The organism is Paenibacillus sp. FSL R5-0744 (assembly GCF_037972555.1).
GTDB lineage: Bacteria > Bacillota > Bacilli > Paenibacillales > Paenibacillaceae > Paenibacillus_AQ.
In genome coordinates this window covers 1,557,129-1,614,799 of sequence record NZ_CP150228.1, presented here as the reverse complement: position 1 = coordinate 1,614,799, position 57,671 = coordinate 1,557,129, and the positions used below count along the sequence as shown (strand labels likewise).

At 38.7% G+C, this 57,671-nt stretch carries 29 protein-coding genes and 2 pseudogenes (2 of these 31 cut by a window edge); 9 read left to right on the top strand and 22 right to left on the bottom strand.

Annotated elements, in window-relative coordinates:
- From MKY19_RS07080 to MKY19_RS07070, 3 genes are all read right to left on the bottom strand, one after another.
- Window positions 1-1,452 carry the 5' portion of a hypothetical protein gene (locus MKY19_RS07080; RefSeq protein WP_339801573.1) on the bottom strand. The gene continues 648 nt to the left of window position 1, outside the view, so 1,452 of the gene's 2,100 nt are visible here — the first part of the coding sequence; the start codon lies at window positions 1,450-1,452; its stop codon lies off the left edge, out of view.
- A complete protein-coding gene (locus MKY19_RS07075; RefSeq protein WP_339801570.1) occupies window positions 1,443-1,658 on the bottom strand; it encodes a hypothetical protein in 216 nt (71 codons plus the stop codon). The genes MKY19_RS07080 and MKY19_RS07075 overlap by 10 nt, the downstream gene beginning before the upstream one ends.
- A gap of 572 nt (window positions 1,659-2,230) precedes the next feature.
- A complete protein-coding gene (locus MKY19_RS07070; protein WP_339801568.1) occupies window positions 2,231-3,220 on the bottom strand; it encodes a hypothetical protein in 990 nt (329 codons plus the stop codon).
- A 1,053-nt stretch (window positions 3,221-4,273) separates the two neighbouring features.
- Here MKY19_RS07070 and MKY19_RS07065 point away from each other — a divergent pair.
- From MKY19_RS07065 to MKY19_RS07055, 3 genes are all read left to right on the top strand, one after another.
- A complete protein-coding gene (locus MKY19_RS07065) occupies window positions 4,274-5,329 on the top strand; it encodes a DUF5780 domain-containing protein (protein ID WP_339801565.1) in 1,056 nt (351 codons plus the stop codon).
- Between the two features lie 169 nt (window positions 5,330-5,498).
- On the top strand, window positions 5,499-6,161 hold the full coding sequence (locus MKY19_RS07060) for a hypothetical protein (protein WP_339801562.1): 663 nt from the start codon (window positions 5,499-5,501) through the stop codon (window positions 6,159-6,161).
- Window positions 6,162-6,201: 40 nt separating this feature from the next.
- Window positions 6,202-7,140 (top strand): HEPN domain-containing protein, encoded by a 939-nt coding sequence (locus MKY19_RS07055; protein ID WP_339801559.1) that lies wholly within the window; start codon window positions 6,202-6,204, stop codon window positions 7,138-7,140.
- Between the two features lie 316 nt (window positions 7,141-7,456).
- Here the strand turns inward: MKY19_RS07055 and sigK (MKY19_RS07050) are convergent.
- The 14 genes and pseudogenes from sigK (MKY19_RS07050) to MKY19_RS06985 form a co-directional block, all read right to left on the bottom strand.
- A pseudogene (gene sigK / locus MKY19_RS07050) lies at window positions 7,457-7,962 on the bottom strand (RNA polymerase sporulation sigma factor SigK); the annotation flags it as partial.
- Between the two features lie 212 nt (window positions 7,963-8,174).
- On the bottom strand, window positions 8,175-8,711 hold the full coding sequence (locus MKY19_RS07045) for an ATP-binding protein (protein ID WP_339801556.1): 537 nt from the start codon (window positions 8,709-8,711) through the stop codon (window positions 8,175-8,177).
- A gap of 21 nt (window positions 8,712-8,732) precedes the next feature.
- Window positions 8,733-9,104, bottom strand: coding sequence for an ASCH domain-containing protein (locus MKY19_RS07040; protein ID WP_339801553.1), 372 nt, complete (start codon window positions 9,102-9,104; stop codon window positions 8,733-8,735).
- The gene (locus MKY19_RS07035) at window positions 9,082-10,137 is read right to left on the bottom strand and encodes an N-acetyltransferase (protein WP_339801550.1); all 1,056 of its coding nucleotides are present in this window, start codon (window positions 10,135-10,137) and stop codon (window positions 9,082-9,084) included. The genes MKY19_RS07040 and MKY19_RS07035 overlap by 23 nt, the downstream gene beginning before the upstream one ends.
- A gap of 492 nt (window positions 10,138-10,629) precedes the next feature.
- Window positions 10,630-11,083, bottom strand: a pseudogene (locus MKY19_RS07030) (sigma-70 family RNA polymerase sigma factor); the annotation flags it as partial.
- A gap of 929 nt (window positions 11,084-12,012) precedes the next feature.
- Window positions 12,013-12,264 carry an acyl carrier protein gene (locus MKY19_RS07025; RefSeq protein ID WP_339801547.1) on the bottom strand — a complete coding sequence of 84 codons (252 nt, stop codon included), beginning with the start codon at window positions 12,262-12,264 and terminating at the stop codon, window positions 12,013-12,015.
- Window positions 12,254-12,964, bottom strand: a complete 711-nt coding sequence (locus tag MKY19_RS07020) for a 4'-phosphopantetheinyl transferase superfamily protein (protein ID WP_339801545.1) — start codon at window positions 12,962-12,964, stop codon at window positions 12,254-12,256. Before MKY19_RS07020 ends, MKY19_RS07025 begins: the two co-directional genes overlap by 11 nt.
- A 56-nt stretch (window positions 12,965-13,020) precedes the next feature.
- Window positions 13,021-22,425, bottom strand: coding sequence for an amino acid adenylation domain-containing protein (locus MKY19_RS07015; protein ID WP_339801540.1), 9,405 nt, complete (start codon window positions 22,423-22,425; stop codon window positions 13,021-13,023).
- Between the two features lie 18 nt (window positions 22,426-22,443).
- Window positions 22,444-30,114 carry an amino acid adenylation domain-containing protein gene (locus MKY19_RS07010; RefSeq protein WP_339801536.1) on the bottom strand — a complete coding sequence of 2,557 codons (7,671 nt, stop codon included), beginning with the start codon at window positions 30,112-30,114 and terminating at the stop codon, window positions 22,444-22,446.
- Window positions 30,115-30,143: 29 nt separating this feature from the next.
- The gene (locus MKY19_RS07005) at window positions 30,144-37,811 is read right to left on the bottom strand and encodes an amino acid adenylation domain-containing protein (protein WP_339801534.1); all 7,668 of its coding nucleotides are present in this window, start codon (window positions 37,809-37,811) and stop codon (window positions 30,144-30,146) included.
- Window positions 37,812-37,828: 17 nt separating this feature from the next.
- A complete protein-coding gene (locus MKY19_RS07000; RefSeq protein WP_339801532.1) occupies window positions 37,829-42,640 on the bottom strand; it encodes an amino acid adenylation domain-containing protein in 4,812 nt (1,603 codons plus the stop codon).
- Between the two features lie 32 nt (window positions 42,641-42,672).
- A complete protein-coding gene (locus tag MKY19_RS06995) occupies window positions 42,673-43,683 on the bottom strand; it encodes a BtrH N-terminal domain-containing protein (RefSeq protein WP_339801530.1) in 1,011 nt (336 codons plus the stop codon).
- A gap of 165 nt (window positions 43,684-43,848) precedes the next feature.
- Window positions 43,849-44,688 (bottom strand): AraC family transcriptional regulator, encoded by an 840-nt coding sequence (locus MKY19_RS06990; protein ID WP_339801527.1) that lies wholly within the window; start codon window positions 44,686-44,688, stop codon window positions 43,849-43,851.
- Window positions 44,654-46,435 carry an ABC transporter ATP-binding protein gene (locus tag MKY19_RS06985; RefSeq protein ID WP_339801524.1) on the bottom strand — a complete coding sequence of 594 codons (1,782 nt, stop codon included), beginning with the start codon at window positions 46,433-46,435 and terminating at the stop codon, window positions 44,654-44,656. Before MKY19_RS06985 ends, MKY19_RS06990 begins: the two co-directional genes overlap by 35 nt.
- Window positions 46,436-46,626: 191 nt before the next feature.
- On the opposite strand from MKY19_RS06985, the gene MKY19_RS06980 reads away from it, so the two are divergent.
- The 3 genes from MKY19_RS06980 (at window position 46,627) to MKY19_RS06970 (ending at window position 48,641) form a co-directional block, all read left to right on the top strand.
- A complete protein-coding gene (locus MKY19_RS06980) occupies window positions 46,627-47,019 on the top strand; it encodes a CopG family transcriptional regulator (RefSeq protein WP_339801521.1) in 393 nt (130 codons plus the stop codon).
- 177 nt (window positions 47,020-47,196) lie between these two features.
- Window positions 47,197-47,487: a hypothetical protein gene (locus tag MKY19_RS06975; RefSeq protein WP_339801518.1), complete on the top strand. Its 291-nt coding sequence runs from the start codon at window positions 47,197-47,199 to the stop codon at window positions 47,485-47,487.
- Between the two features lie 122 nt (window positions 47,488-47,609).
- Window positions 47,610-48,641: a hypothetical protein gene (locus MKY19_RS06970; protein ID WP_339801516.1), complete on the top strand. Its 1,032-nt coding sequence runs from the start codon at window positions 47,610-47,612 to the stop codon at window positions 48,639-48,641.
- A gap of 1,956 nt (window positions 48,642-50,597) precedes the next feature.
- Here the strand turns inward: MKY19_RS06970 and MKY19_RS06965 are convergent.
- From MKY19_RS06965 to sigK (MKY19_RS06955), 3 genes are all read right to left on the bottom strand, one after another.
- On the bottom strand, window positions 50,598-50,888 hold the full coding sequence (locus MKY19_RS06965; protein ID WP_339801513.1) for a hypothetical protein: 291 nt from the start codon (window positions 50,886-50,888) through the stop codon (window positions 50,598-50,600).
- Between the two features lie 204 nt (window positions 50,889-51,092).
- Entirely contained in the window at window positions 51,093-51,377 is a 285-nt protein-coding gene (locus tag MKY19_RS06960) for a hypothetical protein (protein WP_339801510.1), read from the bottom strand.
- Window positions 51,378-51,473: 96 nt separating this feature from the next.
- Window positions 51,474-52,175, bottom strand: a complete 702-nt coding sequence (gene sigK / locus MKY19_RS06955) for an RNA polymerase sporulation sigma factor SigK (protein WP_042125228.1) — start codon at window positions 52,173-52,175, stop codon at window positions 51,474-51,476.
- 481 nt (window positions 52,176-52,656) lie between these two features.
- Here sigK (MKY19_RS06955) and nrdI point away from each other — a divergent pair, with 481 nt between their 5' ends.
- The 3 genes from nrdI to nrdF are packed head-to-tail and all read left to right on the top strand — an operon-like array spanning window position 52,657 to window position 56,086.
- Window positions 52,657-53,016 (top strand): class Ib ribonucleoside-diphosphate reductase assembly flavoprotein NrdI, encoded by a 360-nt coding sequence (gene nrdI, locus MKY19_RS06950; RefSeq protein ID WP_042185827.1) that lies wholly within the window; start codon window positions 52,657-52,659, stop codon window positions 53,014-53,016.
- The gene (nrdE, locus tag MKY19_RS06945) at window positions 53,003-55,087 is read left to right on the top strand and encodes a class 1b ribonucleoside-diphosphate reductase subunit alpha (protein ID WP_339801505.1); all 2,085 of its coding nucleotides are present in this window, start codon (window positions 53,003-53,005) and stop codon (window positions 55,085-55,087) included. The genes nrdI and nrdE overlap by 14 nt, the downstream gene beginning before the upstream one ends.
- 39 nt (window positions 55,088-55,126) lie before the next feature.
- Entirely contained in the window at window positions 55,127-56,086 is a 960-nt protein-coding gene (nrdF, locus tag MKY19_RS06940; RefSeq protein ID WP_339801502.1) for a class 1b ribonucleoside-diphosphate reductase subunit beta, read from the top strand.
- A 64-nt stretch (window positions 56,087-56,150) separates the two neighbouring features.
- Here nrdF and MKY19_RS06935 read toward each other — a convergent pair whose 3' ends face one another.
- A complete protein-coding gene (locus MKY19_RS06935; protein WP_042185820.1) occupies window positions 56,151-56,510 on the bottom strand; it encodes a hypothetical protein in 360 nt (119 codons plus the stop codon).
- 467 nt (window positions 56,511-56,977) lie between these two features.
- Window positions 56,978-57,671, bottom strand: the 3' portion of a protein-coding gene (locus MKY19_RS06930; RefSeq protein WP_042185818.1) for an SDR family NAD(P)-dependent oxidoreductase. Its footprint extends 80 nt past the window's final position; only the last 694 of its 774 coding nucleotides appear in the window; its start codon lies beyond the right edge, outside the window — the gene reads right to left on this strand; its stop codon occupies window positions 56,978-56,980.

The window sequence follows — 57,671 nt, the reverse complement described above, 5'->3', positions numbered from 1 at the left end:
TTCCTTTCCATCGTAAATGTATTTACCCGAATATACCTTTTCACCAAGGTGGGTGGTCATCCATTGTTGAATAAATCGTTCGAACACCAAGCCAAAATCTCCCGGATGTCCCAGTAAACCTTTAATTTTATCATATAGGCCAAAACAACTTATAGATGGAAGAGGCAAGAAATACTCAAGTTCTTTATTAGGGACTGGCACAAGCCACTCAGAATCAGCATCTATATGAACAACATCTAGTGGGTGCTGGAAATTAGCATTTAGATTTTTGGTACTAGATAGCTGATTTAGATAGGTGACAATTACATCAGGAGAAACCCTCTTGTAAAGTCTGCTAATTAGCTCATCTGCAGTTATTTTATTCTCTGAACCAGTGGTTTGTTGAGATGAAATTGCAATAGACATGATCTCTCTAGAGATTACCATGATTGCCTCTTTTTCAATACCGATCCTCTCTATAAGCTCCTCACGATATGATTCCAGTATCACATTCAACATCGTCAATGTACTTTCAGGAGGGTACTGAGTTTCTTTATACAGAGAGTCGTGAAATATTGCTTTCTGAAGATATGGGATCGGATCATTGACGAACATTAACTGAAATTCGTTATCGATAAGATAATCATATAAATGTAATAGAACTTCAGTAATTTTCTCAATGGCTTTTAGTGTTTCAGGATATCCTTTTCCTTCAGCAACACTAGGTAACGTTACCGTTTTAAGCGCAAGGTTGTAAAGGAACTTTCGCGTTACTTTATTTGAACGATTATACATTTCAGTGGATGAATCAAAGGCCTTTTTATATTCTTCTAACACGTATTCTAAAAATCTAACTGGTCCGTAGCTTTGTATTCTTTTTTCTATACGTAAAAATAATTCTTCTGCCACTTCTTCGCGATTCATTAAAATACCATCTTCAATAATTCCTTTAGGAACATGCTTTTCGACATACCAAACTGTCTCTGCATACCGCCAATATTCTATATCAAGCCTCTTACTTGATTCAAAGTTACCAAATGTAAAATGACTCAACCGCTTTATCCATACCGAAAGCATAATAATTTGGGAGATACGGATCATAGAGAGCTGTTTTCCCTTGTTATTAAGTTCATCTATAGCTGTTAGAATAAATCCAGAGAAATAACCCAGGTAATCGTAATTATGACTAATATCAATTTTGAACTTTAAGTGATGGTATAAATGAAATTTTTTTAGCTCAATAACTTTTTCCCTAAGTAGCGCTGTATCAAGTTTGCTAATTCTTTTATTTAATCGATTTCTCAGAATTTCGGTTATTTCATTGAGAGATTTGGCATGCTTCGACTTTTCCTGTACTCGAAAAAAATGATACAAATCATCTAGCTCGGTGGTCTGAGGAGAGTAAAATCGGATACTTTTTTCAGCGTGCTGGATAATGTAATCAATGAATTGTGCACTTTCCCTTACTGCCATCTCAAACGCTCCATTCGAATAATAATACTAAGCAAGCAATGAAACATCATACCATTTTTAAGATCGTCACCTGATTTATAGTTGGAATCAAATATGAAGTTTTGATTCCATAGCAGATAAATAGCAGGATAACTGATGTTAAAAGCTGCTACTCGAATCCGATAAATGGAAAATTGTAAATAGCCGCCGACGGACGCAACGATCACTGCGTATCCAGTCTAAGCTTTATTTTCTTAGTCTAATACTATAATTCCAAGTCTAATACTATAATTCCAAGTCTAACACTTTATTTTTCAGTCTATTACATTATTTCCTCTCCACAATAGGTTTCACCCAAGAACCCGCTCCATCCCCCAAACTAGATACCGAGATTTCGGTATCGTAATATGAGGATTAGTTGTCGTATGATAGCTTGGAATGAGGGGAATTTCTATTATCTTCTGCGCAATTAAACAAGAAAAACACTAATTGCCCTAAAAGAAGATCAGACCATTTGTCGGTGAATTGTTTATGCACTGCTGAACCACTTCGTTTCTTAGTTGTGTTGGTTCGGGCAATGTCAATTGGTGCTCGTAGAGTTAGAGCACTATTCATCCGTCTCAAAAACTGAAATCGATAGAACCGCCCAAAACCTCATCTGCATGAGGGTCATCTTGCCCGTATCCTCCCAATCACATAAACAACAAATCTCCCAACCACTCTTTCTTCTAGTGTAGGGTAACCACAACAGGGGCAATTAAATCTACTCATTGTTCACCTTGCTTTCATTTTCTTTTTTTTAAAGTAGCTTCTCTAAATCCAGTCTAAGGTTTTTTTTATGATTGAATTCTTCTATAAACTTAATACCAAACTGCTTCATAAAGAATATATATTTATTCATTATGGTACTTCCTAATTTAGTATTGAGAACCCCTTCATGAATAAATTCATGACGCATTTCTATTATTTCACTTAATACCTCTCTAAGAGAAAAAGATGAACCTTCATATTCAAGATGCTTGTTCAATATCGAAAATAAGTCTATACCAACGTACTTCTTATAACCTTCATGAGCTAATGACAAATTTTGAAAATTAATTTCTTTTGCCTCGATTTCTGCCATAGTTATTTGACCACTTAACAAACCTCTTAATTTAGAAAAATGAATCTTATCATTTTTTTTGTAAATCTGCTCAATAGCATCATCATCATTTTCAATGTATTTAATAAAAGTGTATTTTAACAGGGTTTCTAATGATGTAACTAGAAATGGAATCACAGTGTTGTTTCTTAGCAAAAATTTATCTAAAGATGCAATATATGAATCATCGCTTTTTATAATCCTTTCATCTACTTCTTCAACAATAAATGATGCTCTCATAATATTATGAGAATAAGTTATATATACAAATCCCAGTGCCTTTTCTATTGGAAGTAACTTTGGTAAATCATTATAGATATAGCTTCGAGTCCCTTCCTGAGTGTTATAAATATAACCCTCGAAGTGTCTTTTTAATACTTTGAGAGCATTATTCTGCGCCTCCAAATCCTCATAGCTTCTGCCCGCATTGGTCATTGTAGAGATGATTGTTTTTGTCTTTCTATACTGTGCATTTTCGGTGTATTGAATATTCAACCAAGCACCACGTGTTGATTCATAATTACTAGTCTGATACCAAATATAAGAACTGTATCTCCTATCAATAGTCCAACCAAGTGGAAAGATTATATCCTCTAGTTCTTTCTTTGTTATGTAATGAGGACTTCTAAGTTCTAAATCAATACTCATTCAAATTCCCCTCAGCAAGCATTAGTTCTTCATCGAATATGCTTCTGTATTTTTCCAAACCATACCATCACCCACAACATCATTTCGTTATCTTCAAACCAAAGTGACCATCGTTGGGGATTTTTATCTACTACTCTATTAGCATTTTCATGTGTGACTGTCTTATAAATTAGTTTTTTTACTACCTCAAAGAGAATATCTATATCCTGTTCAAATATTTCTGAAAAATCCCAAGGTTTCTAATCATTATTTGAACTCTATTGTCACAATCAGTAATGTGATTGTTTAGAATCTGATTTAATGAAGTGGTAAACTTCTAGCGCTCATTGTAGGCAGTGTAGCTTGTGCCCACTGGCAGAACTTACTTTTAAATATGTTTGTTTTTTCATTCACTCATCTCCCCCCCAAAAAACACAACAATAAGCGAGATTTCATTTGGAAACATCAACCATTTTCATTATAACAAAAAAACCTTCCGTATTTTAGGAAGGGTCTAAATACTGATGCATCTTATTATTAATCAATTCTCATAATCAGTGAACAGCACATATATCCTCACGGTGAAATGGATATTTACTTCTGAACATCCTATGCCACATGATATATCTCCCAATTGTTTTTTTTGTAAATTATACCATATTAACAAACTCACATTCTAAGTTTTAATATAAAATTTCTATATTACTCCATCAGAGTTGCATAGAAGCTTTAGCATTTCTATTTGTTGAATTACATATGAAGGAATTTGTTAACTTTTGTAGAATGGTATCATTCACCTGCAACTTAAGTCCTAGTCATTTACGGCACATATATACGCTGACATGTTAATAACAAAAGAGTTTGATATTATTTTAGCGAAACAACCATTTGAACAGGCATTAAGCAGGCAAAGTGAAAAAAAGGGGAATGAATATGCTCTGTAAAAAGTGTAACACGGAACTTCCAGAGGACAGTCTTTTCTGCAAAAATTGTGGAACTAAGACTTCAACAGCGTCTTCGGAAAAGTTAAGTAACAGGAAGAAATGGATTCTAATCGGTAGTGTTATAGGAGTCGTGATTGTCATCGTACTGACAATCTGGTTCTTAAATAACAGACCTGTTGGTTCATTCAAAAATGCTATCCAAGGAAACAAATATGGAGATGCTATCGAAATTTATGAAAAGAAAATTAAAGGCGATCTAAAAAAAGAATCCGAAGTTGAGACGTTTCTTCAAACTAACATTGAAGAAGCGAAAAAAGATTTCACTAACGAAAAGATTGATTATACCACAGCTACAAACCAACTTGAAATAATTAAGAAAACTAACCTTTTGAAATCAGAAGTAAGTGCAGCTCAATCTGAGATAGACAAACTGAATGATTCGAGAACAGCATTTAAGACTGGAGAAGAACTCCTGAAAAACAAAAATGTGAAGGATGCTCTTGCGGAATTGAAGAAGGTTATCGAAGTTGATGAAGCCAACTATTCAAAAGCTCAGGAATTAATAAAGGACACTTCTGCTGGTTATAAAACCGCCATCCTGGACGATGCCCAAAAGCTTTCGTCCGAACAAAAATATGATGATGCTATCAAAGTCATAAATGAAGCTTTGGTGATTATACCTAATGATTCTGATATGATGGCTAAAAAAACAGTTTATGAAAAGCAGAATGAGGAAAAATTGGCCACCCAGCGTAAAGTAAAGATGGAAGAAGCGAAGAAAAATCAAGAGGTAACAGTAGAAAAATCTATTATAATAGTTCAAGATGATACCTATAAATCTTTATATCCCGATATGATTCAAGTATTTACCCGAAACAACTCTAACAAAGTGGTTAAGAATATGAATGTATCTATGTTAGCCTTTGATTCTAACGGACTTCCTATAAAGATTAAACGAGAGTACGGAGATGCTTCCTTCGAGTTTGTGGGTATTGCTGAAAATGTAAATATTGTACCAAAAGCAACATTTGGAAAAGGAAAGGGGTGGAGTCTTGATAGCGCCCATGGTATAAAAACTGTACTTGCCTGTGTAAAAGATGTCGAATACTACGACGGTACAAAATGGGAAAATGAATACTATCCATATTGGGTTGAAGAACATCAAGAAAAATCCTTGAATTTCTAACGATCAATCAGCATGGGCTTTCCATGCCATCTGTCGCAATATCTATTTCTTATTACAATGGATTTTACTCGACCATCTTCCCAATCTCCATCCCACTCTTTAAGGTAAACAAATAACGCGTTGGCAAGGGGATGATTATCTTCTCTACCAACGCGTTAAATTGTTCATCATGAAATTGTTCAAGCAAATTCTGTCGAGTATACATTACGCTGTCGAACATCTTCATCGGTTTGATAAGGAACCCTCCCCTTGGTGGGTACAAGCCGCTTCTCAAGCTACAGCACAGGCTTATTTTTTTGGTAACATAATCTTTCAGCATATCAAATCAAACTATTTCCATATTGATTTCACCTTCAATATGCATGAAGTTTCAGCAAGTAAATTATTGTTATTTGAAGCTTTTGCTTATAAAGATTATAAAGCAGGCTCCATTAGTAGCGACCCAAATGGATATGAGATTGTGGCAGCAAGTTTACCTTTTGGAATTATTCAAAATCATGACGACTGGGTGGATGCATTTTATTGCATAGTTTCATTTATGGCATATTACTTTTCCACAATTCATAATAATCCCTCTTACCTTGATACCATTAATAGTACTCCAACAGAACGTATTATGTACAAAAAGCAAAAATCCTATAATCTGCATGCTCTTCGTGTAGATCTAGAAGGATTTAAAACTTTGGGTTCAACACTTCCTATAGCCTCATCCTTAACCCAATCTGTACGCAATCATTGGACCGTTCTTTTGTCTGATATATTAACAGGACATAACCTGTCTGTGTCTGAACGGTGTGAGATCTTTGGAAATAAAATTCAGATAGGTTCATGAAACTTACAGTAAATAAGAAAAGCAAAAGGAGTATTGAATAATGTATAAAGTAACCTATCAATTATTTCTAGAAGGACCTAACGAAGAGCGAATAAGGTTAAAAATCCCTAGGAAAAGCGGTTTTTGGATAAATGATTGTTTTTATCGAGGGTATGGTTGGATAAAGGACGAAACTTATCTCTATGTCGACTGTTATATTTATGACGGCGACTTATCAGACCATAAATTAGTTAAAAGAAGAGCCATCAATGAAACGGAAAAGTCGAACAAAATTTTGCAATTTTTATTTGGGTTTAAAATCATAAATGAATATCCAACTTTTCGTGAAATGACTGAAACAGATTCAATAGAACCTACTCCTACTAGTAATGCAGAGAATATAAATAAAATACATAAGTTTTTAGGGAAACTCAACAACCTTTCGAACTTTAATGATACCAAGAAAAGAAATTCGGGCCTAGACTTGCAGAAAAAATATTACGCTGCCATTTCCTATTTTGTCCGAAATCTTGATGCCGTTCAGAGCGAACTTTATGAGGACGCGTATTTGAATATATACCGGGGATTGGAGATGCTTGGAAGAGAATATTATAAAAGTAATGATATTGAACAAAAAATAGTTGTGAATTTAAAGAGTAAGATTAGTTCCTTCTTACTTGAAACTTTAAATGAAAACTACGAGGAAAAACATAATCAAATATTCAATGAAGTTAAATCTGTAGCTATGAAAGGTTTCATTACCGATAACAGGAAAATGTTATTAGCGGCAAGGAGTTTTAAATTCTCAAAAAAGGAACTGAGCAACTACAACGCCTTTTGCAGAATTAGAAATTCTCTGTCCCATGGAAATACCGAGGATACATTGGTTGAAATTGAAGAAATAGCAATCGAGCAATATTATTTAAGAACATTTATCTCTGAAATGTTGTTAGGTAAATCCTATTCAGAAACTTATCCAATGCCAGATATTGGATATTAATAAACAACTCTTTTATTTTTCAAATACCAGGTTTGTTCATATCCAATGTCTAGATCTTGTCAATTAGCTTACGCCGAGCGCTTCTCTAGAAGGCCGTGACTAACTCTTCTAGTCAAGTATATTAAGCCTACCCGAAAGAAAGCTTGGCGGCTTCAGACATTTTAAATAATTCAGAAAGAAGAGAGATACACTTTAAGTTGTAAGTTTAGTTTATTTAGAAACAGAACTAGGGCTGCCATTAAAACAAAACTACAGCCCTTCTTCAGTTGAGATAATCACTAAGCTATAAATGAGACTTATAGTTATCCCATTGCGCTTATCTTTTCGCCTTATAAAACTCATGATACAGCTTCATGAGTGCCCTCTTCTCTATCCGCGAAACATAACTCCGCGAGATCCCCAGCTCCTTGGCAATCTCCCTCTGCGTCCTCTCTTCTCTACCTGTATCCAATCCAAACCGTCCAACCACGACCTCTTTTTCCCGGTCATCCAAAATATCAAGATTGCGATAAATCTAACTTTTCTCGATCTTCAGATCAACTTCTTTAATGACATCATCCGCTTCCGAGCCGAGGATATCGATAAGTGTAATTTCATTACCTTCCTTGTCTGTCCCAATCGGATCGTGGAGAGATACATCTTTACGTGTTTTCTTCAAAGATCTAAGGTGCATCAGGATTTCGTTTTCAAAACAACGAGCCGCAAATGTGGCTAGTTTGGTTCCTTTGTTTGGACGGTAGCTCTCAATGGCTTTGATCAGGCCGATGGTGCCGATGGAGATCAGATCCTCATGTCTTCCCCGGTGTTATCGAATTTTTTGAGGTTATGGTCACGTATGATGTTAAGATATTTTCACTAAAGAACTAAAGAAGTGAACTGTTCATTTTTATGATTTGCAGTTCAATCACTTCTACCAAACAGGAAGATAGGCAACACATAATAATTTTTTTAATAATACGCAGTTAAAACAATCTCACTATTGTAACTACTACTATCTTATATCTTAGTCCCTAAGAATTCTGCATCTTTTTATCTTATAACTCAACAATAGTGTTTATAAACTTATCTAGCCCGACATTATTATCATCACTAGAATAAATGTACTGGGGAACATTCAATAAATTAGAAATTTCTTCAGAATATTTCTTCTCTTCTTCTTGAAGCTTCCCGATAAAATTTAAATCAAAGGCACTCACATTATCTCTTTGTTGTAACCGTTGATAAACAATATGGGGGTTTTCCATTAATAGAATAATACCGACAGGTGACAATTTTCGAAAAGTCACATCCGGCAATCTAATTATTTCACTGGACTGGTTAACTATACAGAAATGACCATCTAAAAGCATAACCTCATTGTTGATATTTAAACCAGCGATTGCAGATATTAGATAATCTTGGTTCTCTTTTATCTCTCCTACACGTTTAGACTGATTAAATGTTTTATGTTTTACTTTAGCAATGAGTTGACTAGCTGAGTAATGAGAAAATTGATATTGTTGTTTTAAAGAATTACAAAAATACGTTTTGCCCACTCCATGAACGCCGCTCACAAATATAATTTTACTCATTTCCTCGTACACTCCTCATTACTAAGATATATAACAAAATGATTGTGGAGCATGGAAGGATTCAAACTCTAATTTAGGATCAATTGGTTTTTCATAACGCACGGGATTAATTATTTTTATTGCATATCCCTCAAGCCTATTTGCAAAATACTTTTTAAAAAATGAATTACTGACTCCAGCATACTCTTTCGTCTCGTTCCAAATTATCTCAGGACTGTTATATAAAATAGTATCTATCTTAAATTCACCAACGATTAGACCCTCGGGCATAGTTGAGTATACTACGATAGTATCTATATTTTTCTTGAATATGGCTTTGCGGTATTCATACCTTTTTTCTCCACTGAATATTTTTTCTACATATTCTGGTTTAATCGACAACAAGACTTTCATATACATCACCTTTAATAAGTATTTTTTCAAACTCTTGATCCGAAAGAGATATGCATCCCCAATAAGCCTTTTCATTTAAACCTATTTCTTCAACCAATCTCTTTCTATTCAACCTTTTTCTAAATGCAATATTATATGTCATCTTAATTACATAAACGGGACCTTTTTTATTCCAATACTCTAATAATTCTGCATCAGTAAAAACTGAATAACTTTTACAATACTTCATGAATATTTCCAGACTTTTAAACTCACGAGGACTTTTCATTTCTTCAACTACACATATTGACGTTGCGACAGATGTATACCATGCAGAACCTTGTTCAGCTTTGGTTCTGTATATTACCATTAAATCTCCCTTAGTAACAAAAGCTAGTCCGCTCATTGATGAAATATACACTTTGTGTATACTATTGGTATGCGAAACATCTTTTATGATATCAAAACTCTCATTATTCAAAATGGAATCGGGAAAAAGCTTCGTATGATAATTAGGCTTAATCGCCAATAAATGCTTACTTTTCCCTCTTGATCTAACTAACGGGTAATCATGAAGGATGTTATTAGTTTTATTCTTTAAATCTTTAGTAAAGACTGACTCTTCACCTGCCGCGGATACTTTTATACCTGTTTCTATGAATCCGTATTTTTCAAAAGTTTCTACCAATTTTTCATGCTTTTTAAAAACTGTAACATAAATTTTTTTAATATCTTTTACAATAGCATAGTCAAGTATTTTTTTTATGAACCGCTCTCCGAGCCGAGTTCCATGGGGATTGACCTTCATTGTTCCTACTTTCAGCCACAATCCGTCCTCTAGCGCAGGCTGAACATCATTTACCGGACCTTCTTCTGTTTTCATGTATAAAAAAGCTTCTAAATTGTCTGATTGATTATAAAAAACTTGTGCTTCTTCATTTCCCTTCCTCTTAAACCATAGTTCAAATCCAGGGTAGTCCTCTTTTAACGTATCAAAAAAAGGATCTTCTAAATTAATTTGATTAAAACTTTTGATTTGAATTATTCCGTCCATAACAACGCCTCCACGTATGGTAATATAGTCCAATAATACCAGACGATTCATGTCGAATGTTGTCATAAATACTCATTACTACAACTTTCCTACTCATAAAATAATAGTGGTAATCAAAGAGTAAATTTGTAGAGGAGTTAGAGTTCCTCTCTAACTCCTCCGAAAGAAGTTTCTTCAAAAAGTCTGTTGATAGTAGTATAACATTATTTTGAATACTATGAGAACAAGTGTTTGCTATACCTATAAACAAAAAAATCTACTGGCATATTGCAATATACTAGTAGCCGTTAAAATGCACTTCTCATATTTTAACTGCTTTTGTTTTATAGTTTCCTCCTAACCCGTTTATGTCCCTTGGTTGATTTTGCGAAAATGATAATTTGTTCAAGCCACCATGTACGGAATAATTGGGGCTTTTTGGGTAGAGAATACTCTGATTTCTCTTTAACTAAAAAAGCAGCCGGCCAATTGGCTAGCTGCATTACATTTTTTTTACCGCTTCGCCTTATAAAACTCATGATATAGCTTCATCAGCGCCCTTTTTTCTATTCTCGAAACATAACTCCGCGAAATTCCAAACTCCTTCGCGATCTCCCTCTGTGTTCTTTCTTCTCCACCTGTATCTAACCCGAATCTACCGACCACAACTTCTTTTTTTCGGTCATCCAGAATATCAAAGTTACGATAAATCTTGCCCTTTTCGATTTTAAGATCTACTTCTTTAATGACATCATCAGCTTCAGAGCCGAGTATATCGATCAAAGTAATTTCGTTACCTTTCTTGTCTGTCCCAATCGGGTCGTACAGAAATACGTCTTTGCGGGTCTTCTTCAGATCTAAGGTGCATCAGAATATCGTTTTCAATACAACGGGCAGCAAAAGTTGCCAGCTTTGTCCCTTTGTTTGGACGATAGCTCTCAATAGCTTTAATCAGGTCGATTGTGCCGGATATTGCACAACTTATGAAAGAATAATTTACAATAGAGAATTATCAGAAAAATCATTAAGCAAATGTTCTAGAAGTATTTGCTCATTAAGATATATTTCATTAAAAAGATTCAATAATTTATGTATATATTTCTTATCTTCCGAGTATTTCCTGAAGCGAAATCTTCTAATAAATCCGCCATGACACACCGTCTACGACCAAGTGATGGATCACGATAAGTAAGTGATAAACAAATCAGATTATATCGGAAAGCAAGGAAATTAACGCAAGAGCAATTAGGAGATCGCCTTCAAATTGATCAGTCTTATTTAGGAAGGATTGAGCGAGGAGAAGTTAACATTAGCTTTAGATACACTATACAAAATATCAAGTGCTCTTCGAGTGAGCACCGCTCAACTCCTTGAGGATGAAAAAAATCCACGTGATAACGGGCTAAGATCTGAAATCCTAGGAAAAATTGATGCACTTTTAATTCCATTAACAAATGATGAGCTATATATTGTTTACTTAAAGAAGCATTAGCATTAAAGAGAACAACACGAAAAAAGACTTAGTATCTTGGTCTTCCCTGTCAATTTAAATTAAGAGTATATCAAGCACCAACCGTTCTCGATATACTATCGAGTGACGGTTGGTTAATGTCTTCTAAAATTTGATTTTTGATAATAAATCGAAACATACTCCAGTAACTACAACTCCCGAAAAGACTTATTTTCAGCAATAAAGTGATTTATTGCTTCTTTAATCAATCGGTTTTTAGAGGGAAAAATATTTTAACAGTCAAACCTATGTTCAAAAAAGGTGATTTGGATAAAGCTGCTACAGGTTACAGTGTATTAGTAACCGGGAGTATACAGAATCAGAACTAATATCCATAAACCCCCATATTGGTAATTTTTTATAAATAGATTTAACAAGTCACTCTCTCAAGTTGTTTTTGCTTTAATTTGTTCAAATATTGTCCTCATAGTAGAAAAATTTTCATACAACATCTCTTCATCTGCAAATTCAATGTCGAATTTCTCCTCCAAATCCACAATCATAGCAATTAATCGTAACGAATTTAAACCTACACTATTTAAACTTTCATCAAGTTCTAGTTCTCCTATATAATCAATGTTTTTATTGACGATTGTATGAATTTCATGTAGTAAATGCTCGTCTTTTTCATAACTCATTCTTTGAACCTCCAAATAGGTTTGTAATAAGATTTTCACTCGTAATTATGGAGATAGAATTAGGAAATAAATCCCTCCCCCCCTTAATACAAACATTTAACTTATAGTTCGGATCAATTTGATAAGACTTAAAAGAATATAAATCTGTCTGTTTCTCATCAATAATTTGATTATTGCGCTCTTGTATATTGATAGTAAAGTCCTTTGTTGAGTAATAAAAACCTTTTCCAATGGCCTTTATATAACTCTCCTTTAAAGTCCATAGTTCGTAGAAATAATCTTTTGCCTCCTCTTCATCTTTTTGTAGTATGATTTGTAATTCAGCTCCAGAAAAAACATGCTTTGCAACAGATAGGTCCAATGGACCTATCTGTTCCACATCAATTCCCACACAACTACTAGCTAATACTCCTACAACCCAATCACCTGAATGAGAAATATTAAAATCATATTTTTCACTATCATTCCAGTAAGGTTTACCGTATAAATCTGTTCCAATAACAATATCTTTTGGAGAAACATTAAATTCGTTACCAATCAAATAACGAATTAGGAGATCTCCTAAAATCCCTCGCTCCTTATCCTTTTGCATTATAAAACTTGAGATGCGTTTTGCTTTATCTTCTCCCACTATAGATAAACCAGCTAAAAGTTGATCCTCTGAAAGGGGGATTGTACTATTCACTGCAATAATAATCATCTTTTCCTGACCCTTCTAAATCTTCTCGATTCTGAAAACTATTAAATGTTATTCGACTATATCACCACTTCAACATTCTCAATAAATAGAGCTAATTGTTTAATGGTTCTATACTTATAAACGGCCAACTCCTCAAGATAAATATCATTTTGTTCAAGTTCGATCTCCAACTTAACGGCTAGGAGTGAATTTCCTCCAATTTCAAAAAAATCATCTTCAACTCCAATATCATATCTTTGAAAGAGCTCCCTCCAGACCTTTAGAAGGGTAGCTTCAAGATTGTTTAATGATCTACTTTCAGTAGCTTTGTCTTCCGTTTTAACATTTATTTCTTTTAAACTTTTGCGATCTAATTTACCATTTGGTGTTAGAGGTAAAGCTTTTAGATTAATATAATATAAAGGAATCATGTAATAAGGTAATTGCCTTTGTAATTGTAGCTTAACCTGAGCAGGCGATAAAGAAGGTTCAGTATCCTCCCACTCTATAAAAGCAGCAAGATGATGTGAAGCTGTCCCTGATTCCTTTTCAATAACAATAGCTTGCTTAATCCCCTCTAATTTGATTAATTCACCTTCAATTTCAGCAAGTTCAATCCGGTACCCTCGCATTTTAATTTGAGAATCAGCTCTTCCAATAAATTCAATCGTACCATCTGGTAGAAACCTCCCTAAATCTCCAGTCTTATAAACCCTTTCAATCATCCCACTACCCAAATCTAAGTTTAGAAACTTCTCATTTGTAAGTTCATCACGATTTAAATAACCTCTAGATACTCCTTGGCCTCCTATAAATATTTCTCCTATCACACCAATAGGAACCCTTTTAAGTTTTTCATTTAAAATAAATATTCTAGTGTTAATTATTGGTTTACCAATAAAGACCCTACTCTTCTGGGGAAACACTTCAAATGAAGTAGACCAAATCGTAGTTTCTGTTGGCCCATACATATTTATTATTTTGGTTTTGTTGAATTTTGATAACTCATTAACCAAGCTATTTGAAAGAGGCTCACCACCCACTATCCAAGTTTTTATGTTTTTGAATAGTTCATTTGTATCGGAGTTCTGCAACATTATCTGAATACGACTAGGTGTCGCCTGAATTAATGTAATATTAATTTTATCTAGGTAATCTTTTGAATATAGTTGATATCCTGTAATTCCTCCCGAATAATGAAGAACAACCTTGATTCCATTACTTATAGTCCATAATAATTCCAAGATCGATATATCAAAAGAGATACTTGTAACCGATAAAATCGCTTCATGTTCACTTATATCGATTACCCTCTTCATTCCCTCAAAGAAGTTATTAACGCTGATATGAGATATCATAACCCCTTTCGGTTTGCCGGTAGAGCCCGACGTGTAGATCACATAAGCCAAATCTTCCGATTTATTAATAGGTTCCGGGTTCTCATCGGTGTCTGACATGGCTTCAGCTTGCTCAATATCCAAAATGCTTCCTGCATAGTTCTTCTTTAAAGAAGTTACTTGTTCTTCCAAAGAATCCTGTGTCAGTAGTATGTGAGCTCCACTATCTGCCAACATATAGGTGATCCGTTCTTCCGGATAAGCTGGATCCAATGGTACATACGCTGCACCCGACTTCAATATTCCGAGAATTCCCACGATCATTTCCGGTGTTCGTTCCACCATTAACCCTATGATTTCATCTCTTTTCACACCACGTGCTCTCAGTACATGGGCTAACCGATTGGCACGGAGGTTCAACTCTCGGTAGCTCACTTGTTCTTTCTCACTTACAACTGCTATCGCTTCGGGGGTACGCTCTACCTGTTCTTCAAACAGCTGCTGAATCGTTTTTTCCTCCGCATAAATTGTCCCTGTTGCATTAAACGACTCCAACAGTTGCTTCTCCTCTTTGGTCAGCACTTTGATTTCCCCAAGCTGTTTTTCTGAATTCCAAGCAAACTCTTTTAATACCTGAATGTAGTTTTCTGCTATCCGTCCTACGGTCTCTTCCCTGAACAGACGGGTTGCATATTCCAGCCCGAATCGAATCCTTCCTTCTTGTTCCACTGCCTCGATCGACATATCAAATTTAGATATCTGATATTCCATATGATATGGCTCAGCCTGCACTTCTCCAAGTTTAAGCTGAGTTTGTTTTATGTTTTGTAAAACGAACAATGTACTAAATAATGGGTTGCGGCTCAAGTCCCGTGGAATATTCAATTGATTAACCAGTTCTTCAAAAGGATACTCCTGATGCTCATATGCCCCTAACGTTGCTTTCTTGACTTCTTCTATAAATGACTTAACTGTTTTCTGGCCTTCCGGACAGCCTCTCACCGCTAACGTATTCACGAATAAGCCCAGGACATCCTCTGTATCCGCATGTAGCCTCCCGGCTGTTGGCGTTCCAACGATGATATCTTCTTGCCCGCTGTACCGGGAGAGTAATACCTGATATGCCGCTAACAACACCATGTATAAGGTGCTTCCCGTTTCTCGTGCAATGTTCTTCAGGCCATCGCTTAAATTCGGATCGGCTTCAAAGAAAATATGATTCCCTTCAAAGCTCTGAACACTAGGCCGTGAATAATCTGTCGGTAAATCGAGTATAGGTAATTCACCACCAAGATGTTCCAACCAATAAGCTTTTTGCTTCTCCATTTCTTCGCTTTGAAAACGAGCCTGCTGCCATTCACTGTAGTCCTTATATTGGATCCGTGGCTGACCTAGCTCCTTTCCATCATACATCTGCGATAATTCGTCCATAAAGATTCCCATCGACACTCCATCGGACACCACATGGTGCATATCCAACATGAAAAGATGCTTCTCCTCTGAAATCTGGATCAGTTCTGCTCTCATTAATGGTGCTTTGCTTAAATCAAACGGACGCACGAACGATTTGGTCAGCTCTGCTCCTTCTTCAAAACTTGCTTGGCTATACCCCAGCTTGATTTCCACTCGAGGATGAATGCGTTGTACCGGTTCCCCGTTAATCCATTCAAACGAGGTTCGCAACGCCTCATGACGTTCTGTCATCTTCACAAGGGCTTGTTCCAAACATGCTACATCTAGGTCTCCCTCTAGCAAGAAGACCGACGGCATGTTATAGCTGGCGTCCCCGCCCTCTAGCTGCTGAAGAATTAACAGCCGTTTCTGCGCTGAAGAAACGGGATACCATTCCCGTTCTGCAATCCGCTCGATTGGACGATATTTGCGCCGATCCGCTTCGGCTGTGTATGCCGCCAATTCTCTCATTGTTGGCGTTTTAAAAATTTGCTTTAGTGGAATCTCCACATCGAATTGCTTGTGAATGGCTGATGCCAATGCGGTGGCCTTGAGCGAGTGTCCCCCCAGTTCAAAGAAGTGATCGTTAAGCCCCACTTTTTCTCGCCCTAACACGCCTTGCCAAATCTCTGCCATCTGGGATTCAATCTCATTGCTCGGTGCTTCATAGGCTCGTCCGCTTGCCATTCCTACCTCCGGTTTGGGTAACGCTTTGCGGTCCACCTTGCCATTCGGCGTTAGTGGTAACTCTTCCAGGGCTACAAAGTACGAAGGAATCATGTACTCCGGCAGTTCCTGACTCAGGTATTCACGCAGCATGCTGCTTTTTAAGCCGCTGTCTCCTACGACATAAGCACATAAAGCTTGCGACTGCCCATCGCTCTCCAATTGGGCGATAACGACAGCTTCCCGTACCTTCGGATGCTTCAACAATTGGTTTTCAATCTCTCCCGGTTCAATCCGGTATCCCCGAATTTTCACTTGGTGGTCTATCCGCCCCAAAAACTCAATATTTCCATCCGGTAGCCAACGGGCCACATCCCCTGTCCGATACATCCGTTCTCCTGGACGATAGGGGTTCTCCACGAATTTTTCTGCGGTTAGTTCCGGCTGATTCAAATAACCACGCGCCACGCCGGCTCCACCTATGCATAGTTCTCCGGCTACTCCAATGGGTTGCAATTCTCCATTTTCATCTGTGATATAGACTTCCGCATTAGAGATCGGCTTTCCGATAGGGACCACACTGTTCTCGATTTTCTTCGTTTCTGGAATCCATACGGTGACACAAATGGTTGCTTCACTCGGACCATATGCATTAACATAATTCATCTCCTGCATGTAACGCTCTGCCAACTCAGGATGGATTGCCGATCCTGCCGTTATAAGTAAACGTACTCCTTTAAGCTGTTTGGATTCTATGGTGCTCAAATAGGTTGGTGGTAATGTTAGCACGGTCAGCTTATTCTTTCCTATGTAGTCCACAAACCGCTGAGAGTCCAAGATCGTTTCCTTAGATGGGATATATAACTTGGCCCCCGCAAACAATGCCATAAAGATTTCCCATACAGAAGCATCAAAGGAACTGCTGGCAAACTGTACAATTCGGTCTTCAGGAACAATGCCGAAGGAGTTTTCCCATAAGAGCTGTGCATTTATAAGTCCTCTATGCTCGAGCATAACCCCCTTAGGCTTCCCGGTAGAGCCCGACGTGTAGATCACATAAGCCAAATCTTCCGATTTATTAATAGGTTCCGGGTTCTCATCGGTGTCTGACATGGCTTCAGCTTGCTCAATATCCAAAATGCTTCCTGCATAGTTCTTCTTTAAAGAAGTTACTTGTTCTTCCAAAGAATCCTGTGTCAGTAGTATGTGAGCTCCACTATCTGCCAACATATAGGTGATCCGTTCTTCCGGATAAGCTGGATCCAATGGTACATACGCTGCACCCGACTTCAATATTCCGAGAATTCCCACGACCATTTCCGGTGTTCGTTCCACCATTAACCCTATGATTTCATCTCTTTTCACGCCTTGTACTCTCAGAACATGGGCTAACCGATTGGCACGGAGATTCAACTCTCGGTAGCTCACTTGTTCTTTCTCACTTACAACTGCTATCGCTTCGGGGGTACGCTCTACCTGTTCTTCAAACAGCTGCTGAATCGTTTTTTCCTCCGCATAAATTGTCCCTGTTGCATTAAACGACTCCAACAGTTGCTTCTCCTCTTTGGTCAGCACTTTGATTTCCCCAAGCTGTTTTTCTGAATTCCAAGCAAACTCTTTTAATACCTGAATGTAGTTTTCTGCTATCCGTCCTACGGTCTCTTCCCTGAACAGACGGGTTGCATATTCCAGCCCGAATCGAATCCTTCCTTCTTGTTCCACTGCCTCGATCGACATATCAAATTTAGATATCTGATATTCCATATGATATGGCTCAGCCTGCACTTCTCCAAGTTTAAGCTGAGTTTGTTTTATGTTTTGTAAAACGAACAATGTACTAAATAATGGGTTGCGGCTCAAGTCCCGTGGAATATTCAATTGATTAACCAGTTCTTCAAAAGGATACTCCTGATGCTCATATGCCCCTAACGTTGCTTTCTTGACTTCTTCTATAAATGACTTAACTGTTTTCTGGCCTTCCGGACAGCCTCTCACCGCTAACGTATTCACGAATAAGCCCAGGACATCCTCTGTATCCGCATGTAGCCTCCCGGCTGTTGGCGTTCCAACGATGATATCTTCTTGCCCGCTGTACCGGGAGAGTAATACCTGATATGCCGCTAACAACACCATGTATAAGGTGCTTCCCGTTTCTCGTGCAATGTTCTTCAGGCCATCGCTTAAATTCGGATCGGCTTCAAAGAAAATATGATTCCCTTCAAAGCTCTGAACACTAGGCCGTGAATAATCTGTCGGTAAATCGAGTATAGGTAATTCACCACCAAGATGTTCCAACCAATAAGCTTTTTGCTTCTCCATTTCTTCGCTTTGAAAACGAGCCTGCTGCCATTCACTGTAGTCCTTATATTGGATCCGTGGCTGACCTAGCTCCTTTCCATCATACATCTGCGATAATTCGTCCATAAAGATTCCCATCGACACTCCATCGGACACCACATGGTGCATATCCAACATGAAAAGATGCTTCTCCTCTGAAATCTGGATCAGTTCTGCTCTCATTAATGGTGCTTTGCTTAAATCAAACGGACGCACGAACGATTTGGTCAGCTCTGCTCCTTCTTCAAAACTTGCTTGGCTATACCCCAGCTTGATTTCCACTCGAGGATGAATGCGTTGTACCGGTTCCCCGTTAATCCATTCAAACGAGGTTCGCAACGCCTCATGACGTTCTGTCATCTTCACAAGGGCTTGTTCCAAACATGCTACATCTAGGTCTCCCTCTAGCAAGAAGACCGACGGCATGTTATAGCTGGCGTCCCCGCCCTCTAGCTGCTGAAGAATTAACAGCCGTTTCTGCGCTGAAGAAACGGGATACCATTCCCGTTCTGCAATCCGCTCGATTGGACGATATTTGCGCCGATCCGCTTCGGCTGTGTATGCCGCCAATTCTCTCATTGTTGGCGTTTTAAAAATTTGCTTTAGTGGAATCTCCACATCGAATTGCTTGTGAATGGCTGATGCCAATGCGGTGGCCTTGAGCGAGTGTCCCCCCAGTTCAAAGAAGTGATCGTTAAGCCCCACTTTTTCTCGCCCTAACACGCCTTGCCAAATCTCTGCCATCTGGGATTCAATCTCATTGCTCGGTGCTTCATAGGCTCGTCCGCTTGCCATTCCTGCCTCCGGTTTGGGTAACGCTTTGCGGTCCACCTTACCATTCGGCGTTAGTGGTAACTCTTCCAAGGCTATAAAGTACGAAGGAATCATGTACTCCGGCAGTTCCTGACTCAGGTATTCACGCAGTATGCTGCTTTTTAAGCCGCTGTCTCCTACGACATAAGCACATAAAGCTTGCGACTGCCCATCGCTCTCCAATTGGGCGATAACGACAGCTTCCCGTACCTTCGGATGCTTCAACAATTGGTTTTCAATCTCTCCCGGTTCAATCCGGTATCCCCGAATTTTTACCTGGTGGTCCATCCGCCCCAAAAACTCGATGTTTCCATCCGGCAGCCAGCGAGCCAAATCTCCTGTCCGATACATCCGTTCTCTTGGACGATAGGGGTTCTCCACGAATTTTTCTGCAGTTAGTTCCGGCCGGTTCAAATAACCACGCGCCACACCGGCTCCACCTATATATAACTCCCCAACAGCATTTATCGGTACCAACCTCAAACTTGTGTCCAAAGTGTACATATGAATGTTCGGTAGGGGTTTCCCTACAGGAAGTTTCCCCTCACAGGATAATACTTCCGATTCATAATAACTGGAATCGATACACGCTTCCGTAACACCATAACTGTTAATAATCCTCATTGAATCCCCAAAATTATGAAGCAACCAGACAAAATTTTCTTTAGAGACAATATCAGACCCTACAATGAGTAGCCGTAAATGAAGTAGCTTCAAACGATTTTCATGTATATATCTCATTAATGGAATAATCAGTGCCGGCGTCGACTCCATAATTGTAATTTTATATTGTTCCAAAAGTTCATATAAGCGAGAGATATTGTATCTATCGTTTTCCGGGCATAACAACATCATTCCTCCACTCAGAAGGGCCCTAGCTGTATCACCCGCAAATACATCAAAAGAAAAACTAGCTAATTGTAGAATCCTCACAGGTAAATGAGTCAAATCATATTTTTCTCTCCATCCGAAATATACATTAACAAACTGTTTCTGTTGAACCATCACTCCCTTAGGATTTCCGGTTGTCCCAGAAGTATATATGATATAAACCAAGTCTTCGATCGAGTTTACATGTAACGGATTATCTTCTTCACCAAACTCCATGATAGCTAAATCAATGTCGATTATTTTATTTATATATAAGCCATCAGATAGTAGTTGATCTTTCAACCAACTTTGTGTTAAGAGCAGTTGAGTCCCGCTATCTTCTAGCATGTACATAATTCTCTCTATTGGATAATTCGGATCTAATGGAATATATGCAGCTCCAGCCTTTAATACTCCAATAAGTCCCACAATCATTTGTATTGAACGTTCTACTAAGAGACCGACAACCATATTTCTTGTAACTCCATTTTTGCGAAGTTGGTGAGCTAATCTATTAGCTTGCCGATTAAGTTCTCTATAGCTGATTTGTTCTTCTCCACAAATCACTGCTATTTCATCTGGTGTTTTTTCTACTTGTTCTTCAAACAGTTGCTGTATTGTTTTATCTCTTGGATATTTAGTCTCCGTAGCATTAAACAATCTTAAAAGTTGTTTCTCATCTTCTGGAATAATATCTAATTCTTCGACTAATATCTCTGGATCTTCAGTGATAATCTCTATGACTTGCAAGATGTGTTTGATGGTGCGATGAATGTCTTCTTCTAAATAGACATTAGCGTTAAAACTGAAATTCAAACCCAAGCTCTTTCCAGGCTTAACTGTAATATTAAAATCATAATTGGTTTGCTCAAAAGCATGTATTTGTTCGATCTCAAATCCCGAAGCTTTATTAGGATTTACTTCTTTGAGTCCATCACCGGTAGGATAATTTTCAAAAATAATAATATGATCAAGTAAATTATTTCCTAGCTGACTCTTTGCTTGAACCTCATATAAAGGAGAGTAGTTATATTTCTCTCCTTCTAATGCAACCCTTTGGACCTCTTGGAGCAACTCACCAAACTTCATTTCTGTATCACACTTGATCCGTACTGGCACAGTATTAATAAAGAGTCCTACCATTGACTCAATTCCTTTAATTTCTGCAGGTCTTCCAGAAACTACTGCCCCAAACACCACATCATCTGTTCGATTATACCTTTGGAGAATAAGGCCCCAAATAGTCTGAAAAACTGTATTTGTAGTCACCTGAAAACGACGAGCAACTTGGTTTAGTTTATCTGTTAGAGTCTCATCTAGAGTTTCTTCCAATTCTTTTTGAGTATACTCCACAGTTGCTTTATCTGGGCTTTTATATGGTAGTGTGGCAGTTATTTCATATCCATCAAGGTAATTCCCCCAATAAGCCAGTGATTCTTCCCTGTCCTGTTTTTCTAGCCATTGGATATAGTTACTATAGGAATTTACTGGTTCAAGCATGGCCAACCTACCTTCAAGTTTTGCCAGATATAGCTCCATCCACTCCTTTAATACAATTCCTAGGCACCATCCATCCATTAAAATATGGTGAAAGCTCCACACAATATCGTACTTCTCGTTATTTAATTTAAATACTGCAACACGCATTAATAAATCTTTTGTTAGATCAAAACCCTGTAACAGATCCTTCTCCTTGTAATTTTTCACAATTGTTCTCTGCTCATTAAAAGGTAAATGTTCTAGATTTTCGTAATGGATTTTTGTGGTACGTTTCGACAAAACAATTTGAAAGGGCTTTTTAGTTTTAGAAAAATTAAAAATTGTACGAAAAATATCATGACGCTTAATAAGTTCATTAAGGCCATATTCATAATCTTGAATGGAAATAAAACCTCTAACATTGATAGATAATTGTTCAAAATAAGTATTCATTCCCTCATTGTATAAAGAATGGAATAACATACCCTCTTGCATCGGTGAAAGAGTATAGTATTTTTCAATGTTCATTTTAATATCCTTCCTGTACTAATTATCTATTATGGTAATAGCAATTTCTCTGGTTAGTTCTTCAATATCCTCTAAGGTTAGTCCGATATCTCCTAAGTCACTTGGAGTCACCTCTGCCACAGTCTGATTTACACAGTGATAGATGAGTATTAACAGCTGCTCTTTATAGCTTGCTGCTATTTCCTCCATCGTTTCTGGTCTATACGTGTCGGTATTATAGTTAAAATTAAGAGCCATTCTTCCGTTATCCACCATACCTACAATATCTATCTCATATAATCTTTGGTTTCCTTCTCCTATGGTTTGTCCCGTCTCATAAGGAGAGCGTTTGAATAGTGACGTATTTAGGTCTGCATCGAATTGTCCCAAGTAATTAAATGAGATCTCAGGTTTGAGCGTGAATGTTAATCCTTCTCTTTCCTCCATCGGGGTCAAATACCTCAATATTCCGTAACCGACCCCCTTTTTCGGTACCTGTCTTAACGTTTCTTTCACCTGCTTCAACTGCATCCCGACATCTGCATTGCTTGTAGGTTCGAGCACTACTGGATACATTGACGTATACCATCCGACCGTTCGAGTTACTGTCAGCGAATCTATGATTTCCTCCCTGCCATGACCTTCCATATTTACTGCCATTGCCGACTCTCCCGTCCACTTCTGAACGGTTTGTGCCAGGGCCGTCAATAACAGGTCGTTAATTTCTGTATTGTAGGCACGATTTACTTCCTCTAACAACAGTACCGTATCTTTCCGACTCAGTTGTATACTTGCTACACCGTTATATTTCATAGCCTCACTTTGCGGTTCTGAATCCTTTGGCAAGGTACTTATTGTCGACTGCTCCATCTCTCTCCAATACGGTACTTCTTTAAGCAGTTCTTTGCTTATTGCATAATTTCTTAGTCCTTTTGACCATTCCTTCACACTATCCGTCTTTTCCTGTAGTCCTACAGGCTGCCCTTGGCTCACCTGCTCATACGCAATTGCCAAATCCTCTAATAGAATTCGCCAGGACACCCCGTCAATAACCAAGTGGTGGGCCACCAGTAATAAGTGGTCCTCTGTCTGTGTACGAAATACTTTCGCCCGGAATAATGGTCCCTTTTCTATATCAAAATTCCGCTGGGCTTCTTCTGCTTGTTCTTTAATTGCCCTTATAGGATCTTCTTCCTCCGTTAGATCAACAACGGCTAGATTTACCATGCCCTCTTCCACTCCAAGGTTATATCCTTTTGCCTCCTGGCCTTTACCACTAAACACAGTACGCAAACCATCATGGTGTTCTACTAATTTTCTTAGGGCTTCTTCTAATGATTTTTCTTCAAATCTTGGTTTTCCCTGCAGCATCATGGCCTGATTCCAATGCTCTGCTTCTTCCAAATTCTGTTCAAAGAACCACTGCTGGATCGGCAACAAAGACACTTCTCCTTCGATAAGCCCTTGTTCTGCCTTCCGTTGAAGTGGGACTACTTGGGTACAAGCATCTCGAAGTACAGGGTATTGGAACAGATGCTTCATTTCCAGCTTCCAACCATGTTTATATAAACGGGCACAAACCTGTATTCCTTTGATCGAGTCGCCTCCCAGTTCAAAGAAGTGGTCGTTAAGCCCCACTTTTTCTCGCCCTAACACGCCTTGCCAAATCTCTGCCATCTGGGATTCAATCTCATTGCTCGGTGCTTCATAAGCTCGTCCGCTTGCCATTCCTGCCTCCGGTTTGGGTAACGCTTTGCGGTCCACCTTACCATTCGGCGTTAGTGGTAACTCTTCCAAGGCTATAAAGTACGAAGGAATCATGTACTCCGGCAGTTCCTGACTCAGGTATTCACGCAGTATGCTGCTTTTTAAGCCGCTGTCTCCTACGACATAAGCACATAAAGCTTGCGACTGCCCATCGCTCTCCAATTGGGCGATAACGACAGCTTCCCGTACCTTCGGATGCTTCAACAATTGGTTTTCAATCTCTCCCGGTTCAATCCGGTATCCCCGAATTTTCACTTGGTGGTCTATCCGCCCCAAAAACTCGATATTTCCATCCGGCAACCAACGGGCCACATCCCCTGTCCGATACATCCGTTCTCCTGGACGATAGGGGTTCTCCACGAATTTTTCTGCGGTTAGTTCCGGCTGATTCAAATAACCACGCGCCACGCCGGCTCCGCCTATGCATAGTTCTCCGGCTATTCCAATCGGCTGTAATTGACCATCAATACTTAGTATATAAACTTGTGTATTTGAGATTGGTTTTCCTATTGGTATAGTTTCAGAATAACAATTATCAATAAGTAAACAGGTACTAAATGTAGTACTTTCTGTCGGACCATATCCATTAATTATTTTCAAATCATTTGTTTTTTCCAGTACTCTATTGATATGTTTAGGTGAAAGCGCCTCGCCACCGACAATCAGACGTTTTAAAGAATGAAAAATTTCCGGTTTCTCTTCTGACAAATGATTAAACAGAGAAGAAGTTAGCCACATCATCGTAATTCCATACTCATTTATATGGAGCTCCAATTTTTCCGAATCTAGTAGTTCATCTTTTGAGATAATGTACAAAGTAGCTCCATTTAATAAAACACCAAAAATTTCAAATGTTGTAGCATCAAATCCAAACGAACCCGACTGTAAAATTCTATCATTGTTATTAACTTGTATATGATTTTGTTTGAATACGAGTCGATTAATATTACGATGTTCAACCATAACTCCTTTGGGTATACCGGTTGATCCAGATGTATACATCACATATGCCAAATCAGAAGAATCATTAAGTATTTCAGGGTTAGGATATATTTCAGTTGTACCTTTGCTGTCAAAATTGATAACTAATCGTGAACCTAATGTGATTAGTTCCAAATTAATAGATAGTTGCTTCAGTAAAATTTTCGCTCCACTGTCCTCAAACATATATTTTATTCTAGTTTGAGGTAAATCCGGATCAAGAGGAAGATACGAGCCCCCCGCCTTCAGTATCCCAAGAATACCTGCAATCATATCTAAAGATCTATCGACTAGTAGTCCAACAACATCATCTTTAGACATACCATATTCCCTAAGTTGATAGGCTAGTCTGTTAGCTCGAAGATTAAGTTCCTTATACGTTATCTGTTCCTTTCCATAAACGACTGCAATATTATCCGGCGTCCTCTCAACTTGCTCTTCAAATAATTGTTGGACAGTCTTCTCATGGGGATACTCAACCGCTGTATTATTAAAGTAATCCAATAATTGTAGCTCTTCTTTTGAATCAATCACGTGAAAGTTTGCAAGCTCCAGTTTCGGATTTCTGATAATCTCTCGAAGAATCTGAAGATAGTGTTCAGAAAATCGTTTGATAGTTTCTTGATCAAATATTTTTGTAGCATACTCCAGCGAAAAACGAATCTGCCCTCCTCCTTCGACTGCTTCTACTGACATATCGAATTTAGATGTCCTAAATTCAATATCAAAAGGCAAGGCACTTACACTTTCCAATTTTAGGTCGATTAATTCAATATTTTGCAAAACAAATAAAGTACAAAATAGTGGGTTCCTACTCAAATCCCGTGGAATGTCTATAAGGCTAATTAACTCCTCAAGTGGGTATTCTTGGTGTTCAATTGCAGCTAACATAGTCTCCTTTACTTCTAAAAGAAAAGTCTCAAAAGTCTTGTATTTATTAGGAAAGCTACGGACTGGTAAAGTATTCACAAATAGTCCAATTACCTGTTCACAATCCTTATGTAGGCGGCCAGCAACAGGTGCCCCGACGATTATGTCCTCTTGTCCACTATAACGAGATAACAATGCCTTATATGCCGCTAGTAAGACCATATACAAAGTAGCATCATATTCTTTACCTAGACGTTTTAGGGAATCTGTTAAAGTTTCATCAGCTCTGAAGAAAATTCGATCTCCTTCAAAGCTCTGAACACTAGGCCGTGAATAATCTGTCGGTAAATCGAGTATAGGTAATTCACCACCAAGATGTTCCAACCAATAAGCTTTTTGCTTCTCCATTTCTTCGCTTTGAAAACGAGCCTGCTGCCATTCACTGTAGTCCTTATATTGGATCCGTGGCTGACCTAGCTCCTTTCCATCATACATCTGCGATAATTCGTCCATAAAGATTCCCATCGACACTCCATCGGACACCACATGGTGCATATCCAACATGAAAAGATGCTTCTCCTCTGAAATCTGGATCAGTTCTGCTCTCATTAATGGTGCTTTGCTTAAATCAAACGGACGCACGAACGATTTGGTCAGCTCTGCTCCTTCTTCAAAACTTGCTTGGCTATACCCCAGCTTGATTTCCACTCGAGGATGAATGCGTTGTACCGGTTCCCCGTTAATCCATTCAAACGAGGTTCGCAACGCCTCATGACGTTCTGTCATCTTCACAAGGGCTTGTTCCAAACATGCTACATCTAGGTCTCCCTCTAGCAAGAAGACCGACGGCATGTTATAGCTGGCGTCCCCGCCCTCTAGCTGCTGAAGAATTAACAGCCGTTTCTGCGCTGAAGAAACGGGATACCATTCCCGTTCTGCAATCCGCTCGATTGGACGATATTTGCGCCGATCCGCTTCGGCTGTGTATGCCGCCAATTCTCTCATTGTTGGCGTTTTAAAAATTTGCTTTAGTGGAATCTCCACATCGAATTGCTTGTGAATGGCTGATGCCATTACGGTGGCCTTGAGCGAATGTCCCCCCAGTTCAAAGAAGTGGTCGTTAAGCCCCACTTTTTCTCGGCCTAACACGCCTTGCCAAATCTCTGCCATCTGGGATTCAATCTCATTGCTCGGTGCTTCATAGGCTCGTCCGCTTGCCATTCCTGCCTCCGGTTTGGGTAACGCTTTGCGGTCCACCTTACCATTCGGCGTTAGTGGTAACTCTTCCAAGGCTATAAAGTACGAAGGAATCATGTACTCCGGCAGTTCCTGACTCAGGTATTCACGCAGTATGCTGCTTTTTAAGCCGCTGTCTCCTACGACATAAGCACATAAAGCTTGCGACTGCCCATCGCTCTCCAATTGGGCGATAACGACAGCTTCCCGTACCTTCGGATGCTTCAACAATTGATTCTCAATCTCTCCAAGTTCAATCCGGTATCCCCGAATTTTTACCTGGTGGTCCATCCGCCCCAAAAACTCGATATTTCCATCCGGCAGCCAGCGGGCCAAATCTCCTGTCCGATACATCCGTTCTCCTGGACGATAGGGATTCTCCACGAATTTTTCTGCAGTTAGTTCCGGCCGGTTCAAATAACCACGCCCTACGCCGGCTCCACCTATGCATAGTTCTCCGGCTACTCCAATCGGCTGTAATCTATCTCCTGGGCCAAGTATGTATACATCTGTTTGATTAACAGGTTTGCCAATCGGCACTGTAGAAGCACCTTCCAAGATATTTTCAACTTGATAGTAGGTCGCAAACACAGTTGTCTCTGTTGGACCATATACGTGGATTACCTTACCAGCTGCTTTTCCAGGTATCACTTTTTGGACGTGGCTAACAGATGAAGCTTCCCCACCAAAAAGAACCTTCCGAACACTTTTTAACCATTCAGCATCATATTCAGCTAGTAAATTAAACAGCGCAGTTGTTACAAAAATTATTGTAATATGTTCAGACTTAATTAACCGAATAAGCTGATTGGGATTAGTGACCATTTCCGTTGACGCAAGTATTAGCTGTGCTCCGTTTAACAGAGCACCAAACAAATCAAAGGTAAATCCATCAAATGCAAAGTTCGAAACTGAGAGTACTTTGTCATCTCTTGTAATCTCAATATAATTTGTATTACTAGTTACTCTCGTTATGTTTGCATTGGTTGTTAAAGTTCCCTTAGGTCTCCCCGATGTTCCTGAGGTATAAATAATGTAGGCTAAGTCTCCTGGTTCTCCAAAGTTAGAACTTTTTATTTGATCCTGACATAGCAATAGATCTTCTACTAACAAAACTTTTCCTGTGAAAGATAAACTATCAATTTTTTGAACCCAATTGCATTGCGTTAGTAGCAAATTTGTACTGCTATCTTCTAAAATATAATTTAATCGCTGGTTAGGATAACCAGGATCAAGTGGCACATAAGCCGCACCAGCCTTTAATACTCCTAAAATACCAATAACCATTTCTAATGATCGATCCGCCATAAGACCAACAACTGTTTCTTTCATGGCTCCATATTTCCGAAGTTGGTAAGCCAGTATGTTAGCCTGCCGATCAAGCTCACTATAGCTGATACTTTCTTCTCCATAAGTAACAGCTATTGCATTCGGTTGTTTTTTCACTCGTTCTTCAAATAACTCTCGTATAGTCTTATCTAGTGGTCTTTCACTCCCTACTGTATTAAACGATTTTAAAAGTTGCTTCTCCTCTTCTGAAACAATTTCTATATCTTCAATTAATATTTCCGGATTCTCCAAGGTTACTTCAATGACTTGTTTAATATGATTAATGGTGCGCCGAATATCCTCTTCTGAATACTTATTGGAATTATAATTGAAACTCATACTTAATTGTTTTCCAGGCTTTACGGTAAAGTTTAAATTGTAATTTGTCTGTTCAACGGCGCGTATTTGCTTAATTTCGAAGCCCGATGCATCTAGGTCACCCAATTCTGCCAATTGCTCTCCCATTGGATAGTTTTCAAAAATCATAATATGATTAAGTAAATCATCTCCTAACTGACTCTTTGCCTGAACCTCATACAAAGGAGAATAGTTATATTTCTCTCCTTCCAATGCAGCCCCTTGAACCTGTTGAAGCAACTCACTAAACTTCATTCTTTGTTCACACGTAATTCGTACTGGCACAGTATTTATAAAGAGTCCTACCATTGACTCAATTCCTTTAATTTCTGCAGGTCTGCCAGAAACTACTGCACCAAACACCACATCATCTGTCCTATTATATCTTTGAAGAACAATCCCCCAAATGACTTGAAAGACAGTATTTAAAGTCACTTTATAACGACGACCAATTTGACTTAGCTTCTCCGACAACTGATGATCTAATATCTCTTCAAGCTCCTTTTGGGAATATCTCATGCTTTTATCGGTACTTCCGTATGGTAATGTTGCGATTTCCTCGTATTCATTCAGATATTTTTTCCAATAGGCAAGTGATTCCTCTAAATCTTGTTTTTCCAACCATTTAATATATTCTCCATAGGAAATAACCGGTTCAAGTAAGGCTGGTCGCCCTTCTAATCTTGCCTGATAAAGTTCCAGTAATTCTCGAAATACAATTCCTAGGCACCATCCATCCATTAAAATATGATGAAAACTCCATAAGATTTCATATTGCTCATCATCTAACTTAAACAAGCCTACACGCATTAATGGATCTCTGGTTAAATCAAACCCTTGCTCTCTATCATTAGCTCGGTAATCCTTTAAGTATTTCTCCTGCTCCGGCCCGCCTATTCCTGATAGATCAATAAAATTAATAGATATAGTTCTATCGCTCAAAATAATCTGTCTTGGATTCTTTGTTTCTTTATAAATAAATGAAGCTCTAAGCACTTCATGCCTTTTTATAAGTGCATTGAAGCTTTCTTCTAACACAGTTGCATTAATTTCACCAGTTATAGTTAACATCATTTGCTCCATGTAAGCACCATCTTTTTCATGGAGCAAATGATGGAAAAACATTCCTGACTGCATTGGTGATAAAGGATAAATCCTTTCAATATTCATTTTAGAATTTCCCCTTCATAATTTAGTGTTTAATTTGTCATGTAGATACTATTTATAGCTTGTAGTTCTTCTAAAGTAAGCGAGCTATCCCCTAAGTCACTAGGAGTCACCTCTGCCACAGTCTGATTTACACAGTGATAGATGAGTATTAATAGCTGCTCTTTATAGCTTGCTGCTATTTCCTCCATCGTTTCTGGTCTATACGTGCCGGTATTATAGTTAAAATTAAGAGCCATTCTTCCGTTATCCACCATACCTACAATATCTATCTCATATAATCTTTGGTTTCCTTCTCCTATGGTTTGTCCCGTCTCATAAGGAGAGCGTTTGAATAGTGACGTATTTAGGTCTGCATCGAATTGTCCCAAGTAATTAAATGAGATCTCAGGTTTGAGCGTGAATGTTAATCCTTCTCTTTCCTCCATCGGGGTCAAATACCTCAATATTCCGTAACCGACCCCCTTTTTCGGTACCTGTCTTAACGTTTCTTTCACCTGCTTCAACTGCATCCCGACATCTGCATTGCTTGTAGGTTCGAGCACTACTGGATACATTGACGTATACCATCCGACCGTTCGAGTTACTGTCAGCGAATCTATGATTTCCTCCCTGCCATGACCTTCCATATTTACTGCCATTGCCGACTCTCCCGTCCACTTCTGAACGGTTTGTGCCAGGGCCGTCAATAACAGGTCGTTAATTTCTGTATTGTAGGCACGATTTACTTCCTCTAACAACAGTACCGTATCTTTCCGACTCAGTTGTATACTTGCTACACCGTTATATTTCATAGCCTCACTTTGCGGTTCTGAATCCTTTGGCAAGGTACTTATTGTCGACTGCTCCATCTCTCTCCAATACGGTACTTCTTTAAGCAGTTCTTTGCTTATTGCATAATTTCTTAGTCCTTTTGACCATTCCTTCACACTATCCGTCTTTTCCTGTAGTCCTACAGGCTGCCCTTGGCTCACCTGCTCATACGCAATTGCCAAATCCTCTAATAGAATTCGCCAGGACACCCCGTCAATAACCAAGTGGTGGGCCACCAGTAATAAGTGGTCCTCTGTCTGTGTACGAAATACTTTCGCCCGGAATAATGGTCCCTTTTCTATATCAAAATTCCGCTGGGCTTCTTCTGCTTGTTCTTTAATTGCCCTTATAGGATCTTCTTCCTCCGTTAGATCAACAACGGCTAGATTTACCATGCCCTCTTCCACTCCAAGGTTATATCCTTTTGCCTCCTGGCCTTTACCACTAAACACAGTACGCAAACCATCATGGTGTTCTACTAATTTTCTTAGGGCTTCTTCTAATGATTTTTCTTCAAATCTTGGTTTTCCCTGCAGCATCATGGCCTGATTCCAATGCTCTGCTTCTTCCAAATTCTGTTCAAAGAACCACTGCTGGATCGGCAACAAAGACACTTCTCCTTCGATAAGCCCTTGTTCTGCCTTCCGTTGAAGTGGGACTACTTGGGTACAAGCATCTCGAAGTACAGGGTATTGGAACAGATGCTTCATTTCCAGCTTCCAACCATGTTTATATAAACGGGCACAAACCTGTATTCCTTTGATCGAGTCGCCTCCCAGTTCAAAGAAGTGGTCGTTAAGCCCCACTTTTTCTCGCCCTAACACGCCTTGCCAAATCTCTGCCATCTGGGATTCAATCTCATTGCTCGGTGCTTCATAAGCTCGTCCGCTTGCCATTCCTGCCTCCGGTTTGGGTAACGCTTTGCGGTCCACCTTGCCATTCGGCGTTAGTGGTAACTCTTCCAGGGCTACAAAGTACGAAGGAATCATGTACTCCGGCAGTTCCTGACTCAGGTATTCACGCAGCATGCTGCTTTTTAAGCCGCTGTCTCCTACGACATAAGCACATAAAGCTTGCGACTGCCCATCGCTCTCCAATTGGGCGATAACGACAGCTTCCCGTACCTTCGGATGCTTCAACAATTGGTTTTCAATCTCTCCCGGTTCAATCCGGTATCCCCGAATTTTCACTTGGTGGTCTATCCGCCCCAAAAACTCAATATTTCCATCCGGCAGCCAACGGGCCACATCCCCTGTCCGATACATCCGTTCTCCTGGACGATAGGGGTTCTCCACGAATTTTTCTGCGGTTAGTTCCGGCTGATTCAAATAACCACGCGCCACGCCGGCTCCACCTATGCATAGTTCTCCGGCTACTCCAATGGGTTGCAATTCTCCATTTTCATCTGTGATATAGACTTCCGCATTAGAGATCGGCTTTCCGATAGGGACCACACTGTTCTCGATTTTCTTCGTTTCTGGAATCCATACGGTGACACAAATGGTTGCTTCACTCGGACCATATGCATTAACATAATTCATCTCCTGCATGTAACGCTCTGCCAACTCAGGATGGATTGCCGATCCTGCCGTTATAAGTAAACGTACTCCTTTAAGCTGTTTGGATTCTATGGTGCTCAAATAGGTTGGTGGTAATGTTAGCACGGTCAGCTTATTCTTTCCTATGTAGTCCACAAACCGCTGAGAGTCCAAGATCGTTTCCTTAGATGGGATATATAACTTGGCCCCCGCAAACAATGCCATAAAGATTTCCCATACAGAAGCATCAAAGGAACTGCTGGCAAACTGTACAATTCGGTCTTCAGGAACAATGCCGAAGGAGTTTTCCCATAAGAGCTGTGCATTTATAAGTCCTCTATGCTCGAGCATAACCCCCTTAGGCTTCCCGGTAGAGCCCGACGTGTAGATCACATAAGCCAAATCTTCCGATTTATTAATAGGTTCCGGGTTCTCATCGGTGTCTGACATGGCTTCAGCTTGCTCAATATCCAAAATGCTTCCTGCATAGTTCTTCTTTAAAGAAGTTACTTGTTCTTCCAAAGAATCCTGTGTCAGTAGTATGTGAGCTCCACTATCTGCCAACATATAGGTGATCCGTTCTTCCGGATAAGCTGGATCCAATGGTACATACGCTGCACCCGACTTCAATATTCCGAGAATTCCCACGACCATTTCCGGTGTTCGTTCCACCATTAACCCTATGATTTCATCTCTTTTCACGCCTTGTACTCTCAGAACATGGGCTAACCGATTGGCACGGAGATTCAACTCTCGGTAGCTTAATTGTTCTTTCTCACTTACAACTGCTATTGCTTCGGGGGTTCGCTCTACCTGTTCTTCAAACAACTGCTGAATCGTTTTTCCCTCCGCATAAATTGCCCCTGCTACATTAAACGACTCCAACAGTTGCTTCTCCTCTTCGGTCAGCACTTTGATTTCCCCAAGCTGTTTTTCTGAATTCCAAGCAAACTCTTTTAATACCTGAATGTAGTTTTCTGCTATCCGTCCTACGGTCTCTTCCCTGAACAGACGGGTTGCATATTCCAGCCCGAATCGAATCCTTCCTTCTTGTTCCACTGCCTCGATCGACATATCAAATTTAGATATCTGATATTCCATATGATATGGCTCAGCCTGCACTTCTCCAAGTTTAAGCTGAGTTTGTTTTATGTTTTGTAAAACGAACAATGTACTAAATAATGGGTTGCGGCTCAAGTCCCGTGGAATATTCAATTGATTAACCAGTTCTTCAAAAGGATACTCCTGATGCTCATATGCCCCTAACGTTGCTTTCTTGACTTCTTCTATAAATGACTTAACTGTTTTCTGGCCTTCCGGACAGCCTCTCACCGCTAACGTATTCACGAATAAGCCCAGGACATCCTCTGTATCCGCATGTAGCCTCCCGGCTGTTGGCGTTCCAACGATGATATCTTCTTGCCCGCTGTACCGGGAGAGTAATACCTGATATGCCGCTAACAACACCATGTATAAGGTGCTTCCCGTTTCTCGTGCAATGTTCTTCAGGCCATCGCTTAAATTCGGATCGGCTTCAAAAAAAATATGATTCCCTTCAAAGCTCTGAACACTAGGCCGTGAATAATCTGTCGGTAAATCGAGTATAGGTAATTCACCACCAAGATGTTCCAACCAATAAGCTTTTTGCTTCTCCATTTCTTCGCTTTGAAAACGAGCCTGCTGCCATTCACTGTAGTCCTTATATTGGATCCGTGGCTGACCTAGCTCCTTTCCATCATACATCTGCGATAATTCGTCCATAAAGATTCCCATCGACACTCCATCGGACACCACATGGTGCATATCCAACATGAAAAGATGCTTCTCCTCTGAAATCTGGATCAGTTCTGCTCTCATTAATGGTGCTTTGCTTAAATCAAACGGACGCACGAACGATTTGGTCAGCTCTGCTCCTTCTTCAAAACTTGCTTGGCTATACCCCAGCTTGATTTCCACTCGAGGATGAATGCGTTGTACCGGTTCCCCGTTAATCCATTCAAACGAGGTTCGCAACGCCTCATGACGTTCTGTCATCTTCACAAGGGCTTGTTCCAAACATGCTACATCTAGGTCTCCCTCTAGCAAGAAGACCGACGGCATGTTATAGCTGGCGTCCCCGCCCTCTAGCTGCTGAAGAATTAACAGCCGTTTCTGTGCTGAAGAAACGGGATGCCATTCCCGTTCTGCAATCCGCTCGATTGGACGATATTTGCGCCGATCCGCTTCGGCTGTGTATGCCGCCAATTCTCTCATTGTTGGCGTTTTAAAAATTTGCTTTAGTGGAATCTCCACATCGAATTGCTTGTGAATGGCTGATGCCATTACGGTGGCCTTGAGCGAATGTCCCCCCAGTTCAAAGAAGTGGTCGTTAAGCCCCACTTTTTCTCGGCCTAACACGCCTTGCCAAATCTCTGCCATCTGGGATTCAATCTCATTGCTCGGTGCTTCATAGGCTCGTCCGCTTGCCATTCCTGCCTCCGGTTTGGGTAACGCTTTGCGGTCCACCTTACCATTCGGCGTTAGTGGTAACTCTTCCAAGGCTATAAAGTACGAAGGAATCATGTACTCCGGCAGTTCCTGACTCAGGTATTCACGCAGTATGCTGCTTTTTAAGCCGCTGTCTCCTACGACATAAGCACATAAAGCTTGCGACTGCCCATCGCTCTCCAATTGGGCGATAACGACAGCTTCCCGTACCTTCGGATGCTTCAACAATTGGTTTTCAATCTCTCCCGGTTCAATCCGGTATCCCCGAATTTTCACCTGGTGGTCTATCCGCCCCAAAAACTCGATATTTCCATCCGGCAGCCAACGGGCCAAATCTCCTGTCCGATACATCCGTTCTCCTGGACGATAGGGGTTCTCCACGAATTTTTCTGCAGTTAGTTCCGGCCGGTTCAAATAACCACGCCCTACACCGGCTCCGCCTATGCATAGTTCTCCGGCTATTCCAATCGGCTGAAGGTGTCCATTTACGTCTGTGATATAAACTTCCGCATTTGGGATCGGTTTTCCGATAGGGATCACACTGTTCTCGATTTTGCTCACTGCCGGAATCCACACCGTGGCACAGATAGTCGCTTCACTCGGACCATATGCATTAACATAATTCATCTCCTGCATGTAACGCTCTGCCAGCTCAGGATGGATTGCCGATCCTGCCGTTATAAGTAAACGTACTCCTTTAAGCTGTTTGGATTCTATGGTGCTCAAATAGGTTGGTGGTAATGTTAGTACGGTCAGCTTATTCTTTCCTATGTAGTCCACAAACCGCTGAGGGTCCAAGATCGTTTCCTTGGATGGAATATATAACTTGGCCCCCGCAAACAGGGCCATAAAGATCTCTGAAACGGAAGCATCAAAGGAACTGCTGGCAAACTGTACAATTCGGTCTTCAGGAACAATGCCGAAGGAGTTTTCCCATAAGAGCTGTGCATTTATAAGTCCTCTATGCTCGAGCATAACCCCCTTAGGCTTCCCGGTAGAGCCCGACGTGTAGATCACATAAGCCAAATCTTCCGATTTATTAATAGGTTCCGGGTTCTCATCGGTGTCTGACATGGCTTCAGCTTGCTCAATATCCAAAATGCTTCCTGCATAGTTCTTCTTTAAAGAAGTTACTTGTTCTTCCAAAGAATCCTGTGTCAGTAGTATGTGAGCTCCACTATCTGCCAACATATAGGTGATCCGTTCTTCCGGATAAGCTGGATCCAATGGTACATACGCTGCACCCGACTTCAATATTCCGAGAATTCCCACGATCATTTCCGGTGTTCGTTCCACCATTAACCCTATGATTTCATCTCTTTTCACACCATGTGCTCTCAGTACATGGGCTAACCGATTGGCACGGAGGTTCAACTCTCGGTAGCTCACTTGTTCTTTCTCACTTACAACTGCTATCGCTTCGGGGGTACGCTCTACCTGTTCTTCAAACAGCTGCTGAATCGTTTTTTCCTCCGCATAAATTGTCCCTGTTGCATTAAACGACTCCAACAGTTGCTTCTCCTCTTTGGTCAGCAGTTCTATTTCACTCAACAGAACATCAGGGTTTTCTAAAATAGTTTTAATTACTTTTATAATATGCTCGAATATCTTTGTAACAGTTTTTTCAGAATATTTTTCGGAATTATAACTACACTCTATAGTTAAGTCTTTTGCAGGAATTACTATAAGATTGAAGTCATAATTTGTCTGCTCAATACGACTTATATTCTCAACAGCAAAACCGAGATCCCCCGCATAAATTAATTTGTCGAGATGCTTATTTTCTGGGTAATTTTCGAAAATTAATACATGATTTATCAGATTAGGTCCAAGCCTGCTCTTAGTTTGCACTTCATATAATGGAGAGTAACTGTTTATTTCACATTCCAATGTATTTTTCTGTATGAACTGAAGTAAATCACTGAATTTATCATATGGACCTCTTGTTATTCGTATTGGAATTGTATTAATAAAGAGCCCTACCATTGATTCAATTCCCACAATTTCCGGCGGTCTTCCAGAAGTTACTGCTCCAAAAACCACATCGTCTGCCCCGTTATATTTCTGTAAAATCAAGCCCCAAATCGTCTGAAAAATGGTATTCAGCGTCACATTATATTTACGAGCAACATGATTTAGTTTTTCTGTAATTTCTTCGTTAATTACTGTTCTAGTTTCATTAAGGGAATATTTATTTTTTTCTTGAGATTTTTCGAAACATGGAATTTCAGCGATTTTTTCATATCCGTCTAAATAATCCTCCCAGAAGTTAAGGGAATTTTCGTTATCTTGTTTCTCAATCCATTCAACATATTTTGTGTAAGAGGGAACTGCGTCAAGTACCAAATTTATTCCTTTTAATTCAGCTCGATATAATTCAAACCATTCCTGCATAACGGTTCCAACGCACCAACCGTCCATAAGGATATGGTGATAACTCCAGACTATTTCGTACCTTCCGCTTCCTTTTTCAATTACTGCTACCCTCATTAGATGGCCCTTCGACAGGTCAAACCTATGGTTCCGATCATTGACGATAAAGTCATCTAAAAACGTTTGTTGCTCATATTCACTTAATTTGGAGATTGTAACATGATTGATATGATAATATCGTTCACGAAAAACAACTTTAAGTGGTTTTGTTAGGTTTTGGTATAAAAAATTTTCCCGAAAAGTTTGATGACGTTCAACTAATTTATTGAGACTTTTTTCCAACAAATTAATATCAAGTTCACCTTTGAGGGGAAAACATATTTGTTCAAAATAAGCATTACTCTCTTTATCCAACAACCAGTGGTAAATCATCCCATATTGCATAGGAGTAAGTGGATATATTTTTTCTATAGATGTAACTGAACTCACTGTCTCAACCTCCAAAGCTAACTAAATAAATTTAGAATTTCCTCAATATCTTTTATGTTTATATCACCTTCAGCTAAATCACTAGGGGTTACCTCTGTCACAGTCTGATTTACACAGTGATAGATGAGTATTAACAGCTGCTCTTTATAGCTTGCTGCTATTTCCTCCATCGTTTCTGGTCTATACGTGTCGGTATTATAGTTAAAATTAAGAGCCATTCTTCCGTTATCCACCATACCTACAATATCTATCTCATATAATCTTTGGTTTCCTTCTCCTATGGTTTGTCCCGTCTCATAAGGAGAGCGTTTGAATAGTGACGTATTTAGGTCTGCATCGAATTGTCCCAAGTAATTAAATGAGATCTCAGGTTTGAGCGTGAATGTTAATCCTTCTCTTTCCTCCATCGGGGTCAAATACCTCAATATTCCGTAACCGACCCCCTTTTTCGGTACCTGTCTTAACGTTTCTTTCACCTGCTTCAACTGCATCCCGACATCTGCATTGCTTGTAGGTTCGAGCACTACTGGATACATTGACGTATACCATCCGACCGTTCGAGTTACTGTCAGCGAATCTATGATTTCCTCCCTGCCATGACCTTCCATATTTACTGCCATTGCCGACTCTCCCGTCCACTTCTGAACGGTTTGTGCCAGGGCCGTCAATAACAGGTCGTTAATTTCTGTATTGTAGGCACGATTTACTTCCTCTAACAACAGTACCGTATCTTTCCGACTCAGTTGTATACTTGCTACACCGTTATATTTCATAGCCTCACTTTGCGGTTCTGAATCCTTTGGCAAGGTACTTATTGTCGACTGCTCCATCTCTCTCCAATACGGTACTTCTTTAAGCAGTTCTTTGCTTATTGCATAATTTCTTAGTCCTTTTGACCATTCCTTCACACTATCCGTCTTTTCCTGTAGTCCTACAGGCTGCCCTTGGCTCACCTGCTCATACGCAATTGCCAAATCCTCTAATAGAATTCGCCAGGACACCCCGTCAATAACCAAGTGGTGGGCCACCAGTAATAAGTGGTCCTCTGTCTGTGTACGAAATACTTTCGCCCGGAATAATGGTCCCTTTTCTATATCAAAATTCCGCTGGGCTTCTTCTGCTTGTTCTTTAATTGCCCTTATAGGATCTTCTTCCTCCGTTAGATCAACAACGGCTAGATTTACCATGCCCTCTTCCACTCCAAGGTTATATCCTTTTGCCTCCTGGCCTTTACCACTAAACACAGTACGCAAACCATCATGGTGTTCTACTAATTTTCTTAGGGCTTCTTCTAATGATTTTTCTTCAAATCTTGGTTTTCCCTGCAGCATCATGGCCTGATTCCAATGCTCTGCTTCTTCCAAATTCTGTTCAAAGAACCACTGCTGGATCGGCAACAAAGACACTTCTCCTTCGATAAGCCCTTGTTCTGCCTTCCGTTGAAGTGGGACTACTTGGGTACAAGCATCTCGAAGTACAGGGTATTGGAACAGATGCTTCATTTCCAGCTTCCAACCATGTTTATATAAACGGGCACAAACCTGTATTCCTTTGATCGAGTCGCCTCCCAGTTCAAAGAAGTGGTCGTTAAGCCCCACTTTTTCTCGCCCTAACACGCCTTGCCAAATCTCTGCCATCTGGGATTCAATCTCATTGCTCGGTGCTTCATAAGCTCGTCCGCTTGCCATTCCTGCCTCCGGTTTGGGTAACGCTTTGCGGTCCACCTTACCATTCGGCGTTAGTGGTAACTCTTCCAAGGCTATAAAGTACGAAGGAATCATGTACTCCGGCAGTTCCTGACTCAGGTATTCACGCAGTATGCTGCTTTTTAAGCCGCTGTCTCCTACGACATAAGCACATAAAGCTTGCGACTGCCCATCGCTCTCCAATTGGGCGATAACGACAGCTTCCCGTACCTTCGGATGCTTCAACAATTGGTTTTCAATCTCTCCCGGTTCAATCCGGTATCCCCGAATTTTCACTTGGTGGTCTATCCGCCCCAAAAACTCGATATTTCCATCCGGCAACCAACGGGCCACATCCCCTGTCCGATACATCCGTTCTCCTGGACGATAGGGGTTCTCCACGAATTTTTCTGCGGTTAGTTCCGGCTGATTCAAATAACCACGCGCCATGCCGGCTCCGCCTATGCATAGTTCTCCGTCTATTCCAATCGGCTGTAATTGACCATGTCGGTTTATGATGTATGTGTGAGTGTTAAATATTGGCTTACCTATAGGGACTACGTTATACTTTCTATCATGGGAAAACTCAAAGAAAGTACTGTCAATTGTTGTTTCAGTCGGCCCATATAAGTTAATAATTTTAGCTCCACCCAGAAAAGTATAACTGAGGCAATTATTTAATAATTCACAACTTAATGCCTCTCCACTTGTAAAAATAAATTTCAGACTATTAAGTCTTGAAGATTGAATATCTTTAAGATATGAAACAAACGCACTTAGCATCGATGGAACAAAGTGAAGGACAGTGACCCCATTATTAATAATTGCCGATAAAATAGACTCGGGATCTTTTTCGGCTTCAGGTTCTAAAAGAATCAATGTAGAACCACTATAAAACCATAAAAATAGTTCCCACACCGATACATCAAATGTGTACACCGTTTTTTGTAAAAATTTATCACTCATACTAAAATCAAATTGTTCTTGCATCCATTCAATTCTATTTATCAAGGAACGATGTTCTATCATAACTCCCTTTGGCTTTCCGGTGGAACCAGAAGTGTAGATAACATAAGCAAGATCATGAAATTCATTGATAAACTCGGGGTTATCAATGTTTTGCGCAGATTCAGTGAGAATACCATCAAGCCCTAAAACCGTTCCATGGAATGTGTTAGTAAGAAATTCAGTTCTATTTATTAGTGTTTTCTGTATTAAAAGAAACCGTGAATTACTATCCTTTAACATATAAAGAATTCTATCGTCTGGATGTCTTGGATCTAACGGCAGATATGCTGCTCCTGATTTTAAGATTCCGAGAATAACCACCATCATTTCGATTGAACGTTCCACTAATATAGCAATAATTTCATCTCTCTTAACGCCGAAAATACGGAGTTGATGGGCAACTTGGTTCGCCCTGTTATTTAGTTCTCGGTATGTAATCTGTTCTTTTCCAAATTTAACAGCGATTGCATTTGGCGAATTTAAAGTTCTTTCCTCAAAAACTTGCTGAATTGTTTTATTTGATAGGATTCTCTCCGTCTTATTGTATAAAAACAAGTCCTCCTTCTCTTCATCCGATATCATATTAATTTCTTCCAATTTTAAAGATGGGTTGTCAGCAACTTCAGTTAATATATTTATGTAATGCTTAATCATTCTCTGGATTGTTTCTTTCTTAAATAACCGCGTAGCATACTCCACAGTAAACTTGATTTTCCCTTCCTGTTCAAAAGCTTCAATTGAAATATCTAATTTTGAAGATTTTGAAACCATATCAACTGCCTCACAGGCAACGCCTCGTAAATCCAAATTCCAATCTGGAATGTTTTGAAGCACGAATAATGTATTAAATAGTGGGTTTTGGCTCAGATCGCGAGAAATTTTAAGCTCCTCAACCAGCTTTTCAAGCGGATAATCTTGATGTTCATATGCAGCTATAGTACTTTCTTTAATTTGGTTTAAAAATGATAAGAATGATTGATTACTATCTGGAAAACCTCTTACTGGCAAAGTGTTTACGAATAAACCTAATAATTTTTCTATATCTTTATAATGTCGACCTGAAGAGGGTACTCCCACGATAATATCTTTCTGCCCAGAGTATCGTGAAAGAAGTATATAATATCCTGCTAGAAGGACCATATATAACGTGCTTCCGCCTTGTCTAGCCACTTTTTTTAAAGAACCACTTATTTCGGTATTTATATAAAAAAATAATCTGTCTCCATCAAAATTCTGTAAAATAGGCCTAGGATAATCTGTAGGTAGGTTAAGAACAGGAATTTCTCCTTCGAGATTTTCCAACCAATATTTTCTATCTTTGTCTCTTTCATTTTTTTTGAATCTTTCATTTTGCCATGCAGCATAATCTCTATATTGAATTGAGGGAGGTTCTAGAAAAGTTCCATTATATATTTGAGACAGTTCTTTCATAAAAAGTCCTATTGAGAACCCATCCATAATAATGTGATGAACATCTAGTAATAATTTATATACATTCACATCTATTTTTAATAGCAGAACACGGATTAATGGTAGTATATCTAGTTTAAATGAATGTATAAAATCACTTGCTATTTCGTTACTTTCTTTTAAACTTACCTCTAAATAGGTGATTTTACTTTCTTTAAATGGATGAATTTTTTGTACCATTTGATTATCTATCCACTCAAAGGTAGTTCTCAAGATTTCATGAGTTTCAATCAAATAATTGTATGCCTTTTCAAATCGATCCACATCAAATTCACCAGAAAGAATAAATTGGAATGGTAAATTATAACTTGTTTTAGTATCAAGCTGAGAAATTGCTAGAAATCTATTTTGAGTAGAAGAGATTGGATAATACGATACTTCTGGTAAATGCGTGATCATCCTTTCTTTCAATTGTTCTTTATCTATTCTTTTCGTAAGTATGAGATCTGTTATGCCCTTAGCAGTTGGATTATCAAATACTTCAGTGTACGACAAACTGAGTTCAAAAAATTCATTAATTTTAATCATAAAACTACTGGCATCTATTGAATCTCCACCTAGTTCAAAGAAATTTGCATCGACTTCAATTTGAAATTTTTGATCTATGATTCCTATAGATTCTTTCATAATTCGGACAATTTCACTTAAAATATGCTCATTGTTCATTGGAGTTCTCCTTCATTTAAATTTATTAATAATTATCTAAATACTTTATATTCGAAACGATTTAAATAATTAGACTCTAATATGAGCAGTTGCTCAAGACAAGGAGTAATTTGGTTGAATGATTTTGGGTTAAATCTACCAGTTAATTGGTACTTTAGAAATATTGCTCGAACTTTCATCCAATTAGATAATATACTGGAGTGAAGTTCTAAGGTTTGTTTATCATCTGAATAAATATGTTCTAAACGATAATGTTCTAGATGAATATTATCTATCAACTCATTTAAATTAACTAAAAGTTTATCCCCTTTACTTGCTAAAAATTGAGTCATTGATGTTTCATTTTTAAGAGCCTCCAATATATCTCCCTTGAACTTAGTGATCGCAGTAGACATTAATGTAGTCCTACGAGAGGAGTGTTTTTTTATATTTTCTAAAAAACACTCAAAAAACTCTTCGAGTACTGTAGCTTCGCCTACTCGATATTCATTATTAGCACAGACAGAAAACAAAGCAGAAGTATCCATTCCTTCTGATATGGATAAAAAGGATTCATAACATTTCAAAACATCAGATGCAGCAATTTTTTGAGGAGAGTAAGTTAATGTGTCTCTATTTTGATGTTCAAGGATTAAAAAACTATCGTCCTGAGCATCATAACCAAATATCAGAATATAATGGGCTAAATGCTTCTGAAGATAGGTATCATTTCGAATTGGAGAATAATAACAGTCGATTCCAAGGATAACTGGAATGCCATTATTTAATTCACCCTTTATAATGTTTATCACATCAGAATTAGGGAATTGTGTATTCATTAGTACCCCAATTTTCTTCAAAATATATTCATCACTATGAACCGATAAAGTTTGCGATGATATTAATCCTAATGTTTCGTCATACTCATAGATGAAGATGTCACTAAGAAAAAATGGAGTAATGCTTTTATTATGATATAAAATCGCCGGGAAAAGAGCGTTGTAAAAGCAATTACGAAAAAACAAGTTATTGAATGGTAAAATTCGATTTAATATCACAATCATCCCCTTGGATCTAGATATTCTTATATATCCCTTAATCTTCCTGTTGTCGAATTATATAATTTTAATGCTTATAAGAGCAATGGAATATGTAAAAATAATAAGAAACTTAATATCGAATAAAAAAAGCATTACCAATTAATGGTAATGCTTTTTTTATTCGTGTTTCTATTTCACATTTGATAAACACAATGAATTCTTATAATATCTCGGAGACTTTCCAAAATATTTTTTGAAGAGAGATGAAAAATAGGTAACTGAGTAGAATCCGACCTCTAAGGAAATATCTTTTAAGGGCTTATTAGTAGATTGAATCAATAAAAGTGCGGCTTCCATACGTAATTTTTGTACAAGTTTCATTGGGGTAATTCCAAATATCTTTTTAAATGTATTACATAAATAAACAGGATTGCAATTTATCATTTTCGCTAAACTTTCCAATGAAAGATGCTGATCATAATTTTTACGTATAAATCTGTGCAATTTAATTAATCTCATGTCAGGTCCCAGTTGTAACCCATTTTCTACATTCTTTTTCGTTTTTTCTTGTAAAAATGAATTACATTCTATTTGTAGATCTTTAGCAATTAGTTCAAGTTCCTCAATATCAGTTTGTGAAGAATTTATGAACGAAAGAAGATTATTAGCTATCTCCTCATGTTCATAATTCAATATCATAAATTGAGGTAAAACTATATCAGAGCTTCTCGGGGTTAGAATTATATATGCTATCTCAGCAGGGGTCTTTTCTTCATTAATAATTTCATTTATTTTCCCGAAAACAATGTGGCCACTTTTCAAAAAGTGTTCTTTATTATTAATTACCACAGTGATGTTTTTAATAGCAAAGAGAATTACACAATCATTATTTTCTTTTGGATGCAAAATCTGCAAGGAAAACGCTGGTTGAAGAATTATTTTTTTAAAAATAGCTTTTATTGATAATTTTTTCTCCAAAAACTTGTTATTATTATTACACATTTGCATCAACCATTTTATTTGACCCAAGACTATTATTTACTAATTTTCGGTAAAGCCCTTCTGATTTCAAAAGTTCTTCATGAGTTCCCTTGTCAATAATCCCCCCATTGTCAAGTACAATTATTTCATTCGCATTTTTTATTGTAGACAATCTGTGTGCGATAATAATAGTTGTACGACCTTTCATCAGTCGGTCTAGAGCTTCTTGAACTAATCTTTCCGATTCACTATCAAGAGCAGCTGTCGCTTCATCCAATAGTAAAATCGGGGCATTTCGTAATAATGCTCTTGCAATAGAGATTCTTTGCTTTTGTCCTCCTGATAAATAATCCCCTCCTTCACCTATTTCAGTTTCGAATCCCTCAGGAAGTTCCATTATAAAATCAAGTGCATTCGCATCTCTTGCTGCTGATATAATTTCATCATCTGTCGCATCTGGCTTTCCATTTGCAATATTTTCACGAACAGTCCCACTATATAGATAATTTTCTTGAGGAACTAGTGCAAAGTAACTTCTCAAATCTTCTAATTTCATTGAATTTGTATTTAATTCATTTATTTGAATATGACCAAAATTTTGCTTAAATAATCCTAGTAGAAGTTTATAAATTGTAGATTTCCCCCCCCCGCTAGGTCCCACAATTGCAACAACCTCCCCTGGTTTTACTGAAAACCCAATATTATTCAAAACATACTGATCTTCTTTATATCCAAATGTTAAATCAGTTACTTTCAAGTATCCTTGCTCATGGTTAACGGCTTGTTTTGGTAATGATGAATATTCCGATTGTTCATCCATTAGTGTGAAAATTCTGTCAGCAGCCCCGAGTGCTTGTTGAAATCCTCCCCATAATGAAGCCATGCCTGTAAAAGGCCATGTCAAATGATTCATAAGCTGAATAAATGCTATAAGTCCCCCTATTGCCATAGAGCCATTCGAAACAAAAACAGCTCCCAATACAAATGTAATAATAAAAGAGAAATGACCAACTGCATTTGCTGTAGCCGAAAGCGAAGCATGAATACGTCCACCTTGTATTTCCAACTGACTGATATCGTTACTACTAGATACAAATTTACCAAATAACTTTTTTTCTAGGCCAAATGTTTTAAAAATAATGCTTGATCCTAAAATTTCCTGAAGAAGTGAAGTCATTTTACCGATTCCACTCTGAAGTTCTTGAGAATTGTTTCGAAGAGCTTTACCAAATAATCCTCCAACTAAAATTGTCATTGGACCTATCAACACACAAATTAGTGCTAATTGCCAATGGATTGTAAGCAAATAAATAAATGCTAGTACTGCGAGTAATGGATTACGGATCAAAGAAATAACTGTATCGGTGCAGGCGTTTCCGATAGCCTGGTTATCATTAGTCATTCGACTTAGAAGCTCTCCAGAGTGATTATCATTGTAATAAGATTCCGGAAGGCACATTAATTTTTTAAGAGTATCGACTCGGAGATTATTTCGAATTTTAGATGATACTTTGGTTTTAAAATAAGTGTCTACGTAACTATTCACTACATTTAATAAAAGAATAATTAATCCAGTTACTACAAGAGATTGCCATAAAACCTTGCCATTTGATACTGCTGTGTTTGTAACTTGACTAAGGTACCACGCAATACCCAAATCTAATCCTATCCCAAGAATCATGGTGAAAAATAAAATGACATAACCGTACTTAAACTGTAAAGAATACTTTAATAAACGCCAAATTGTTTTTTGAGGTTTAATGTTAAACACTCCCTTTCGCAAATTATACTCCACAGAACATCTGTATGGAGTATATAGTACTCCGAAATCCCAATTATTTCAATAATATTTTAAAAAGATTTATCCTTGACATTATTAATAAATTGATTGATTATTTAAAAGAAATCGGACAATATTGCTTTTAAAATAAAATAATAATAAGTTAAATAATTCCACCTTAAATAATATAAATTGGAGATGATTAAATGCCTGATTTAGAAAAAGTAAGTATTAATCTTGGTCCAGTTGATCTTGGACAAATCGACCTATTAGTTGACCAAGGATATTATACTAATCGAACAGATTTTATTCGTATTGCCATCAAAAATCAATTAGATAGCCATTCTTCTGTTTTGAAGGAGTTAAAACAAGAAAAATACTTTGTTGTAGGAATTATAGAGTTTGACCGAAATCGATTAGAAGACGCTAAACAGAAAGGGGTAAGAATTGATATCAATCTTGTGGGAGGATTAATTATCTCTGACGATGTTACACGCGAATTAGCCGAGGAAGTATTTGGAAATGTTAAAATTTTCGGAATAATCAGAGCTCCTGAACAAATAAAAAAATATTTACGAATATTGCAAAATTCTAAATAATTGGATCAATTCCATACCTAACCCCTTGCCAGTGACAAGGTTTTTAAGGCATAGAAAAAGGAGTATCTCCCAAATCACGAATAGGTTAAGCGACTAAACCAACCAGTAGAGACGAGGTGAACTCTCTATGCCATATATTCGAAACAAGGTCTGTTTTCCTTGCAAGATTTATTTAACATGAATCGCGAAAAGCGTTTTGACCTTATCTTTGCAACGTTAGACTTAGCTCTAATCTTGCGAGTCGTCAACAAAAAGTCACGTTTAGGCGCTCCTGTTGAAACGAATTACTCAGAAATGGTCTATTCACTTATAGCAAGAATCGTCGAGCGGATTCCGACCATTAAGGATCTGCTGAAAAGACTTCGAGAAGATATTCTGTTTCGTCTGGACTACGGATTCTCCCTAGCAGAATCCATATCTTCAGCAGCAACTTATTCTCACCTTACGGCAACAGATGCCAGCTGTTAGTGATGTTCCAACAAAAAACTAACCGTTCTTCTACCCACAAAAGTATGTTCAGATACACAATCTTCTTGACACTACCATCAATATGCATGTTAATTTTTCAATATGAAAGAAGGATATGTATAATGGAACAAAAAATATTACCAATAACTGAGCCTTTAATTAAAAATTATCCGCAGCATGCTTTTTACCTATCTATTATTTCTAACAAAGAAGAATGTCTACCATGGATTTTTTCTAATTATACGAATATATATTTATCAAATTGGAAAAACGAGTGGGTTTTTATGGATTATTTCGTACAGACTCCAGAACACCATTTTCATCCCTGGTTTAAAGATTCTCAACGATTGCATAGAGATTTAATCCTAAACACTAATATAGAGTTTATTAGTTTTTTAAAACAACAAATCAATTCAGAATATTATGTATGGCTACATGTAGATGAATATTATATTCCTCAAACTTATTCATATAATAAAAGCTCTTTTTCTCATGCAATCTTTGTATACGGTTATGAGGATAAAACAAAAACCTTTAAAATCATGGCTTTCCATGAAGATGGGAAATATGCAAAGTCAGAAGTTGAATACTTGATGTTGAAACAGGCATTTTTGCATTGTGAAGCATATGATAGTTATCTAAATTATATACATCTGTTGAAGATAAACCCTGAAATCCATAATGGAAAAACCTATGGATTTGACATCAGCATCTTTTTTAAAGATATCAAAGATTACTACGAATCAAAAAATATTATGGAGAATTATAAGAACTTTTATGATATTTCACTATATGATGATCGAACTTTTGGTTTAAATATTTATATTGAACTAAAAAAACATTTCATTATGCACCTAGATAAAAAAATTAATGTCGATATCAGACTTCTATACACTCTATATGAGCATAAAAAATTCATGAACATGAAATTAGAATATATTCAATATAATGGATATTATAATTTTAATCATCAGTTCATTGAAGGTTATCGCGAGCTAGAGAAAGAAGTTAGAATTTTGCTGAATATATATTTGAAGTATAAATTCACCAATAATAAAGTATACATAGAAAAAGTAATAAAAAAATTAGAGTCTATTCATTTTACAGAAAAAAATTTATTAAGCTCACTATTCAAGCCTACTGAGGCTCTGTAAGCTGAGAAGCATACTTGATATTGATTCAGCGCATCCCACACCGAGGATGTATATTTTGCTTGTCCAATATACTGTAAGTCATAATCTCCCGTTCTACAGATCTAGATGATAGTGAAGTACGACATATTACACCTCTGATTGAAAGCATTGTATGATCCCGATCGCGATTGGTTATTGAAGTAGCCACATGGGCAATATCGCTAATCCGATATTGTTTTTTTCTAATGTAAGAATCAATCGTGCTGCAAATCAATTTCTTCTGCAGGCTGGCATGATGAGATGTCAACGTAGAATAAAAAGTCCCAAAGGCTAATTGAGGCCCCGTGCAGTCTTAGTTTGTTGATTTTTCGGGTGGTCCAAAACGACCAAACAAAAATGTTGTTGGTGAACCAATTGGAAGGAGATTGCTTCCTTTTACTCGCCCGAGATCCGCAACCAATCTGGTACTTTCGGATTTTCTGCTTTCATTCCCACCTTGAGCGCCTGGATGTAAAAACATCTATTTCATGTTCAGCGCTTCCGTAACTGTAGTAAACGCTTATGTACTATGGCGTCTGCTATCTTACTTCACGTCGAGAATCATGTATAAATGAAAATAACCTTCTCTTGTAAAATATTATGCTAGTCTTTGGTAGAGAACATAGTCGATAACTCTGATCCACCTTTAATTAAAGCCAATATGACAACGTGTAGCGAGCGTTGTTATATAAACTACGATAAGAAGTAAATACAAGATAATCCAATTGGATTATCTATTTTTTTTGGTTTAAGCCGTGTTCTACAACAAAAGCTAAAAACTGTTGTTCATTTATAAATAGCTGTTTTAGTTCATGTTCAGTGTATGCATCTTTTCTAGGTATATAAGTAAAGCCTATCTTTCCCTACTTCTGATTGCCTTGTGCCTTTTGATTACAGAAAGCCGCATTAAATACACAATTTATCAATTTTCTTTTTTTTCCACAACTCCAGATCTAAATATGCAAATTTTGAGTGAAACTCAATAACTGCATAGAGGATGTAGATCTCTAGCTCTCCGAACGAAATTTTAGACCACAGATTAAAATGGAATGTTTGTACTGATTTCATATGTCTGTATAAATAATAAAAAACACCTTAACATTCTAGATGACCAACAATTAATCATTTTAAAACTAAAAAATGTCTTTTTTTTATTACTATCTCTACTTCATAAGTTCTTCTATTTGAATAATTTTTATTTTATAGCCCAAGTATCAATCAAGACTTGATTTTGAAAAAATAAAGCGTTGTCCATATTCGGTTACCCATAGACTCCGCTCCTGAAATGAGCCTAAATACTGATCATCACTTTTTGTCAGAGGAAGGGTAGTTTCTCTTTATCTACTTTGGCCCAAATTCTAGAAGTATTTTGAATATCAACACCTATCCATTTCAAAATGGAACGTCCTTCTTTATCACATGGAAAGGTACCTCTGAGTTCAAATTCATTACCTCAGCGGTAAATAAAATCATTTAAAAAGCTTCTTCAAGTTCGAATATTACCGGCTCTAAACCTCCTTTACTAGAGCAAAATTGTAGTTAATGATAAGACACTCTGGTGTTTTCTCAGCTATATTCAATTGTTCTGTCAATTCCAAGTAGTAAATCCAATTAAGAAGCCTTGAGTTTGACACACATATCCCGTCTGATCAATCGGGTATAGAAAGATGGTATTTAAATCCAACTTGACATTCATCGGATTAATTGAAAAGAGAATGATCTCTTATAATTCCCATTCTATATTGGCTTAACTCACCGATATCATGACTATTTTCACTTGGCTTGTAGAAGTAAAAAGGGATTCTCTTAATAAAGACTTCAATTCGTTAATCTCCCCATACCAGAATATTCAAATACTTAACACGATACTTCCACAACTATCTATATATTATCTTGGGGGCCCCTATGGGAATGGTTATCTGCATTCTATCCCTCAATTCAAGGCTTATCTTTCAGATTTGATTTTATTCGATTTTTCAAATGACCTATAAAAATCTGACCAGGTTCAGAAGGATCAAATTTCTTGATAACAGCTTTATGAATTAAATCGATTTCTTTTGCGAAATTGTGAGCATTTGGTCCAAAACCCCAGCTCCTCTTTAATGGTCTATAGTATTTGATTAGAATTTTCGTAGCCTCATCGTCCTCATATCCCAGAAGTGTAAGTTCACGAATCACGTCTTTAATGTAGGGTTTATCCATCATATGTCTACTCGTTGGATTGTTCATGCATTTACCTCCAAGATCCCATCTATTAGTTAGTGACTCAAAAATATATTTTCATCATATCCATATTATTACTACATCATTTCAACTCTTGTAGAAATAAGTCTTGCGACAATTATTACTACTCTTTTTTTTGCTAGCGATCATTTTAGAGTTATCTATTTAGAAGCTTATTCCTACATTCAAAACATATATTAAATCTTGTCATCATTTAAAGTATTCTTCTGAACACCAATTTATCTTTATTTCTCTACTTTTTTCATGAATTTTTATTAACTGATTTAGAACAAAAATTCGTTGAACTATATCTTCAGCTATAAAAAACTGCCTCTTAAAATAATTAAGTTGCTTCTGATATGGACCTTGATGCTTTTCATTGTTCTCATATACATGTAACAATTGAATATGGAGATCATATATTTCTTTGTATGTCATAAAACAACCCTCAGCAGTTACAAAGTTAATTTTCTGAATATGCTTTTTTATGTTCATTTAGCCCAACTAATTAATTAACAAAAAAGCAACTCCCCTGTTGGAAAGTCGCTTCTAAAATACTCTATAGTGAATCTTTAGTTATTATCTTAGATCCTACCGCTTCGCCTTATAAAACTCATGATACAACTTCATCAGCGCCCTTTTCTCTATCCGCGAAACATAACTCCGCGAGATCCCTAACTCCTTAGCAATTTCCCGCTGTGTCCTCTCTTCTCCACCTGTATCCAATCCAAACCGCCCCACGACAACTTCCTTTTCCCGATCATCCAGTATATCGAGATTACGATAAATCTTACTCTTTTCGATCTTAAGATCCACTTCTTTAATGACATCATCCGCCTCGGAGCCAAGGATATCGATAAGTGTAATTTCATTACCTTCCTTGTCTGTCCCAATTGGATCGTGCAGGGACACGTCTTTCCGCGTTTTCTTCAATGATCTTAAATGCATCAGAATTTCATTTTCAATACAACGAGCCGCAAATGTGGCCAGTTTTGTCCCTTTGTTCGGGCGGTAGCTCTCGATAGCTTTAATCAAGCCGATGGTGCCGATGGAGATTAAATCCTCCATGTCTTCTCCGGTGTTATCGAATTTTTTTACTATATGGGCGACAAGTCTCAAATTGTGCTCGATAAGCAAATTTCGGGCTTTAGCATCCCCTTCAGCCATCATGCCTAAGTATTTGCTTTCCTCCTGCTCCGAGAGCGGCTGTGGAAATGCGTTGTTCCTTACGTAGGATACCAGCAACGTCAGTTCTTTGATTAGCAACGCGATCGTACTTAAGAATCCAGGCAACTTGGCGACACCTCCCGCACTTGTACAATGAAACCGATCTGTTAGCCTTACGGGTTCATGGTCATCTTATTGTATGTGGGTAGATGCCTAGAAGTGCATGTACGGGGGAAATTGTACAAACCCATTGTTAGTCTCTCCGCTTTAGCTTCATTAATGATCTCATCCATCTGCTCCCAGTTCTGCTCAACGGAGTGACGCTAGTTTGTCATGATAAAAAAGATGCAGCAAGATCCAGCACGAAAAACAGTACAGCTGCCTTAGCAAACCGCTCCAGCCTGCGTATTTCCGGGATATCAACACTTTAATAGAGCGTTTACTAGACCGATTTTCAACTAGTTAGGAAGCACTTTTCATGTTGACTTTTCAACATATAGTGATTAAAATAAACAACGCACACTAAATATAGTATGCATATGATTTTCCAGTATTTATAGCTTATCTATTCAATCTTTACAGTAATATATACAGGGGGAGAGACTCCATGCTAGTCGCATACGATTCAAAAACCGGAAACGTCAAACGCTTCATTGGTAAGCTTAAGCTGCCAGCTGTGCAGATTGAAGAGCATATGACCATTGACGAGCCCTATGTGCTTATTACATATACCACCGGCTTTGGACAGATTCCAGAGAAGGTGTCTACTTTCTTGAAGAACAATTATTCCAATTTGAAAGGCATCGCCGCCAGCGGCAACAAGAACTGGGGCGAGCTGTTCGCGCATAGCGCAGACTTGATTGCAGATCGGTACAATGTACCAGTTATCGGTAAATTTGAGCTATCGGGCACATTTGGTGATGTGGAACGAATTAAACAGGAGGTGAGCCGAGTTGCGGCATATTGAACTAAACAACATGTTGATGAAGAGAGACGAAAGTGGTTTCTTTCAATTGGATAAAGACCTTGAGGCAGTAGCCGAATTTATGCGGGATGTAGAACGGCGGAGCTTGGTTTTTGAGAATACAAAAGCCAAGGTTGATTATATGATTGAACAGGATTTCTACGAAAATTTTTACGAACAGTACAGCTTGGCTGAGATTGAAGATGTCTACCAAATTACCCATTCTTACAACTTCAGCTTTCCATCCTATATGGCTGCTTCGAAGTTCTATACGGATTACGCTGTAAAAAGCAATGACCGCAAGCAATATCTGGAGCATTATCCGGACCGTGTGGCGGCAGTTGCCCTTCACCTAGGACGCGGGAACGCCGCTTCTGCTGGCATGCTTGCCCGTTCGATGATGGAGCAGCGTCTGCAGCCAGCGACCCCAACCTTCTTAAACGCCGGCAAGAGTCGTCGCGGTGAGCTTGTCTCCTGCTTCCTTATCGAAATGGACGACTCGCTTAATTCGATCAACTATGTGCTCAACACCTGCATGCAGCTCTCGAAGATCGGCGGTGGCGTGGCTGTCAACCTGTCCAAGCTTCGTTCCCGCGGAGAGACAATCAAGGGTGTCGAGGATGCGGCTAAGGGCATTATACCTGTGCTCAAGCTGATGGAGGACGGCTTCTCCTATGCTGACCAGATGGGTCAACGTAAAGGTTCTGGAGCCGCCTACTACAATATTTTTGGATGGGATGTTCTTGAATTTCTCGACAGTAAGAAGATCAACGCCGACGAAAAAACAAGACTCAAAACCCTGTCCATCGGCCTGATCATTCCGAATCGCTTCTATAAGCTGGCGAAGGACAATGAACCGCTCCATGTATTTGCCCCTTACAGTGTGTACAAGGCTTATGGCACACATCTTGATGACATGGATTTGGATGAAATGTATGATAAGCTGCTAGCCGATCCACGTGTCAAAAAGAGAAAGGCCATGAGCGCACGGGATATGCTGACCAAAATCGCCATGATCCAGCTGGAATCTGGCTATCCATATATTATGAACAAGAGCAACGCCAATGAGGCCCATGCCCTGAAAAACGTCGGACAGATCAAAATGTCCAACCTCTGCACAGAAATCTTCCAGCTGCAGGAGACCTCAGAAATTGCTGACTACGGACAGGAAGATACCATCCGCCGTGATGTAAGCTGCAATCTGGCTTCCTTGAACATTGTCAACGTGATGGAGCATGGCAAAATCCGTGAATCGGTACATGAAGGCATGATCGCCTTGACTGCAGTCAGCGATATGACCAGCATCTCTAATGCCCCAGGCGTAGCCAAAGCTAACAAAGAGATGCACTCCGTCGGTCTCGGCGTCATGAATCTGCACGGCTATCTGGCCAAGAACAAGATCGCTTATGAAAGCGAACAGGCTCGCGATTTTGCCCGGACCTTCTTCATGACCATGAACTACCATTCACTGGAGAAAAGCATGGAGATCGCTGCTGCAACCGGCCGGTCTTTCCATGGATTTGAGGCTTCTGATTATGCTACAGGAGCTTATTTTGAGCGTTACCTGACTACGGATTACCGCCCTGTAACGCCAAGAGTACAAGAGTTGTTCGGAGATATTTTCATCCCATCCCCTACGGACTGGGAACAACTGCGGGATGCAGTAAAAGCAAATGGCTTGTACCATGCTTACCGTTTAGCAATTGCGCCGACAGCCAGCATTTCCTATATTCAAAATGCTACTTCAAGCGTTATGCCTATTGTAGAGCAGATTGAGACACGGACTTATGCTAATTCAACGACTTACTATCCGATGCCGTACCTGCGTCCAGACAATGTATTTTTCTATAAATCGGCTTACCAAATGGATCAGTTCAAGGTGATCGATTTGATCGCGGAAATTCAGCCCCATATCGACCAGGGCATCTCGACCGTTCTGCATGTGAACAGTGATGTCTCAACCAGAGAACTGGCCCGTTCCTATCTGTACGCGGCGCATAAAGGCCTGAAGTCGCTGTATTACACCCGGACCAAAAAGCTGTCTGTTGAGGAATGCCTCACCTGCTCGATCTAACTGGAAGGCTATAGCCGCAGAAAAGGAGATTGCCATATTATGACCGCTATCCAAGCCGTTAACTGGAACCGTCCTGACGACGATTTCTCATTGATGTTCTGGAATCAGAACATTATGCAATTCTGGACGGACGATGAAATTCCATTATCCGATGATAAAATGTCCTGGCTCACGCTCAGTGAGCAAGAAAAGGACTCCTATATGAAGGTACTCGGCGGACTCACACTGCTGGATACGATTCAAGGCGGAGTAGGTATGCCGCAGATTATGGAGCATGTCGAAGGTCTTCAGCGCAAGGCTGTGCTTGGCTTTATGGGCATGATGGAACAGATTCACGCCAAATCGTACAGTAGCATTTTCACCACTTTGTCCTCCACAGAGGAGATTGACAGTGTGTTCCGCTGGGTTGAAGAGAACCCTTATCTGCAGTTCAAGGCAGAGACCATATCACAATATTACAAAAAAATAGATTCACCCAAAGATCTGTACCTTGCCATGGCAGCCTCAGTGCTGCTCGAGAGCTACTTGTTCTACAGTGGCTTCTTCTACCCGCTTTATCTAGCTGGCCAAGGCAAAATGACATGCAGCGGTGAGATCATCGACCTTATTCTGCGCGATGAGAGCATCCATGGCGTATATGTCGGTGTGCTGGCGCAGGAGATCTTTGATGGGCTACCAGATGACGAGCAGCGTGAGCTACACCAGAAGCTGGTAGACCTCCTTACACTGCTACATGAGAATGAAGAACGTTATACCGAGCAGATCTACGCTCCCATCGGACTGGTGGACGAGGTCAAGACCTTCCTTAGATACAATGCTAACAAAGCCATGATGAATCTGGGGCATGATCCGCTATTCGACGAGGAAGAGATCAACCCGATTGTTCAGAATGGCATCAGTACCCACACCAAGCAGCATGATTTCTTCTCGAAAAAAGGTAACGGATACGTCCGGGCGCTTAACGTGGAACCGCTGAAAGATGAAGATTTTCAATTTTAAATATAGATAAAGCAAAAAAGTGCGGAGAAAATTCTCCGCACTTTTTGCTAACTGTAAGATTAGATTATTGCAAGCTTTTCAGGTATGTTCTAGCTTCTTCGTAGGTATCGTAAGCATCTGCAAAATCTCTACCAAAAATACGTTTCAATTGCATCTTCCAAATTGGGTTTTTAGTTACATAAGCCCATCCTGCTTGACCAGCTTCACTCGCCATCGCACCAGTAGGGGCTAGCATAGCTGCAACCTCAGGAGTAAGTACACTTTTAGAATCAGTTACATCAGTTGTTCCTGTAAATTTAGGTTTAACAAGCTTCATGATATTTTCAAAATCTTTCAGGTATCCTGGAACATCTTCAGCTGAAAAATCAATAGATACTACATCGATATGGTTCTCATTTTGGTTGTACTTAATTGTGTATGACATAATTATTTTTCCTCCAAGTTTTAACGTTATTTTTTAATAATAGAGATGAAATGTATGTAACTTCACAGACAAAAAATACCCGCCCCAGGCTTTTTCAGGGCGACGACATCTACTTCCTGTATCGTTTTTATAACAACACCCTTTCTAGAATATTAACTAATACATATTACCTATATTATTATCGACAAATTTCTTTTTTTATTTATATTAAAATACAAATTTCTACAAATTCCAACATATCCATGGTCATATTTTCCTTAATTCATTCATTTTTGTGTATCTGCTATCTCTTGCAGCCATTCAATTTGCCAAAATACGAAGAATCTATTTTTTTTAGACAACTAAAAAAGGCTTTGCGTGCGACTTCCGATTCCAATCCAGTCATCCTTCAGATTTTTGGAATCAGAATACGCCGCAAAGCCTTCAATACTATATATTAGTTGTTATATAAGTAAATCAATCCGTGATTACTTTGTTGCGGAATAGCCCCCGTCAATCACATGTGCTGTACCTGTAATAAACGAAGCCTCATCACTTAGTAGGAAGCATGCAAACGCAGCTACTTCCTCAGGCGTACCGTATCTACCCAGAGCCGTTCCAGAAGCGATAAGAGATTGAAGCATCTCTACATCATCAGACAACAGCTTTTCATATCTGTTCATGGTTGGTGTAGGGATAGGTCCTGGGCAAAGGGCATTTACTCTAATGTTACGGTGACCCACTTCTTTGGCAACCGATTTAGTCATCCCCACAATAGCATGTTTACTTGCTGAATAAGCTGCATCATTGGCCATCCCGATAAAAATACCATGCAAAGAGGAGCAGTTTAGAACGGAAGCTCCAGATTTCATATGAGGTAATGTATAATGCAACATGTAGAATTGGCTAGTGAGATTTGTCTGAATCACTTTTTGAAACAACAACGGATCATAGTCTATAACATCCGTATTGTCTCCTGTAATTGCTGAGTTATTATATAGGCAATCAATTTTTCCATAAGCTGCTAATGTTTGATCTACGATATTTTTGCAGTCTGCTTCGAGAGAAACATCTGACCGAACAAACATCGCTTCCCCACCTAGAGCCTTAATTTCCTCAACTGTGTTAGCGCCGGCATCTGATCGATTGGCAACTACTACAATACCGCCCTCTCTTGCTACT

Bases quoted from the DNA above. Each gene is read 5' to 3' on its own strand.
- MKY19_RS07070 (WP_339801568.1), bottom strand. From the start codon at position 3,220: ATGAGTATTGATTTAGAACTTAGAAGTCCTCATTACATAACAAAGAAA.
- MKY19_RS07060 (WP_339801562.1), top strand. From the start codon at position 5,499: ATGAAATTGTTCAAGCAAATTCTGTCGAGTATACATTACGCTGTCGAA.
- MKY19_RS07055 (WP_339801559.1), top strand. From the start codon at position 6,202: ATGTATAAAGTAACCTATCAATTATTTCTAGAAGGACCTAACGAAGAG.
- MKY19_RS07045 (WP_339801556.1), bottom strand. From the start codon at position 8,711: ATGAGTAAAATTATATTTGTGAGCGGCGTTCATGGAGTGGGCAAAACG.
- MKY19_RS07040 (WP_339801553.1), bottom strand. From the start codon at position 9,104: ATGAAAGTCTTGTTGTCGATTAAACCAGAATATGTAGAAAAAATATTC.
- MKY19_RS07035 (WP_339801550.1), bottom strand. From the start codon at position 10,137: ATGGACGGAATAATTCAAATCAAAAGTTTTAATCAAATTAATTTAGAA.
- MKY19_RS07025 (WP_339801547.1), bottom strand. From the start codon at position 12,264: ATGAGTTATGAAAAAGACGAGCATTTACTACATGAAATTCATACAATC.
- MKY19_RS07020 (WP_339801545.1), bottom strand. From the start codon at position 12,964: ATGATTATTATTGCAGTGAATAGTACAATCCCCCTTTCAGAGGATCAA.
- MKY19_RS07015 (WP_339801540.1), bottom strand. From the start codon at position 22,425: ATGAACATTGAAAAATACTATACTCTTTCACCGATGCAAGAGGGTATG.
- MKY19_RS07010 (WP_339801536.1), bottom strand. From the start codon at position 30,114: ATGAATATTGAAAGGATTTATCCTTTATCACCAATGCAGTCAGGAATG.
- MKY19_RS07000 (WP_339801532.1), bottom strand. From the start codon at position 42,640: ATGAACAATGAGCATATTTTAAGTGAAATTGTCCGAATTATGAAAGAA.
- MKY19_RS06995 (WP_339801530.1), bottom strand. From the start codon at position 43,683: ATGATTGTGATATTAAATCGAATTTTACCATTCAATAACTTGTTTTTT.
- MKY19_RS06980 (WP_339801521.1), top strand. From the start codon at position 46,627: ATGCCTGATTTAGAAAAAGTAAGTATTAATCTTGGTCCAGTTGATCTT.
- MKY19_RS06975 (WP_339801518.1), top strand. From the start codon at position 47,197: ATGAATCGCGAAAAGCGTTTTGACCTTATCTTTGCAACGTTAGACTTA.
- MKY19_RS06970 (WP_339801516.1), top strand. From the start codon at position 47,610: ATGGAACAAAAAATATTACCAATAACTGAGCCTTTAATTAAAAATTAT.
- MKY19_RS06965 (WP_339801513.1), bottom strand. From the start codon at position 50,888: ATGAACAATCCAACGAGTAGACATATGATGGATAAACCCTACATTAAA.
- MKY19_RS06960 (WP_339801510.1), bottom strand. From the start codon at position 51,377: ATGAACATAAAAAAGCATATTCAGAAAATTAACTTTGTAACTGCTGAG.
- nrdI (WP_042185827.1), top strand. From the start codon at position 52,657: ATGCTAGTCGCATACGATTCAAAAACCGGAAACGTCAAACGCTTCATT.
- nrdF (WP_339801502.1), top strand. From the start codon at position 55,127: ATGACCGCTATCCAAGCCGTTAACTGGAACCGTCCTGACGACGATTTC.
- MKY19_RS06935 (WP_042185820.1), bottom strand. From the start codon at position 56,510: ATGTCATACACAATTAAGTACAACCAAAATGAGAACCATATCGATGTA.